This is a genomic window from Aeromonas sp. OTU364, assembly GCF_038440395.1.
Classification (GTDB): domain Bacteria; phylum Pseudomonadota; class Gammaproteobacteria; order Enterobacterales; family Aeromonadaceae; genus Aeromonas.
Genome location: NZ_JASATR010000022.1, coordinates 1 through 55,287, shown reverse-complemented (window position 1 = coordinate 55,287; position 55,287 = coordinate 1). Strand labels below are relative to the sequence as shown.

Genomic DNA, 55,287 nt, shown 5'->3' with positions numbered 1-55,287 from the left:
GACCCTTGGTGATGCCACCGCCGATCTGCAGAGTCGTGTTGGCACTGGAGTTGCGCAGTGCCTGGGCGTCGGTGTTGACGGTAATGAACTCAACACCCTCGATGTTTTGACGAACCATGTGCTCGACTGCGTTGCCGCCGCCGCCACCCACACCTATCACCTTGATGACGGCTTCGTCAGTGTGGCTATCCATAAATTCAAACATGTTGTCTCTCCGCTTTATTTGCCTGACTCAGCAAAATCTTTAGAACTCGCCACGCAACCAGTTGCTGACCCGTTTGACCAGCCCACCTACGCTTGCCTTGGCGGCATATTCCTTGCTACTGCCGGTGGATTGATTGGTACGGCCGTACTGCAGCAGCCCGACCGCGGTCGAGTACACAGGTGCCTGCACGTAATCGCTCAATCCCCGAATGTTCATGGGTTCGCCCACCCGGACCTGGCTCTGGAAGATCTGCTCTGCGCACTCCACAATGCCTTCGATCTGGGCCGCGCCACCGGTCAATACCACACCGGCCGCCAGCTGATGCTTGACCCCTTGTGCCTTCAATTCGCTCTGCACCCGTACCAGCTCGTCATTCACCATGGAGAGCAATTCCGTGTAACGGGGTTCAATCACTTCAGCCAGTGTCTGCCGTTGCAGGCTGCGCGCCGGGCGACCGCCGACACTGGGGACTTCAATATTGTCTTCCTTGCTGACCAGGCGGCCGAGGGCGCAACCGTAGCGCACCTTGATCGCTTCGGCGTCCAGCGGCGGGGTGCCGAAGGCGTAGGCGATGTCGCTGGTCACTGTGCTGCCGGCGTAGGGGATCACCTTGGTGTGGCGCAGGGCACCGCCGGTAAACAGCGACATGTCCATGGTACCGCCACCTATGTCCACCACGCAGACACCCAGCTCCTTCTCGTCTTCGGTCAGCACGGCATAGCTGGAAGCCAGGGCCGAAAAGATCAGCTGATCCACCCGCAGACCGACCTTCTCCACACATTTCTCGATGTTGCGAGCCATGTCGTTGTGGCAGGTGATCAGGTGCACCTTGGCCGCCATCCGCACACCGGAGAGACCGACCGGATTCTTGATCCCTTCCTGATAGTCGATGGCAAACTCCTGGGGCAGCACGTGCAGCACCCGCAGCTCGTCCGACAGTCGCACCGACTTGGCGGTATGGATGACGTTGTCCACATCCTCCTGGGTCACCTCTTCATCGGAGATGGGCACCATGCCGGTCTCGTTGCGGCAATCGATGTGCTTGCCGGACAGCCCCAGATAGACGGAGCTTATCTGGCAGTCAGCCATCATCTCGGCCTCTTCCACCGCGCGGCGCAGGGACTTGACCACGGAGTCGAGGTCATTGACCCCGCCCTTCTCCATCCCGCGAGAAGCGTGGCTGCCCATGCCGATGACATTGAGTTCGCCATCGGGCAATACTTCGCCAACCAGTACCGCCACCTTGGTCGTGCCGATATCCAGTCCGACAATCAAATTTCTATCTGCGGTGTTGGTCATTCACTTTCTCTTCGCTTTTCTTCCAGCCAACTGCCATCCCGGTGTCGTATCGAAGATCCACGTAAGCAACCCGCTCACGGGGTTCGATGACCGGAAAGGCATCGATAAACCGCTGCAGGCGAAGCGCGATATCCGAGCGCCCCACGAACAGCTGAATGTTGCCATCCAGGGTCAGTTCCCAGGCATGGCGGGGGGTCAGATTCACCCCCAGCAACTTGTATCCCTTGGCCGCCAGCAGCGTCTCGTACTGATGGCTGGCTTCCAGCACCTTGGCGGCCTGATCATCGGGCCCGGACAACTGCATCAGGGGTTTCTTCACCCTGTCCGGCGCACTGAACACCTCACCCTTGGTGTTGACGAAGCGGTTGCCGTTCCAGCGTGCCGCCACCGCCTGTTCAGTGAGGTAGACCTTGATCTTGTTCGGCCACTTCTTGCGTACCGAGACCTGGGCCACCCAGGGAAGGGCGTTCAACCGCCCCTGCAATTCGTTCACGTCCAGCTCGAAGAAGTTGCGCAACTCGGCGCCATCCAGCACGGCGGCGCGCAACTCATCGGCTTTCAAATATTCGTGTTGCCCCTGCAGCAACAGCTCGCTCATGGGCAACCGACTGGCATCTGTCAGCCAGTCTTTAACATCCAGCGCAGTCTGGTAGAGCCCCCACATGACCAGGATGAAAAATGCCACCCCGGCGATGAAGCCCCCCTTGGTGCGCCCTTGTGCCCTTGCCTCCACCCGATCTATCCCCGTATAACGCGCCATGCCGGCCACTTGCAGACCGGTTCGCCATTATATAGGCCTCGGCTTGGCGGTCAAAATACTCATTGGGCCCTCAGGCACCGGATTTCATGCTATCCACGCTCAATTTCATCTCACCGAGACGGCGGGCAAGTGCCCCGACGTTACCGGCGCCCTGAGTCAGCACCAGATCCCCCTCGCCGATAAGATCCGCCAGCACGGCCGGCACATCGTCAGGGGTTGCGACAAAGATGGGCTCCAGGGTGCCGCGAGAGCGGATGGAGCGGCACAGGGCACGGCCATCGGCACCGGGAATGGGCTCTTCACCGGCGGCATAGACCTCCAGCATCACCAGCACATCCACCTTGGAGAGCACGTCGGCAAAATCTTCGTAGAGATCCCGGGTCCGGCTGTAACGGTGCGGCTGGAACACCATCACCAACCGCTTCTCTGGCCAGCCGGCGCGGGCGGCATTGATGGTGACCTTGACCTCGCTCGGGTGGTGACCGTAGTCATCCACCAGCATGGCCTTGCCACGGCCGGTCTCGAACTCGCCATATTGCTGGAAGCGGCGACCCACCCCTTCAAACTTGGCGAGCGCCTGAATGATGGCCTCGTCGCCAATGCCGTCTTCGGTCGCCACCGCGATGGCGGCGGCGGCGTTGAGCGCATTGTGGATGCCCGGCAGATTCAGGGTGACGGTCAGCTCGCCGGCATCCTTGCGACGGACCCGGAAGCGGCTGCGGTTGCTGGTCTGCACGAAGTCCAGCACCTGTACGTCGGCATCCTCACTGAGGCCGTAGGTCAGGGTCGGACGGGCGATCTCAGGCAGCATGCCGCGGATCACGGGGTCATCCACGCACACCACGGCCAGACCGTAGAACGGCAGGTTGTGCAGGAAGTCGATGAAGGTGGCCTTGAGCCTGGAGAAGTCGCCGCCATAGGTGTCCATGTGATCCGCTTCGATATTGGTCACGATGGAGACCATGGGTTGCAGATGCAGGAAGGAGGCGTCGCTCTCGTCTGCCTCGGCGATCAGGTAGCGGCTGCTGCCCAGGCGGGCATTGGTGCCGGCGCTGTTGAGCAGGCCGCCGATGACGAAGGTCGGATCCCGGTCGGCTTCGGCATAGATGCTCGCCACCAGGCTGGTGGTGGTGGTCTTGCCGTGGGTGCCGGCGACGGCGACCCCGTGGCGGAAGCGCATCAGCTCGGCCAGCATCTCGGCACGGCGCACCACGGGAATGCGCAGCTCGCGGGCGGCCAGCAACTCGGGGTTGTCCTGCTTGATGGCGGTGGAGACCACCACCACGCTCGCCTCGTTCACGTGCTCGGCACTGTGTCCCACGAAGATATGGGCGCCGAGGGACGCGAGCCGCTCGGTCACCGCATTGCGGGACAGATCGGAGCCGGAAATCTGGTAACCCTCGTTGGCAAGCACCTCGGCGATCCCGCCCATACCGGCGCCACCTATGCCGATGAAATGGATGCGACGCACGCGGCGCATTTCGGGGATCACGGTACGCAGTTTTGCCAGTTCAACCTTGGTCATAGCTCTCTCTTCAAGCCTGCCGTCAGCGGTGTGCGCTCGGCGGCATCAATAAATACGGGGACAAGACTGCACGGCCTGGCCTGTGCAATCTTGCTCAACATGCTTTCTCGCTCTGCCCGCTGGCGAGCCGCTTGCACTCATCGGCAACCCGCTCGGCGGCATCTATGATGGCCACCCGACGGGCGGCCTGGGCCATGTACAGCAGGGTCTCCCTGCGCCCGGCGAGCCAGGAGAGACGCGCGGCCAAGGAGGCCGGGGTCAGCTCGGACTGGGGCAGGAACTCGGCCGCCCCGCCGTCGACCAGGGTCAGGGCGTTGCGGGTCTGGTGATCGTCCACCGCGTGGGGCAGCGGCACGAAGATGGCGGCCACACCGGCGGCAGCCACTTCGGAGACCGTCAGGGCCCCGGCGCGGCACACCACCAGATCGGCCCAGGCGTAGGCATCTGCCATGTCCTTGATAAACTCGCTCACCTCGGCCTCGACGCCCTGCTTGGCGTAGGCTTCAGCCACGGCATCCCGGTTGCCCTTGCCGCACTGGTGGCGCACTGCGATGGGCACGCCGGCGGCGGCCACCGCTGGCGGCACCTGCTCGTTGAGCACCCGGGCACCCAGGCTGCCGCCGACGATCAGCAGCCGCAGCGGCTCGGCTCCGCTGCGCAGCTGGGGATCCGGCAGGGCCACCACTTCGGGACGCACCGGGTTGCCCACCACTGCGGTGCGGGCACTGGGCGCAAAGGCGCCGGGGAAGGCCATCAGTACCCGCTTGGCAAGGCGCGCCAGCAGCTTGTTGGTCATGCCGGCCGCCGCGTTCTGCTCGTGCAGCAGCAAGGGAATACCGGCGAGCCAGGCCGCCACGCCGCCCGGGCCTGAGGCGAAGCCTCCCATGCCGAGCACCACATCAGGGCGAACGCTGTTCAGCACGCGACGCGCCTGCAACACGGATTTGACGATGCGATAGGGGGCGACCAGCAGCCGCTTGATGCCGTTGCCACGCACTCCCTGGATGTCGATGAAGGAGATGGGGTAACCGTGGGCGGGCACCAGCTCGGCCTCCATCCGGTCGGCGGTACCGAGCCAGTGAATGGTCCAGCCCTGGGCCTTGAGGCGATCAGCCACGGCCAGCCCGGGGAACACATGGCCCCCGGTACCACCCGCCATCACCAGTAACGTCTTGCTCACGAAACCTCCCGCACACGCGCCTGGGCACTGGCCTGGCGCAACTCGAAATCGATACGAATCAACATGCTCACCGCCACCATCATGATGATGAGACTGGAGCCGCCGTAGCTGACCAGCGGCAGGGTCAGCCCCTTGGTCGGCATCATGCCGCTGGCGGCGCCGACGTTGACGAAGGTCTGGAAACTGAACCAGATGCCGATGCCGATGGCCAGATAGCCTTCATACAGCCGCTCCGCCACCAGCGCCTGATGGCCGAGCTTGAGCGCCTTCACCGCCAGCGCAAAGATGAGGAAGAGGGCACCCAGCACCCCCACGTAGCCCAGCTCCTCGCCCAGGATGGCAAACACGAAGTCGGTGTGGGCCTCCGGCAGGTACTCCATCTTCTGGATGGAGTTGCCCAGCCCCTCGCCAAACCAGCTGCCACGGCCGAACGCCATCAGGGACTGGGTCAGCTGATAGCCGCTGCCGAAGGGATCGGCCCAGGGGTCCAGGAAGGAGGTGACCCGCCGCATCCGGTAGGGCTCTGCGATGATCAGGGTCACCACGGCGCTCACCCCCACCAGGATAAGACCGATGAACTGCACCATGCGGGCCCCCGCCAGGAACAGCATGCCGAGGGAGGTGACGAACATCACCACCACGGAGCCGAGGTCGGGCTGGGCCAGCAGCAGGGTGGCCACCACGAACAGCACCGCCATGGGTTTCATGAAGCCGATGAAGCGCTCGCGCACCTCGCTCTGGCGACGTACCAGGTAACCCGCCAGATAGACGAACAGCGCGAGCTTGCCGAACTCCGCCGGCTGCAGGTTGAAGGGGCCGAGCGGCAACCAGCGCACCGAGCCGTTGACGCTGCGCCCCACCAACAACACCATGACCAGCATCAGGATGGCGAGCAGCAACATGGGGCCGTTGTACTGCTGCCAGCGCGCCATGGGCACCTGCAGCACGAACCAGGAGATGCCGAGGGCCATCACCAGGAAGAGGCCGTGGCGTTTGACGAACATGAAGGGGTCATCGCCGAGGGCAATCCCTTCGGGAATGGAGGCGGAGGCCACTATCACCAGGCCCACCGACATCAGCGCCAGTGCCAGCACTACTAGCTGCCGGTCGTAGAGACCGGCGGGACGCGCCGGCAACAACCAGCGCTGCAAGTAGCCTGCGACCACGCGAAGGGCGTTCATAGCATCATCACCAGTTCGGTAAAGCGATCGCCGCGAACCTCGAAGGACTTGAATTGATCCAGGCTGGCGCAGGCCGGCGCCAGCAGCACCCAGTCACCGGGTCTGGCATCGGCGGCGGCCTTGGCGACGGCGTCGTCGAGGGAGGCGACCTTCTCGGTCTGCTCACCGAGGGCGAGCAGTATGTCCGCGTCCTGACCGAAGCAGTACATGTGATCGATCTGGCTGCCGAGCAGCGCCTGCACAGGGCCGAAATCCTGGCCCTTGCCCTGACCACCGGCCAGCAGCAGCAAACGGCCTTTGACCGACTCGCGCACCCCGGCCACGGCGGCCAGGGTGGCCCCCACGTTGGTGGCCTTGGAGTCGTTGATCCAGCGCACCCCGTTCACCTCCCGCACGAAGCGGGCACGGTGGGGCAGGCCTTCGAAACGGCGCAGCACGGCGAGTTGCGGCTCCCGGGGAATGCCGACCGCGTCGCACAGGGCCATGGCCGCCAGGGCGTTGGCCTGATTGTGGGCACCGACTATCTTCATCTCGTCCACCGCCAGCAGCGGCTCCCCGTGCAGGGTCAGCCAGTGGCGACCCGCCAGCTCGCAGCGGCCGTAGCCGTTGCAATCGAGCCCGAAGCTCTGCCACACCTGACCCACGTCGGGCAGGGTCTGGGGATCGTCCCGGTTCACCAGGATGTGCTGGGAGTGCTGATGGATCTCCATCTTGGCGGCGCGGTAATCCGCCATGCCCTGATAGCGATCCATATGATCTTCACTGAGGTTCAGCACCACGGACGCAGCGGCACGCAGGCTGCAGGTGGTCTCGAGCTGGAAGCTGGAGAGCTCCAGCACGCAGAGATCCATGGGCTGCTTGAGCAGCTCCAGCGCCGGGGTGCCTATGTTGCCACCCACACCTACCTTGAGGCCCGCCTCGGCGATCATCTCGCCGACCAGGGTGGTCACCGTGCTCTTGCCGTTGGAGCCTGTGATGGCGATGACGGGGGTCTGGGTCTCGCGCACGAACAGCTCGATGTCGCCGACGATGCGCACCCCGAACTCGGCGGCGACTTTCAGCTCGGGGGTCGCCAGGGCGATACCCGGGCTCGCCACTATCATGTGCGCCTGCTTGAGCAGATCGCCGTCCAGCCCGTGAATCAGCTCCACCTCGGGGGGGAGTTGCTCCTTGCCCGGGGGATTGGCGCGGGTATCCATCACCAGGGGCGTGACACCACGACCGAGGAAGTAGTCCACGCAGGAGAGTCCGGTTTTGCCGAGTCCGATGATGATGACCATGGCTTACCTCACCTTCAGGGTGGCGAGGCCGAGCAGCACCAGCATGAGGGTGATGATCCAGAAGCGCACGATGACGCGCGGCTCCGGCCAGCCCTTCTTCTCATAGTGGTGATGGATGGGCGCCATGCGGAAGATGCGCACGCCGCGCAGCTTGTAGGACCCCACCTGCAGGATCACGGAGACGGTCTCCATCACGAAGACGCCCCCCATGATCACCAGCAGGAACTCCTGGCGCACCAGCACGGCTATGGTGCCGAGCGCCCCGCCCAATGCCAATGATCCTACATCCCCCATAAAGACCTGGGCCGGATAGGTGTTGAACCAGAGGAAGCCCAGACCCGCGCCCACGATGGCGGTACAGACGATCACCAGCTCGGAGGTATAGGGCACGTAGGGAATGTGCAGGTAGTTCGCGAAGTTCACGTTGCCGGTGGCCCAGGCGACAAAGGCGAAGCCCCCCGCCACCATCACGGTCGGCATGATGGCCAGACCATCCAGGCCGTCGGTCAGGTTGACCGCATTGGAGGTACCGACGATGACGAAGTAGGTCAGCACGATGAACATCAGACCGAGCTGCGGCATCACATCCTTGAGGAAGGGCACCACCAGCTGGGTCTGGCCGTCATGGGTCGCGGTGGCATAGAGGAACACAGCCACGGCCAGGGCGACTGCCGACTGCCAGAAGTACTTCCAGCGGGCGATCAGGCCATCGGTGTTCTTGCGCACCACCTTGAGGTAGTCGTCGGCAAAGCCGATGGCGCCGTAGGCACCGAGCACGAACAGCACCAGCCAGACATAGGGGTTGTCGAGGCGGCTCCAGAGCAGCACAGAGATGAAGATGGCCGCAATGATCATCAGCCCCCCCATGGTCGGGGTGCCCTTCTTGCTGAGGTGTGACTCGGGGCCGTCGTTGCGGATCACCTGGCCGAATTTCAGGATCTGCAGGCGACGGATGAGGCGCGGCCCCATCCAGAGCGCCACCACCAGACCCGTGATGATCGACAGGATGGCGCGGAACGTCAGGTAGGAGAAGACGTTGAAGAAGGTGAAGTGCGGGGTGAGCAGTTCCGCCAGCCAGACTAGCATGTGGCTGACTCCTGACGGTCAACGACCATCTTGACGATATCTTCCATGCGGGAACCGCGGGCACCCTTGACCAGGATCGAGATTTCTTGATGTGTATTTATCATTTGCGCAAGCACTTCAAACAACGACGCCTTGTTATCGAAATGTCGACCCGCCGCGGCATCTGCGGTATGACGACTCTGTTCCCCTACCGTCAGCACGGCGTCGAGGCCCTGCTCGCGGGCGTGGTGTCCGACCCGGGCGTGCTGGGCCGCGGACTCCTCACCCAACTCCTTCATGTCACCGAACACCAGCACCTTGTAGCCGCCCATGGCGGTCAGGGCATCGATGCCCGCCAGCACGGACTCCACGCTGGCGTTGTAGGTGTCATCCACCAGGGTGAGACCACCCCAGCGCTGCACGCAGAAGCGACCCTTGACCGGTGCCATCTGCTCCAGCCCCGCCTTGACGGAGGCGAGCGACGCGCCAAGCGCCAGGGTACCGGCGGCGGCAGCCAGGGCATTGGCCACGTTGTGGCGGCCCGGAATGGCCAGGGTCAGCTTCACCTCCCCCTGGGGAGTCACCATCACGAATTCGGCGCAGCCCTGCCCGTTGAGCGCTATGTCGCGGGCATGGAAGGGCTGGCTCTGATCCTCGAGGGAGAAGGCGCACTGGATGCCCCGCTCCCGCCACTTCGGCCAGAACTCGTTGTCGGCATTGACGATGGCGGTGCCGCCCTCGCTCAGGCCCTCAAAAATCTCGCTCTTGGCGTGGAACACCCCTTCCAGGGAGCCGAAGCCTTCCAGATGGGCGGCCGCCACGTTGTTGATGATGGCGGCATCGGGTCTGGCCAATGAGGTGGTCCAGGCGATCTCCCCCGGGTGGTTGGCACCCAGCTCCATCACCGCAAACCGGTGCTGAGGTTCGAGGCGCAGCAAAGTGAGCGGCACCCCCACTTCGTTGTTGAAGTTGCCGGCGGTGGCCAGCACCTCCCCCTCACAGCGCAGGATGGCGGTCGCCATCTCCTTCACCGTGGTCTTGCCACAGCTGCCGGTGATGGCCAGCACTTTCGGATTGATGCGCTCGCGCACCAGCTTGCCGAGGCGACCCAGTCCCTTGAGGGTATCGGCCACCACCAGTTGCGGTATGGCCAGGGGCAGCTCGCGCTCCACCAGCAGGGCAGAGGCCCCTGCCTGAAGGGCCTGGTCGCAGAAATCGTGGGCGTCGAAACGCTCGCCACGCAGCGCGACGAACAGCGCCCCCTTGCCCAGGGTGCGGGTGTCGGTACTGACCGCCGTGATCTCGTGGTCGCCGCCGATCAGACGGGCATCGAGCACCTGCGCCAGCTCGGCAAGCCTGAGGGTCATCATCTGAATGACTCCATTAATGTGTGCAAGGCGGCCGCGACGGTTTCCCGATCGCTGTAGTGCCGCTTGTCGGTTCCAATGATCTGATAATCCTCGTGGCCCTTACCGGCCACCAGGATGATGTCCTGCTTGCTCGCCTGGCTCAGTGCCAGCTGGATCGCCTTGACCCTGTCGTGCTCGATCTGCACGGCGGCAGGATCGCGAAGGCCCGCCACCATGTCCGCCATGATCTGCTCCGGCGCCTCGGTACGGGGATTGTCGTCGGTCAGGATCACGCAGTCCGCATGTTGCTCCGCCATGGCGGCCATCATGGGCCGCTTGCCGCGATCCCGGTCGCCACCACAGCCCACCAGGCACCAGAGCCGGCCTTCACAGTGCACCCGCAGGGCCTGCAATGCCTTCTCCAGCGCATCCGGGGTGTGGGCATAATCGACCACCGCCAGCGGCGCCTTGCCACCGCCGAAGCACTCCATGCGACCGGTCACGGGTTGCAGTTTCGGGGCGCTGGCCAGCAGTGCATCGAAGTCATAACCCAGTACCAGCATGGCGCCCATGGCGGCCAGCACATTGCTGACGTTGAAGCGGCCGAGCAAGGGGGCGGATAATACACCATTCCCCCAGCTGGAGTTAATGCGCGTGTCAAATCCTTGTTGGTGGAAATGGGGATCCTGCGCCGTCAACTGTCGCCCGGCATGGTTTTCAATCGGGCCATGCACGCCGAAGGCCACCGCGCCGGGGTACGCTGCCAGCCACTGGCGCCCCAGACGGTCGTCGGCATTGATGACGGCGCAGGGCTCGTCCACCAGTTTCAGCAACTCTTCCTTGGCGGCGCCATAGGCCTCCATGGTGCCGTGATAATCCAGATGATCCCGGCTCAGGTTGGTGAACACAGCCGCGGAAAACGGCAGGGCTGCGACGCGGTGCTGCACCAGACCGTGACTGGAGACCTCCATCGCCACCAGGCTCGCCCCTTGCTCCTGCAGGGCGGCCAGATTGGCCTGCACCTGGACGGCGCTGCCGGTGGTGTTTTCCGCTTCAATCAGATTGCCAAACAGGCCATTGCCTATGGTGCCCATCACCCCGGCCTTGCCTCCCAGCAGGGTGCGCCAGTTGGCGACCAGCAGGGCCGTGGTGCTCTTGCCGTTGGTGCCAGTGATGCCCACCAGTTGCAGCTTCTGCGCCGGATGGTCATAGAAATGGCCGGCCAGTTCGGAGAGGCGAGCGGGCAGATCCTTGAGCCCGAAACAGGGGATCGAGGTGGCAGGGGCCACAAATTCCCCATCCTCCTCAAACAGGACGGCGGTCGCTCCCTGAGCCACCGCCTGTTCGATGAAACGCCTGCCATCCATCTGGTGGCCCCGGATTGCCACGAAGAGAGAACCGGGCCCGACTCGCCGGCTGTCGAGCTGGATGTCGGTGAGCGCGAGCGCCGAGGCATGGATGCCAAAATGGCTCATGAGTTGATCAAGTGCGCGGGGCGGCAACATGGGAAGCCTCCGAATGGGCAGGAATGCAGGCGCTCAGGGAGTGCGGCGCCATGGAAAACACCCCGACAGTCGCGGGGTCGACAGAGAGAAACGGATGCCAATCAGGTACGAGGTGCGCCATGGGCGGCCTCCGTACGGGCAAGCTTCGCCGGCACCTCTGGGGGGATGGCGTCGGGACGAATGTTGAAGAGCTGCAGCACGCCCCCCATGGCCTCGGCGAAGGGCGGGGTCGCCACGGCACCGCCGTAATAGGCATCGCCCTTGGGCTCGTTGATCACCACCACCATGACGAAACGGGGGTTGCTGGCCGGTGCGAAACCGGCAAACCAGGCCATGTAATCCTTGCCGTAGCCACCGGCGACGGCGACCTTGGCGGTACCACTCTTGCCGCCGACCCGATAACCCGGGATCTGCGCCTTGGGAATGGCATTGCTGACCACGTACTCCAGCGCCTGCAGCATGGCGGTGGCGTTGTTGTGGTCGATGACCTGTTCACCCTTGGGCGGCTGGGTCACCTTGATGATGGAGAGCGGCACCCGCTTGCCCTTGTTGGCCAGGGTGGCGTAGGCGGAGGCCAGTTGCAGCGGGGTGACCCGCAGGCCATAGCCAAACGAAAGGGTCGCCCGCTCGATGTCGGACCAGCGGCGGCGCTGGGGCAGCATGCCGCTGCTTTCCCCCATCAGGCCGCTGCCGGTATCCATCCCGAAGCCGACCATGCTGAGGGTGTTGATCATCTCCTGGGCCGGCATCCGCAGCGCGATGCGCGACATGCCGATGTTGGAGGAGTAGCGCAGTATGTCGTACAGATTGGTCGCCTTGTGAATGCTCACGTCGCGGATCTGCTTGGCCCCGATGTACAGGGGACCACCGGGTATGGTGTCCTTCCAGCTGGTGACGCCCGCCTGCAGGGCGCTGAGCAGGATCAGCGGCTTGACGGTCGAACCCGGCTCGTAGGTGTCGGTGACCACCCGGTTGCGCACCCGGAAGCTCTGGTACTGGCCCCGGTTGTTCGGGTTGTAGGAAGGGGTGTTGACCATGGCGAGCACTTCGCCTGTCTTGACGTCCAGCATCACCATGGAGCCGGAGGTCGCCTTGTTCTCGTCGGTGGCGCGCTTGAGGGCGCGGTAGGCCAGCGCCTGCACCCGCTGATCGATACTGAGCTGCAGATCGTTGGCGTGCTTGCCCTCCTTGACCAGCCCGAGCCGCTCGATGACCCGGCCCTGCCTGTCCTTGCGCACCCGCATCTCGCCTGGGGTCGCGGTCAGCCATTCGTTGTAGCTGCGCTCTATCCCCTCGATGCCACTGCCGTCTATGTTGGTCACCCCCACCAGGTGGGCGCTGATCTCGCCGGTCGGGTAGAAACGGCGCGCTTCGGGGCGCAGGTAGATGCCCCCCAGCTTCAAACCCTTGATGTACTCCGCCACGGCAGGGGTCACCTGACGCTGCAGATAGACGAAGCGCTTGCTGGGGTTGGAGATGCGGTGCTTGAGGGTGTTGATGTCGAGCTTGAGCACGGCGGAGAGCGCCAGCCAGGCGCGCTCGTTGTGGATGGCGCCGGACTCGTGGACCGTCTTGGGATCGGCCCAGACCGCCTCGACCGGCACCGAGACCGCCAGCTGCTCGCCGTTGCGGTCGGTGATCATGCCGCGCACCGCCTGGGTGGAGGTGGTACGCAGGGAGCGCATGTCCCCCTCCTGGCGCAGCCTGTCCGGATCTATCACCTGGATCCAGGCCAGCCGCAGGATCAGGCCGGCAAACGCAATCCCGATGAAAAACACCAGAGTGCGAAAGCGCCACGGGTAGAGTGACGGAGCTTTCGCCTTGGCTTTGTCCTTTGCCGGAGCCTTGGTGGCGGCCTTGCGTGTCATGGTTGTGTAATTACCTTCTCGGTGGTCACCAGCGGGCGAGCCATCTGCAATTTATCCATGGCCAGACTCGCGATACGGGAGTGTTCGGCCAGGGTACCCTGCTCCAGCAGCAGGTGCCGCCACTCGATGTTGAGCCTGTCCTCTTCCGCCATCAGGTCATTCTGCTTGGCCGTCAGCCCGCGAGTCATGTTGGTCACCAGGATCACCGCAAAGGCGGTGATCAGCACGGCCAGGGTCAGCACGACCTGCAGCTTGTGACGCCAGAGATCACCGATGATCTCCCTGGCCAGATGAATGCGTACCTCGCTCATGACTCAATCCGCCAGACGCTGGGCGACTCGCAGCACCGAGCTGCGGGATCGAGTGTTTTCGGTGACTTCATGTTCGGAAGGTTTGAGCGCCTTGCCGACCGACTTCAACTTGCGGCCACCGGCCAGCTGCGCCTCGGTCAACGGGATGCCATGGGGCACTTCCGGCCCCTTCTCGTGCTTGCGGATGAAGTGCTTGACCAGACGGTCTTCCAGGGAGTGGAAGCTGATGACGGAGAGGCGGCCATCGGTCGCCAGCGCCTGCAGGGCACCGTTCAGCGCGGTTTCGATCTCGTCCAGCTCGCTGTTGATATAGATGCGGATGGCCTGGAAGCTGCGGGTCGCCGCATGCTTGCCCTTCTCCTTGCTCGGGTTGACCCGGGCAATCATCTCCGCCAGCTGGCGGGTGCGCACATAGGGTTCGGTGACGCGGTCATGGACGATGGCGCGGGCAATCTTCTTGGCGAAACGCTCCTCGCCGAAGGTCTTCAGCACCCAGGCGATGTCATCCACGTCGGCGCGAGCCAGCCACTCGGCCGCGCTCTGGCCCGTGGTCGGGTCCATCCTCATGTCGAGGGGACCGTCTTTCATGAAGCTGAAGCCGCGCTCGGCGTCGTCGAGCTGGGGAGAAGAGACGCCCAGATCCAGCAGGAAGCCGTCGACCTTGCCGAGCAAACCGCGATCGCTCAGGTAAGTGGTGATGCCGGAGAAGGGGCCGTGCACTATCTCGAAGCGGGGATCCTGGATCTTGGCCGCCTCGGCTATGGCCTGGGGATCCCGGTCGATGGCGATCAGACGGCCGTTCGGGCCCAGATGCTGGAGAATGAGACGAGAGTGACCACCCCGGCCAAAGGTACCGTCGACGTAGATACCGTCCGGCTTGATGGCCAGCCCTTCGACGGCTTCGTGCAACAGCACTGTGATGTGTTCAGCGGCTTGGGTCATTTATAAAGAAAAATCCTGTAGTCGTGGTGAACTTGCCCAGTCGTCCTCGGGCAGGCCCAGGATGTCGTCATTGATCTGTTGTTGCCAGCGGGCTTCATCCCACAACTCAAACTTGTTGAGCTGGCCCACCAGCATGATCTTCTTGTCCAGCCCGGCGTGGCTACGCAGTGGCTGGCTCAGCAGCAGACGGCCATTGCCGTCCAGTTCGCACTCGGTAGCGTGTCCGAGCAGCATGCGCTGCAGGCGGCGTTCCGCCGGATTGGTACTGGAAAGGGTCTTGAGCTTGCGCTCGATCTCTTCCCATTCACTCAGGGGGTAAAGCAGCAGACAGGGATGGGCTATGTCGATGGTGCAGACCAGCTGGCCGTCGCGCTCGGAGCGCAGCCAATCTCGATATTTGGTCGGAATCGCCAGTCGCCCTTTGCTGTCCAGGCTGATGGCGTGAGCGCCACGCAACAAATTGCAGTCCCCGAAGGTGAGTTATGGAGGCAAATTGCCCAATAAAACCACTTTGATCCACTTTTCTCCACCATGAAGTTTAAGGACGAGCAGGGGGCTTTTCAAGCAAGGATCTCGGGCATGGGGAACATATTGACGCAGCGCGGGGAGGCTACAGATTAAATGAGTTGATTTTCCACAAGTTATTTGTGTTAACGGCCATAGGTTTAATTGCGAACATTTTTAAAATGAACAATGTGAAAGAAGTAACACATGCTGGAGTCTCCCCTCTTTTTACACAGTAATGCATGACAACTGTATGCAAACAAAAAAACAACAAATTGATTTTTAAGATATTTTTATGATTCTGCTCTATGTCGGCCAGCATCTCCATCCGATCTTTTGCTATTTTCTGCCGCTATAAAAAAGAGCCTCGCGATAAATCGCAAGGCTCTTCAGGAATAGGTCGGAGTCGGCCTGTAAGCCGGGTTCTGTACCGGGTTGCCCCGGGTAGCAATCATTCCTCTAGGCCAGCAATCGCTCACTGGCTCAAGCAACCTACCCGCCCCCAACGCGGGCCGCGCCAATAGGGGCCTATTTGGTCTTGCTTCGGGTGGAGTTTACCGTGCCACGAACTGTTGCCAGTCGCGCGGTGCGCTCTTACCGCACCCTTTCACCCTTACCTGATCCCTTGCGGGCCATCGGCGGTTTGCTCTCTGTTGCACTGGTCGTAGGCTCGCGCCTCCCAGGCGTTACCTGGCACCCTGCCCTATGAAGCCCGGACTTTCCTCCCCTCCGCCCGTCTGTCCCGAGGGACACAACGACGAAGCAGCGATTGCCCAGCCGACTCCGAGGCGCGGATTATAGCCTCGTGACACAGTGGGGTAAACCGGCAATTCCCCTTTACGGCAATTAATAGTGCTCGAGGCCGTACTTGTAGAGGGCATTCTTCTTCACGCCGTGGATCTCGGCGGTGAGGGCGGCCGCTTTTTTCAGCGGCAGCTCCGCCACCAGCAGCCCCAAAGTGCGGATCGCCTCGGCGGGCAGCTCTTCATCCACCTTGCTGGCACCGGCGACCACCAGCACGATCTCGCCACGGCAGCGATTATCGTCTTCCCCAAGCCAGGTCAGCATCTCGGAGGCAGGCAGACCGTGGATGGATTCGAAGGTCTTGGTCAGCTCGCGGCACACCACCACCTGGCGTTCACCGAGAATGCGAGCGATGGCCTCCACCGTATCCTGCACCCGCCGCGGCGACTCGTAGAACACCAGGGAGCGGGTATCTTCGATGACGGCCTGCAGCCGATCGTCGCGGCCCTTGGCTTTCGCCGGCAGAAATCCTTCGAAGGAAAAACGATCTGTGGGCAGACCGGCGGCAGAGAGTGCCGTGATGGCGGCACAAGGGCCCGGCAGCGGCACCACCTTGACCCCGGCCTCGCGACAGCGGGTGACCAGGTGATAGCCGGGGTCGCTGATGAGCGGGGTGCCCGCATCCGAGACCAGGGCGACGCTCTTGCCCTCCTTGATCCGGCCGATCAGCACATCCGCCTTCTGCTGTTCGTTGTGATCGTGCAGGGCGAAGGTCGGCACCGAGATCTGGTAGTGGCTGAGCAGGATGCCGGAGTGCCGGGTATCTTCGGCGGCCACCAGATCGACGCTGCGTAAAATGTCCAATGCACGCTGGGTGATATCCGCCAGATTACCGATGGGAGTGGGGACTATATACAGGGTTGGGGTGTCACTCATGGGATCTCCGAGTGTCCCGACAATTGTGTCGCCATATTGGCCCGTTTACACTATGGAGAACTTCAACACTGGTCGGGGAATGAACTTGAACCGGGTTACAAAGCAGCTAAGTGTATCACGACTCTTCGGCATCATACTCGCGGCAGTACTGCTCGCCGCCTGTGCGTCGGAGCCCAACCCATCTTCCGCGGAGCCCGGCATGCCGTCGGCGTTCTCGGATCTGACCAAGAATGCCCAGTGGTATCTGGAGCAGGTGGATCCCGCCAAACCGGCTGAAGCCTTCACCTGGCAGGTGATGGCGGCGCGCAGCTATCTGGCGCTCGGCCAGGCCAAACCGGCCGCCGCCCTGTATCAACAGTTGCAGAAGCAGGCCGGCAACCCGGTGCAGCAGGCACAACTGCAACTGCTGCAGGCGCACCTCCTGCTGGCCCAGGGCAATGCCAATCAGGCCCTGATCCTGCTGGAAGGCAAGCCGGAAGTGGCCCTCGATGCCGATACCCAGAAGGATTGGTACCGCCAGCGGGTGGTGCTGCAACTGGACATCAACAACAAGTTTGGTGCGGCCAAGTCGCTGATCCTGCTGGAGCCTTACCTGGCCAAGAATGAGCTGGCCACCAACCACCAGCAGATCTGGTCCCTGCTCAAAAGCATGACCCCCTCCACCCTGCAGGCGCTGGAAGAGGCACCGGCCCCCGACGTGACCACCGGCTGGCTGCGACTGGCGGCACTGGTGAACGAGTTCGGCGCCCAGCCGAGTCAACTCGCCCGCCAGCTGGCTGGCTGGAAGCAGAGCTTCCCGAACCATCCGGCCCAGACTGACATGCCGGCTGGTCTCGGGGATCTCGCCATCACGGACACAGGTGCACTGCAGCAGGTCGCCGTCTTCCTGCCCCTCTCCGGCAACCTGGAGGCGCAAGGCGCCGCCATCCGCAACGGCATGCTGATGTCCTACAAGGAGAATCAGGGGCAATTCACCCTGAACTTCTATGACACTCAGGGCAAGGCGATGGGGGATCTCTACAAGCAGGCGATCCAGGAGGGGGCCAACATGATCATAGGCCCGCTGCTCAAAGACCAGGTCGAGGAGCTGCTCAAGGCCAGCCCGACAGTGCCGGTGCTGGCGCTCAACGAGCTGGACAAGCCGATCATCAACGACAACACCTTCTACTTTTCTCTCTCCGCCGCCGCCGATGCGAGCCAGGCCGCCCAGTACCTCTATGGTCAGGGTTACCGCAAGCCGCTGCTGATCGCGGCGCAAGGCCGGATTGGCTACAGCAGCATCAAGGCGTTCGAGCAGGCCTGGGCCGGCGTCAGCCAGGAGAAGCCCGTGGTCGCCACCTTCGGGGCGCGCAACGAGGTGCAGGGCATGGTCAAGAATGCCTTGAGCGGTCGTTCCACCGCCCGGGCCGGGGAGATAGTGCAGCTCTCTGATGCGGCGCCGCGCAGCATAGATGCCGTCTATGTGGTGGCCAACAGCCTGGAGACCCGGATGATCAAGCCCTATGTGGACATCTCGGTCAATCCCATGGGCAGCTTGCCCATCTACAGCAGCTCGCGAGGCTATGACAGCGGGGCGACCGAGGTGGCTTCCGAACTCAACGGCATGCACATCTCCGACATGCCGCTGCTGCTCGGAGGCTATGAGCAACAACGGGAGCAGATAGCCCTGCTCTGGCCACAGACCCAGGGTGACCTGCTGCGCCTGTTTGCCCTCGGCTACGATGCGGTCAGTCTAGCCGGCAACCTGCCGCAGATGCGCAAGCTCAATGCCATGCAGCAACCGGGCATGAGCGGCCAACTGAGCGTGGATCCCCAGGGCAACATAGTGCGCATGCTGGACTGGGCCACCTACCAGAATGGCAAGCTGGTCAGCGACAGCGCCGTGCCCCAGCTGGAGGAGACCACCCATGAAGAGGCTACTGGCACAACTGCACCAGCAGTGGTTGAACCTGTTGCCGTCGGCAGCGACGAGCAAGGGACAGCACTTTGAGCAAGTAGCGGAACGCTGGTTGCAGGCCCGCGGCCTGCAACCCGTGACCCGCAACTACCGCTGCCGTGGTGGTGAAATAGATCTGATCATGCGCCAGGGGGATACCCTGGTGTTTGTCGAGGTCAGATATCGCGCTCGGGCCAGCCATGGCGGAGCCGCCAGCTCGGTCACCCGGCGCAAGCAGCACAAGATCGTGCTGGCCGCGCGCCACTATTTCAAGCAACATGCCATCAACGAGGCCAGCCAGGCCTGCCGATTCGATGTGATCGCGTTCGAGGGCGACCAGCCAGACTGGATCCAGAACGCATTTTAAGAGGACCCCATGACTGATCCCATCAAAGAGAATTACACCGAAAGCATCCAGACCAAGATAGCCGCCGCCGAGGCGCTGCCGGACGCCATCCACACCGCGGCCCAGATGCTGACCATCTGCCTGCTCAATGGCCACAAGGTCATGGCATGCGGCAATGGCCCCTCCTCGGCCCTGGCACAGCTGTTCATCTCCGAACTGGTCAACTGCTACGAGACGCCACGCCCCTCCCTGCCCGGCCTGGCTCTGACACCCGACATGGCCACCATCAGCGCCATCGCCACCGATCACGGCTTCGAAGAGGTCTATGCCAAGCAGATCAGGGCTCTGGGCCAGCCCGGCGACATCCTGGTGGTGCTCACCACCACGGGCAACAGCCGCAGCCTGATCAAGGCTGCCGAGGCGGCGCTCTCCCGCGACATGACCATCATAGTGCTCGGGGGGGGCGACGGTGGCGAGATAGCCGGCCTGCTCGGGCCCAACGATGTGGAGATCCGCGTGCCATCCGCCCGCCGTCCTCGCATTCTGGAAGTGAATCTGTTGACCCTGCACTGCCTCTGTGATCTCATCGACCAGACACTTTTCCCGCAACAGGAAGATTGAAACCATGAAGAAGCCTATTCTCGCACTCGCCCTGCTGACCGGCGCCCTGCTGCTGCAGGGCTGTGCCGCCGTGGTTGTCGGTGGCGCAGCCGGTACCGCCAAGGCGACCGGGGATCGTCGCACCCTGGGCGCCCAGTGGGACGATCAGACCATAGAGCTGAAAGCGGCCAATCTGCTGGCCGACAACAAGTCGCTGAGCGCTTCCAGCAAGATCAGCGTCTACAGCAACAACGGCCGCGTCTTGCTGGTCGGTCAGACACCGTCTGACGCCTACAAGCAGGAAGCGGGCAAGATTGTGGGCCGGATCGAAGGGGTTCGTCATGTCTACAATGAGCTGCGTCTCGGCAAGCCGGTGAGCATTGGGGTACGCAGCAACGATACCTGGATCACCTCCAAGGTACGGGCCGACATGCTGGGCACCAAAAACTTCGACAGCACCAAGGTCAAGGTGGTCACCGAGAACAGCGAGGTGTTTCTCATCGGCCTGGTGACCCGTCAGGAAGGGGATCAGGCAGTGGAGATCGCCCGCCACGTCAGCGGGGTCAAGCAGGTGATCAAGGCCTTTGAATTTGCCCAGAACTAAGCGGGTGATAATGAGATAAAAAAACGCAGCCAGTCGGCTGCGTTTTTTATTTGATGACTTTCAGGGTCGGACGACCCGTCGGGCGCGGTGGCTCCGGCTCGGGTTCTACCGGCGCCTCGGTCTGCTCCAGCCAGAGATCGTAGCCCGGCTCAGGCGGGAACAGGGTTCCCACACCGTTTTCCCTGGCATGAATGGCCAATATGGCCGCCATGGGAATATAGACCTGCTGTGACACGCCGCCGAAGCGGGCGCTGAAGCTGACGGCATCATTATCCATGTGGAACTGGCCCACGGCCCGAGGCGCTATGTTCAGGACAATCTGCCCATCCTGCACAAACTGCATCGGCACCATCACATGGGGGATATTGGCATTGACCACCAGATGCGGGGTCAAGTCGTTATCCAGCAACCAGTCAAAAAACGCCCGCAACAGATAGGGGCGACTGGGTGTCATGGTCGGTTCCATACTACTCATACGCTGGCACGGATCTCGCGTTCAGCCTCGGTCAGGGAGGCCTGGAAGGATTCACGTTCGAACAGGCGGACCATGTAAGCCTTCAGCTCTTTGGCACCACGACCGGTGAAGTCGATGCCCAGGCTCGGCAGACGCCACAGCAGCGGAGCCATGTAGCAGTCAACCAGACCGAACTCTTCGCTCATGAAGTAAGGCATCTCGCCAAAGATAGGGGCGATGGCCAGCAGGTTGTCACGCAGCTCGGCACGGGCGGCTTCGGTATCGGTGCCCGCCATGATCTTGTCGGCCAGGGAGTACCAGTCCAGCTCGATGCGATGCATCATCAGACGGCTGTTGCCGCGAGCCACCGGATAGACAGGCATCAGGGGCGGGTGCGGGAAGCGCTCGTCCAGATACTCCATGATGATGCGCGAGGTGTACAATGCCAGCTCGCGATCCACCAGAGTCGGCACAGTGTTGTACGGGTTCAGCTCGGCCAGCTCGTCCGGCAGGTTGCTCGGGTCAACCTGGCAGATATCCACGCTAACACCCTTCTCCGCCAGGACAATGCGCACCTGATGGCTGAACATATCGTTGGCACCGGAAAACAGCGTCATTACCGAACGCTTATTGGCAGCTACAGCCATTGAACCCTCCCGTCATTAAAAAGCAGAAACGGCAATGAAGCATCTTGATCTTCATTGCCGTGCGTCATGTTACTCCGATCTGGTCGCTTAGTGAACGTCGCGCCAGAATTCCTTCTTCAACAGCACAGTGAAGATGAAGAAGATTGCGATGAAACCGAGCACCCAGAAGCCCATGCGTTCGCGCTCCTGCTGCACCGGCTCAGCCGAGTAGACCAAGAAGTTTACCAGATCCAGTACCGTCTGATCATATTCTTCGTTGTTCATTTCACCATTGCCGTCGGATTTGATGCTGACGACTTGCTGCACCGGCTGTCCATCGACCTCGTGAGTTCCGAATTCGGCACGGGGTGTCCCCTGCAGCGGTTCCAGCACATGGGGCATGCCCACGGACGGGAAGACCGCATTGTTCACCCCGAACGGACGGGTTTCGTCCACATAGAAGGCACGCAGATAGGTGTAAATCCAGTCGGCGCCCCGCACCCTGGCCACCAGGGTCAGGTCCGGTGGCGGTGCCCCGAACCAGCGCGCCGCATCCTTCTCGGACATGGCGCTCTTCATCAGATCGCCAATCTTGGCACCGGTGAAGACCAGGTTCTCCCTCATCAGCTCTTCCGGAATGCCGATGTCGGCGGCCACCCGGTTATAACGCTGGTATTGGGTGGAGTGACAGCCGGCACAGTAGTTCATGAAGGTCGCAGCCCCCCGTTGCAGGGATGCCTTGTCACTCAGGTCGTACTCTGCCTTGTCGAGGGGGAAACCACTGCCAGCCGCCAGTACAAGGCTGGGCAGCAGGGTCAGCACTGCAAAAATTATTCTTTTCATTTGAATGTCACCCTCTCCGGCAGCGGCTTGGTGCTCTCATTCTTGCTGTAGAAGAACAACAGGACGAAGAACCCGAAATACCCCAGTGAACAGATCTGTGCGAGCAGGGTCAGCGTCGGCGTCGATGGCAGTACGCCCAGCACACCCAGGATGACGAAGCAGACCACAAACTGGGCGATATTCAGCTTGTGCAGGGTGCTGCGGTAGCGCACCGAACGCACCTTGCAACGATCCAGCCAGGGCAGCAGGAAGAGCACGACTATGGAGAGCCCCATCATGATGACCCCCAGCAGCTTGTCCGGCACAGCGCGCAAGATGGCGTAGAAGGGAGTGAAGTACCAGACCGGGGCTATGTGCTCCGGGGTCTTCAGACCGTTCGCCACCTCGAAGTTCGGCTTCTCGAGGAAGTAGCCCCACATATCCGGCTTGAAGAAGATGATGGCGCAGAACAGGAACAGGAAGCCCGCCACACCTATCATGTCCTTGACAGTGAAGTAAGGGTGGAACGCCACCGCATCCAGCGGCCAGCCTTTCTCATCCTTGTGCTTCTTGATGTCGATCCCATCCGGGTTGTTGGAGCCGACTTCGTGCAGCGCCAGGATGTGCATGGCCACCAGCATCACCAGCACCAGCGGCAGCGCGATGACGTGCAGCGCGAAGAAGCGGTTCAGGGTAGCCCCAGAGATGACATAGTCACCCCGGATCCACAGGGTCAGATCGTCGCCTATGACCGGAATGGCGCCAAACAGCGAGATGATGACCTGGGCCCCCCAGAACGACATCTGTCCCCAGGGTAGCAGGTAACCCATGAAGGCTTCGGCCATCAACACCAGGAAGATCAGCATGCCGAAGATCCACAGCAGCTCGCGCGGCTTCTGATAGGAGCCGTAGATCATGCCGCGAAACATGTGCAGATAGACCACAACGAAGAAGGCGGAGGCGCCGGTGGAGTGCATGTAGCGCAACAGCCAGCCGTAGTCCACGTCCCGCATTATGTATTCCACGGAGGCAAAAGCTCCCTCCGCCGAGGGGTTGTAGTTCATGGTGAGCCAGATGCCGGTGATGATCTGGTTGACCAGCACCAACATGGCAAGGGAACCGAAGAAGTACCAGAAGTTCAGGTTCTTGGGAGCCGGATACTTGGCCATGTGGTCGTTGTACATGGCCGTGAGCGGGAAACGATCGTCAATCCAGCCCATGAGTTTGGCAAACATGGTCAGGCCTCCTTGCCATCGGCACCGACCAGAATGGTGGTGTCGCTAAGAAATTGGTATGGCGGAATGACCAGGTTCAGCGGTGCGGGCACGCCCTGGAACACTCGACCGGCCATGTCGAACTTGGAACCATGGCATGGGCAGAAGAAGCCGGAGGTCACCCCTTGCACCTGCTCGCCGAAGCTGTCCGGCAGGTAGGAGGGGGAGCAACCCAGATGGGTACAGATACCGACCGCCACGAAGATCTCCGGCTTGATGGATCTGTAGCCGTTGTGGGCATAGTCCGGCTGCTGTGGCTCATCGGAGGCGGGATCGCGCAGTTTGTCATCGTGCGTGGCCAGGGCATCCAGGGTCTGCTTGGTGCGCTTCACCACCCAGACCGGCTTGCCGCGCCACTCGACGCGGATCAGCTGACCCGGCTCCAACTTGCTGATATCCACCTCTACCGGTGCCCCGGCCGCTTTGGCTTTGGCACTCGGATTCCATGACTTTATAAACGGCACTGCGGTAAAAGCAGCTCCTACTCCGCCAACGGCAACCGTTGACCAGGTAAGAAATCTGCGGCGACCGGTATCAACTGGCGCATTGCTCATCCAAAAACTCTCCCATGTGGACTCCGCTCATTCTTATAGTGTCCCCGTTTCCTATCTCCTCTCCCTCTGACAACTGCGGCGGAAGCGGAGTGGCAATTGACACAGAAAGACCATGGAAATTTTAAAGAAAAGATAACAATTTGACAAGAAAGAGAAGCGATGGGCAAAAACAATAAATACACAAATTTTTGTCTTTTGTGACGTATGGTTAGCATTGGCGCAGGTAATATTACCAATAAAAAAAGCCTGGCACATGGCCAGGCTTTTTTGACACTCGTGAGAGTGCGTACCAAAAGCGAATTAACGCTTGGAGTACTGCGGACGCTTACGCGCTTTGTGCAGACCGACTTTCTTACGCTCAACCTTACGGGCATCGCGAGTAACAAAGCCTGCTTTACGCAGTTCGGAACGCAGGGTCTCGTCGTACTGCATCAGAGCACGAGTGATACCGTGGCGGATCGCACCAGCTTGACCGGAGATGCCACCACCGTTAACGGTGATGTACAGATCCAGTTTCTCGGTCATCTCAACCAGTTCCAGCGGCTGACGAACTACCATGCGGGCAGTCGGACGGCCGAAGTATTGCTCCAGGGAGCGCTGGTTGATTACGATTTTACCGCTACCCGCTTTGATAAAGACGCGAGCAGTGGAGCTTTTGCGACGGCCGGTACCGTAGTATTGATTTTCTGCCATGTTGCCAGTTCCCGTTAGATATCCAGTACTTGAGGTTGCTGAGCAGCATGAGCGTGCTCTGCGCCTGCGTAAACTTTCAGCTTACGGAACATGGCACGGCCCAGCGGACCCTTCGGCAGCATGCCCTTGACGGCAGCTTCGATTACCATTTCCGGCTTGCGCTGAATCAGCTTGTCAAAGCTGATGGACTTGATACCACCCGGGAAACCGGAGTGAGCGTGGTACATTTTGTCGGTAAATTTCTTACCGGTTACGTGTACCTTCTCAGCGTTTACAACGATGATGTAATCACCGGTGTCAACGTGCGGAGTGTATTCAGCTTTGTGCTTACCACGCAGACGAGCAGCGATCTCGGTTGCGATACGACCCAGAGTTTTACCTTCTGCGTCCACAATGTACCAGTCACGTTTTACGGTTTCTGGCTTGGCAACGAAAGTTTTCATTAAGTTAAACCCAATTACCTGTTACAGACCCAATTGCTTATGGGGGCTCTCCCACAAACAACAAACGATGGCCTACCTGTACCCCTTCGAATACAAGTAAAGCTTAAAGTGTTGCTGTCTTATCGACAGCTGTAACGTGGGCCGGGCGATTATAAGTGAAGTTGCCTTAAATATCACCTGCTAATTTCACTGCCATGAAGCTAGCAAATGTCGCCCGGCCCTACCTGCCGCAGATGCCCATCCGACTGGCAGGCGCGGTATTGTGACTAAGGAAGGTGCACTCTGGCAAGGTATTCGTGCGATTGCATTTCCTGGAGCCGTGAAAGACAGCGCTTGAATTCGAAATTCAGCAGACCATCGCCGTAGAGCGCGGTCATGGGCACCGCCGCCGACAGAATGAGTTTGACGTGCCGCTCATAGAACTCGTCCACCATGGCGATGAAACGGCGGGCCGCATCGTCCGTGCCTGTGCCCATGGGCTGCACATTGGCCAGCAGCACTGTGTGAAACTCCCGGGCCAGCTCTATGTAGTCCCCCTGGGATCGCGGGGTGCAGCAGAGCTGCTCGAACTCCATATAAAGTACCCCTTCCCCCACGCCCAGCGCGCTCAGCTGGCGATGGTTGATCTCCAGGGTCGTGGCCGTGATCTGCTCCAGCCCGGTCAGTTGCCCGAAATAGCGGTCCAGGTTGGATTTTGCCTGCTGATCCAGCGGGAAGTGATAGATTTCCGCCTGCTCCAGGGTACGCAGCCGGTAATCGACGCCACCATCCACATTGAGCACCTCGCAGTGGCGCTCGATCAATTCGATGGCCGGCAGGAAGCGGGCTCGCTGCAGCCCATTGCGATAGAGATCCCTGGGTGGGATGTTGGAAGTGGCCACCAGCACCACCCCATGACCGAACAGCTCCTGGAACAATGTACCCAGCAGCATGGCATCCGTGATGTCGGAGACGAAAAACTCGTCAAAGCAGATGATGTCTGTCTCGCTGGCGAGCTTGCTGGCGATCAGCTTGAGCGGATCGGCCTGACCGGTCAGCCCCTTGAGTTCATCGTGCACCCGATGCATGAAGCGGTGGAAGTGGACGCGCAGTTTGCGCTCCCCCGGCAGGCTGTCGAAAAAAGTATCCATCAGCCAGGTCTTGCCTCTGCCCACTCCGCCCCACATATAGAGACCCAGGATGGGCTCGCGGGTTTTCGGCTTTTGCAGCCAGCCCAGCAGGCCACGGGATCTGGTCGGAGTCGGGCTGGCGCACAAATCCTGATAGAGTCGCTCCAGGCGGGTCACGGCCATCGCCTGGGCCGGGTCGGCCAAAAAGCCGGGACGCTGCAAATCCTGCTGGTATTTTTGCTGCGGGGTCATCCTGTAAACCGCCTCCAAGTCCCTGAATGAGGGACAAAATGGTATCACGCTCTCGGGGTGCACGGTATAGTGCCAACGAGGCATCGCGGTCAATCCGGCCGCCTCAAACTCATCGATTTAGCTGTAACAAGGAGCTTCTATGACTCTGTTAAACGGGATCCTGCTGGCGGTAGCCGCCCTGATCATCGGCGTGTTGATCGGCCGTTTCACTGTCCGCAGCCGGGATGCCGGGCGCCTGGAACAGGAGCTGAAAAAGGCTCACAAGGAGCTGGAAAGCTACCAGGGCCAGATCACCACCCACTTCGCCGACAGCGCCGCCCTGATGGAGCAGTTGGCCGATCAATACCAGACCCTCTATCGCCACATGGCCGAGCAGAGCAAGTTCCTCGCCAAGGCGCAGGAGCCCTTGTTCCGCGAACCTCAGGTGGAAGAAGCAAACGCTGACTCCGCCAACGAGGAGCCGGGTCAGCCGCCCCGTGACTACGCCGGTGCGTCCGGCCTGCTCAAGCAGCCCGGTTAGCCTCTGGTGGAACTAATTACGCCTTATCGTGGTCAGACCTTGACGATTGCACTGCAACTTTTTCTGGGAGCTGTTTCTCATATGCGTAAATCTCTTTCTGTATTCAGTGTGTTAGCCCTCAGTGTCGGTATCGCCCTGTCCGCAGCACCGGCACAAGCCGCCCTGCCCCTGATGGGCAACAACAGCCAGGAGATGCCGAGCCTGGCCCCCGTGCTCGAGCAGGTGACCCCTGCCGTGGTCAATATCTCCGTCTCTGGCAAGAAGATCACCCGCCAGCGCCTGCCGGAACAATTCCGCTTCTTCTTCGGCCCCAACATGCCCGATGAGCAGGTGAGCGAGCAGCCCTTCCAGGCACTCGGTTCCGGCGTCATCATCGATGCCAAGAAGGGCTACGTGATCACCAACGCCCACGTGGTCCACGAGGCGGACGAGATCAAGGTCAACCTGAAAGACGGTCGCGAATACGCGGCCAAGAAGATAGGTGAAGACAAGCAGTCCGACATCGCCCTGCTGCAAATCAAGGCGGAGGACCTGGTGCAGATCAAGTTCGCCGACTCGGACGAGCTGCGGGTCGGTGACTATGCCCTGGCCATCGGCAACCCCTTCGGCCTGGGTCAGACCGTCACCTCGGGTATCGTCAGCGCCCTGGGTCGCAGCGGCCTCAACATCGAGAACCTGGAGAACTTCATCCAGACCGATGCGGCCATCAACTCGGGCAACTCGGGTGGTGCCCTGCTCAACCTGCGTGGGGAGCTGATCGGCATCAACACCGCCATCCTGGGCCCGAACGGCGGCAACATCGGCATCGGCTTCGCCATTCCCTCCAACATGGTGCGCGACCTGTCCGAGCAGATCGTGAAATACGGTGAAGTGCGCCGTGGCCAGTTGGGGATCACCGGCACAGAGCTGACCACGGATATCGCCAAGTCCTTCGGCTACAACAAGAAGGATGGTGCCTTCGTCAACCAGGTCATGCCTGACTCCGCCGCCGCCAAGGCGGGCATCAAGGCCGGTGACATCATCATCAGCATAGATGGCAAGCCCATCCGCTCGTTCGGTGAACTGCGCGCCAAGATCGCCACCATGGGCGCCGACAAGCAGGTTGCACTCGGCCTCATCCGTGATGGCAAGGAGCAGACCGTCAAGGTCACCCTGAAGAAGGCCGATGACAGCGAGATCCTCGCCAGCGCCCTGCACCCGGCACTGGAAGGGGCCAAGCTCAGCACCACCACGGATCCGGTGACCGGCGTGGCTGTGGCCGACATAGATCCGCGCTCCCCTGCCGCCGCCGCCGGTCTGCAGAAGGGCGACATCATCATCGGGGTCAACCGTCTGCGCATCAACTCCATGGATGAGCTGACCAAGGCCTTGAAGAACAAGCCGGAAGTCCTGGCGCTGAACATACAGCGCGGCGACTCCTCGCTCTATTTGGTGATCCGTTAAGTCCCTCACACCCGCGGCAACCGCCGCGGGTGATTTTTATCCACCGATAATGTTATTCTCTGCGCGCAGCATGTACGGACGAGAATGACATGAAAATCCCACCTTTGATCAGTTACTTGGGCAAGTCTGTCGGCTTTGGCCTCACCGTGGCTGCGCTCCTGTTGCTGCTGTTTCCCAGTTTTCGGGGCGGCGCCCCCCTGCCGGGTCTCATCACCAATGCCCGCGAACTGAGTTTCTCCTATGCCGCCCACCGCGCCGGCCCTGCCGTCGTCAACATCTACACCCGCAGTTTCGCCGGCAATCGCGGCGAGAAGGTGGAGCTGAGGCCACAGGGGCTGGGCTCAGGGGTCATCATGAACCAGCGCGGCCATGTACTGACCAACTACCACGTCATCGCCGATGCGGACCAGATCATAGTCGCGCTGCAGGATGGCCGGGTATTCAGCGCCGAGCTGGTCGGCACCGACAAGCTGACCGATCTCGCCGTGCTTTACATAGAGTCGGACAACCTGCCGGTGATCCCGCAGGATCCCGAGCGCCTGCCCGACGTAGGCGACGTGGTCCTCGCCATCGGCAACCCCTACAACGTCGGCCAGACCATCACCCAGGGCATCATCAGTGCCACCGGCCGCATCGGTCTCTCCAGCATGGGGCCGGACAGCAACGGCCGGCAGGACCTGCTGCAGACAGATGCCGCCATCAACGAGGGCAACTCGGGAGGCGCTCTGGTCAATGGCCGTGGCGACCTGGTGGGCATCAACACCGCCGCCTACCACCTCAACGGCAATCAGGAGAGCTACGGCATCAGCTTCGCCATCCCCTACAAGCTCGCCAAGCGGATCATGGACGAGCTGATCGCCAATGGCCGGGTCATTCGCGGCTACCTCGGCATCTCCAGCGTCGAGATCAACCCCATAGTGGCGCGCATGATGAATCTCGGGGATCTGCAGGGTCTGGTGGTAGAGAGCCTGGATCCCGATGGGCCCGCCACCAAGGCCGGCCTCAGGCGCGGGGATGTGCTGCTCAAGATCAACGGCGAGGCCATCAGCGGCGTGCGCCCCGTGATGGACAAGATCGTCGAGAGCCGCCCCGGCACCAAACTGCGCATCTCGGTGATCCGCAATGGCAAGCCCCTTGACGTCGACGTCATCATAGAGGAAGACGTGCGCTACCAGAATCTGCCCACCAGCAGCGCATCACCCGCCAGCTGACGGCAAGGAAGCCAACAAAGGGGCCATCAGGGCCCCTTTTTCGTGCCTCCCCCTCAGCCCCCCCTTCCCTGACGTGAGATGACTCACAGTTTCCACCAGCGCCCGACCGGGCGGCTGTGGGGTGAAACTGTGGTCCCGCTCACACAGCGCCGGGGCTAATCCCTCCTTTTCCGCCTGGCTGCCACAAATTCAGCCTCTTTCGGGGCTTATTGCCCGGGATTTCCATTTCGAATCGGAAAAACAGTGCCTCCTCCCGCCCTCTTCCCCGCCTTAAGGTAATCCCATCCTTTCTGCCAGCCTTGGAGAGCAGACCTTGACTACCGACACTCATGACACCGCCCTGACCCCGAACAGCCCGGCGTTGCTGCGCAAGACAGATCTCACTCTGGCGCGCATCCACAGCCTGCTGGCGGATCAGGGCATCATCCCCAACGAGGTGCAGAAGCAAATGCTCGCCTCCCACGTCAAGGCCATGGTGTGGCGCTCCCACAGCGGTGAAGCCCTGCCCGAGGTCGACCTCGGCCTGTTCGAGGAGATCTCCCCCCTCTCCCTGCGCCTCGCCGAACAGGTGGTCGGCTGGCTGGACAGGCTGGCCTATGAAGAGGCCCACCTCTTGTCCGTCCATTTCGAAGTTGCCAAAGAAAATGAACTCAGCTCAGTCAAAGGAGAAATCTAAATGTCAGCCATCAAACTCGTGATTGGAGATCGTCTCGGCAAGGGTCAGAAGGTGGGAGCAGGGGCCGAAGCCGCCGGCGCCAGCGTGACCGTCATCCCCGGCATGGCCGCCGACATGAAGCTCGGTGATGTGATGAACAAGGAGCAGGCGGATCTCGGCATCTCCTTCTGCGGCAGCGGCGGCGCCGGCGCCATCACCGCCCAGACCAAGTACGGCTACAAGTGTCGCTACGGCATGCGCTCCGTCGAGGAGGGGGTGACCGCCATCAACGAAGGCTGCGTGGTACTGGGCTTCGGCTTCATGGACAAGGAAGAGCTGGGCCAGAAGCTGGTCGAGGCTTTCGCCAAGAAACACGGACGCGCCTGATGAAAGAGGACTTCACCACCCAGGTCATGGTCAACGGCAAGGGGGCGACCCGCCAGCAGGCGTTTGCCGCCGCCCTCGGTCAGGTGCAATCCAGCCTGCTCAAGGACAACCCCAGGGTGATGCTGCGCATCGAGCCACTCGAGGTCAGGGTCATCAAGGCCGAGGAGTCGGTGCGGGTGGAGAAGTTCCTGTTCTTCTTCCTGCCGCGCCAGCGCCGCGAGTTCAGGGTCCAGCTGGAGATCAGGGTCAAGGTCAGCAGCCTGGATGTCGACAAGGTGGATTTCACCAGGGCGTAACCCCACAACCAAAAGGACATGTTGGATGTTTCTAATCATTTTGATGAAGTCACTCATCATCGGCGGCCTGGTGGGCGTCGGCGTGGGAGCCGGTGCGGCGCGGATGTTCCACGCCCCGACCGTACAGGGCATGGGTGCCTTCCGCACCCTGGGTGAGCTCAACTCCTGCGAAGGGGATCCCGCCTCCCACTTCTCGTTCGGTCTTGGCTTCTTCTTCAACGCCTGGGCCTCCACGGTCGCGGCGGGCGCCTTCACCCAGGACGTGGATCACCGCATCATCCCGCACTGGGCCACGGCGGCACTGCTGTTCAAGAACCGGGATCTCGCCACTACCTTGCACGATCCGAAGAAGATGGCCATCGCCGGCGGCATCATAGGTGCCATCGTGGTCGCCTTCCTCAACAGCACGGCGGCGGCCGTGCCCGAGGCCCTGCAGGTCACTGCGGTCAAGGTGCTGGTGCCGGCGGCAAACCTGCTGGTCAACACCGTCATGCCGGTGATCTTCTGGCTGGCCGCCATAGAGGCGGGCAAGAAGTCCGGCTTCTGGGCCACCATCTTCGGCGGTCTGGCGCAGCTCATCATGGGCAACGCCGTCCCCGGCCTGGTGCTTGGCATCCTGATCGGCAAGGGAGTGGAAGAGAGCGGCTGGAACCACGTCACTCGCGTGATGATGAGCGCCATAGTGCTGCTGTTCGTGCTGAGCGGCTTCTTCCGCGGCTTCGACATGAAACTGATTGAGTCCTTCCACCTGGGCATTCCCCTGTGGCTGGAAAACGTCCATCACCTGCTTGGCAGTAAATAAGGGACCACCACATGGATGAGAAACTGAGAAACAACTTCTGGTATGCCGACTGGTCCTTCCCCATCTTCGTCGGCCTGCTGTCGGCCGGGGTCTTTGCCGGGACCCACATGTTCTACCTGTACGGGGTCGGCGCCTTCAACGAGGTGGCCTTCGTCGCCATGCTCAAAGCCGGGATGGACACAGGCGCCTACGGCGCGGTCGCGGCCTTCGGTGCCAGCTTCCTGTTTGCCCGCATCATAGAGGGCTCCCTGGTGGGGATCCTGGATATCGGCGGCGCCATCCAGACCGGCGTCGGCCTGGGGGTGCCCGCCCTGCTGCTGGGTGCCGGCATCGTCTACCCGGTGGAGAACTTCGGCGCCTCCCTGGTCACCGGCATGGCCATAGGGCTGGCCATCGGCTACGTGATCATCCTGGCGCGCAAGTTCACCATCAACCAGAGCAACTCCACCTACGGGGCGGACGTGATGATGGGGGCTGGCAACAGCTCGGGCCGCTTCCTCGGCCCCCTGATCATCCTCTCCGCCATGGGGGCCTCCATCCCCATAGGGCTGGGTTCCCTGGCGGGGGCGCTGCTGTTCTACATCTGGGAGAAGCCCATCACAGGTGGCGCCATCCTGGGTGCCATGCTGCTCGGTACCTTCTTCCCGGTTGCGCTTGCATAACCATCCGCCGCCCTGCGGGGCGGCGCTCCAGAGGCCATCAGCATGTACGACATCATCATCAGAGCGGGACGCCAGGGAGATGGCCAGCTCATCGACATCGCCATCCAGGACGGCAAGATAGCGGCGCTAGGCACGCTGCCAGAGACCGCCGAGGCGAAGCAAACCCTCACTCTGGCCGGGCAGGTTCATGTGAGCGCCGGCTGGATTGACGGCCACACCCACTGCTACCCCGCCTCCCCCATCTATCAGGATGAGCCGGACAAGGTGGGCGTCGAGTCCGGTATCACCACCGTCATCGATGCGGGCAGCACGGGAGCCGACGATGTGGACGACTTCCAGCGCCTCGCCGCTGGCTGCAAGACCCGGGTCCACGCCCTGCTCAACATCTCCCGCATCGGCCTGCTGCGCCAGAACGAGCTGGCCGACAGCCGGGACCTCGATATGGATCTCGCCTCGGCGGCCATTCGCCGCCACCCCTCCTTCATCGTCGGCATCAAGGCGCGGATGAGCGGCAGCGTGGTGGGCGAGAACGGCCTGCAGCCCCTGCGCATGGCCAAGCAGATCCAGCGGGAAAATGGCCAGCTGCCGCTCATGGTGCACGTGGGCAACACGCCGCCGGATCTCGACGAGATAGTCGCCCTGCTGGGAGATGGCGATCTGCTGACCCACTGCTTCAACGGCAAGCCCAACCGCATCCTGACCCCGGCAGGCGAACTGCGCCTGGCGGTACGCGAGGCGATGAAGCGGGGGCTCTTGCTCGACATAGGCCACGGCGGCGCCAGCTTCAGCTTCGAGGTGGCGGAGGCCGCCATCCGGCAAGGGATACTGCCTCACACCATCAGCTCGGATATCTACTGCAAGAACCGCATCAAGGGCCCCGTCTACAGCCTGGCCCACGTGATGTCGAAGTTTCTCGCCATCGGCATGACCCTGGAGCAGGTGCTTGCCTGCGTCACCCACCAGGCCGCCGACGCCCTGCGCCTGCCAGGCAAGGGTCGACTCGAGGTGGGCGCAGATGCCGATCTGACCCTGTTCGAGGTGAGCAGCGGCCCCACTCTCTTTACCGATACCGAAGCCGGTGCCCGCAGCGGCGACCGGCAACTGCACCCCCTCGCCGCCCTGGTCGGCGGTGACCTGGTTCTCACTCAATATGGACAATCCCACCATGCCTTCCGTGTATGAGAAATATCGGCTCAAACCCGTGATCAACGCCTCCGGGCGCATGACCATCCTCGGCGTCTCCACCCCTGAGCAGGAGGTGGTCGACGCGGTCAACTTCGGCCTGGGCCACTACTTCGAGGTCAAGGATCTGGTCAACAAGACAGGTGCCTACCTGGCCAATCTGCTCGGCGTGGAAGACGCCGTCGTGGTCTCCTGCGCCAGTGCCGGCATCGCCCAGTCGGTGGCCGCCGTCATAGTGCGCGGCGATCCCTACCGGCTGGAGCAGTTGCATGCCCATGCCCATGCCGTGCCAAGCGAGATAGTGCTGCCCAAGGGTCACAACGTGAACTTCGGCGCGCCGGTCAGCACCATGGTCAATCTGGGGGGCGGCAAGGTGGTGGAAGCAGGCTATGCCAACGAGTGCTCCCCCGCCCAGCTGGCTGCCGTCATCAATGCCAATACCGCCGCCATCCTCTACATCAAGTCCCACCACTGCGTGCAGAAGAGCATTCTGTCGGTGGCCGAGGCGGCCGAGGTGGCCAGAGCCCACGGGCTCCCGCTCATCGTCGATGCGGCGGCGGAAGAGGATCTGCGCCTCTATTACAGCCAGGGTGCCGATCTCGTCATCTACAGCGGCGCCAAGGCCATCGAAGGGCCCACCAGCGGCCTGGTGCTCGGCAAGCGTCAGTATGTGGAGTGGGTCAAGCAGCAGGCCAACGGCATAGGCCGCGCCATGAAGGTGGGCAAGGAGGGGATCCTCGGCCTGACCCACGCCATAGAGCGCTACCTGGAGAAAGAGCAGGAGAGCGGCGCCGCCATGGCCGCCAAGATGGCGTCCTTCATCGAGCGCCTCAACCTGCTGCCCGGCGTCACCGCCCGGGTGGTGTGGGACAGCGCCGGGCGCGATATCGCCCGCACCGACATCGCCTTCGACCACGCTCAGATCGGCATGACCACGGTGCAACTGGTGGCTCGCCTGCAGCAGGGCAATCCGGCCATCTACTGCCGCGGCTACAAGGCCAACGAGGGGCACATCGAGATCGACGTGCGCAGCGTCACCCTGCCCCAGCTCGACCAGATCCATGTCGCCATTGCCAACCTCGTTCAGGAGAACCACTGATGTCTCTTACCCCCAATTACTACCGCGATCGCGTCTGCCTCAATGTATTAGCGGTTTCCAAACAGCATGCCGTCGTCCAAGACCATATCTAATTCAGGAGGATCACTGATGTCCCTTGCTCCCAACTACTACCGCGATCGCGTCTGCCTCGATGTATTAGCGGGTTCCAAACAGCATGCCGTCGTCCAAGACCATATCTAATTCAGGAGGATCACTGATGTCCCTTGTTCCCAACTACTACCGTGATCGGGTCTGCCTCAACGTACTGGCAGGTTCCAAACAGAATGCCGTCGACATCTATGAGGCGGCCGAGGGGCACGTGCTGGTCGGCGTGCTCTCGAAAAACTATCCGGATGTGCCCTCCGCCGTCGCCGACATGGGTGAATACGCCAGGCTTATCGACAACGCCCTCTCCATCGGGCTTGGCGCTGGCGATCCCCGCCAGTCCGCCATGGTGGCCGAGCTGGCTCGCCAGCTGCAGCCCCAGCACGTCAACCAGGTGTTCACCGGAGTGGGCCCCAGCCGGGCACTGCTCGGCCAGCCTCACACCCTGGTCAACGGCCTTGTCTCTCCCACCGGCACGCCGGGGATGGTGAAGATCTCCACCGGCCCCCTGAGTAGCCAGCAGCCGGACGGGATTGTGCCCATCGACACCGCCATCGCCCTGCTCAAGGACATGGGGGGCAGCTCGGTCAAGTTCTTCCCCATGGGAGGCCTGGCCTGCCGCGACGAGTATCGGGCGGTGGCCGAGGCCTGTGCCCGTCACGGCTTCTGGCTGGAGCCCACCGGCGGCATCGATCTCGACAACTTCGAGGAGATAGTGCGCATCGCGCTGGAGGCCGGGGTCGAGAAGGTGATCCCCCACGTCTACAGCTCCATCATCGACAGCGAGAGCGGCCAGACCCGCCCCGAGGACGTGCGCACCCTGCTCGCCACGGTGAAGACGCTGCTGGCATAACGACACCCGCAGGCACCGGTCCGATCACTGGCCGGTGTCTGGCTTGTTGATGACCCCCTTGTTAACATCGACCCTTTATTTCGCAACAGGAGTCTTGCCTCACCCCATGATCAAGCTGCCCCACCCCAGGCTCCATCAACTGCTGACCCAGCTCCATGCCGAGCCGCTGCCCCAGGAGGAGCTGGCCCGTCGCCTCAATGTCTCCACCCGCACAGTGCGCACCGACGTGGCGACCCTCAACGAACTGATCGCCACCCAGGGCGCCCACCTGATCCACCAGCGCGGCACCGGCTATCAGCTCAAGATTTACAATCAGGGGCTGTTTGATGCGCTGCTGGCGGCACAGGAGCAGGAGAGCAGCCTGCCGCGCACCAGTCGCGAGCGGGTGCTGCATCTGCAGATCCTGCTGCTGACGGCGGAGCAGGGGATCAAGCTCGATGAGCTGGCGGATACCTGGTATCTGAGCCGGGCGGCCCTGCAGGGAGACATGGCACAGGTGAGGGAGCGGCTCGCCCACTTCGGGCTCACCATAGAGAGCAAGCCACGGCTGGGCATGCGCATCCAGGGGAGCGAGACGGCGATCCGTGCCTGCCTGACCCAGCTGCTGTGTCAGGAGCTGCTGAACAACCAGCCGCTGCAGAGCCTGCTGCCCACACTCTGCCCCAGCAAGACCCTGGAAGTGGTGGGCAACCATATTCACGATCAGCTCGGCCGCCATCAGTTGCGCCTCGCCGACGAGAGCCTGCAACAGCTCGCCATCTATTGTGCCGTCGCCCTGCTGCGTCAGGCGGCGGGCCACGAGCTGCGCGAGTTTGCCAGCGACGACATCACCCAGACCCTGGCCGCGGTGGCCCGCGACATCTATGGCGAGCTGCCGACCCTGACTCCGCCGGGGGAGGAGGAGATCGCCTGCCTCGCCATCCAGATCCAAGCCCGCCTCACTGCCGATACCCCCCAGCTCAGCCCGGCCATGGCCGCCGAGAGCGAGCAGCTGGTGGAGCATCTGCTGACCTACATCCACCAGCACTACCCCTATGATCTGCGCGCCGACCCTCAGTTGCGGGCCGACCTGCAGACCCACATCAGCGCCATGCTGCTGCGGGTCAAATACCAGATAGGCAGCCACAACCCGCTGGCGGACCACATCAAGCAGTACTATCCCCTCGCCTACGACATCACCCTGGCCGCCATCTCGGAGTGGATAAGGCAGACCCCCTACCGGCTGACCCATCACGAGATAGGCTATCTGGTGATCCATATCGGGGTCGGCCTGGAGCGCCACCATGACATCGGCTACACCCGTCGTCCCCAGGCCATGCTCCTGTGCGATGCGGGCAACGCCACCTTCCGGGTACTGGAGGCGCGCATCCGGCGGGAGTACCCCCAGCTGCAGCTGACCAGCCTGGAGTCGGTACGGGATTACGAGGGACTGGTGCACATCGCGCAGGACTTTGTCATCAGCACCGTCAAGGTGAGCGAGAAGAACGCCCCCGTGGTGCAGGTCGCCCCCTTCCCGACCCAATACCAGCTGGAGCAGCTCGGCAAGCTGGTGCTGATCGACCGCACCCGCCCCTACCTGCTGGACAAGTACTTCGATGCCGATCACTTCATGGTGGTCACAGAGCCGCTCAGCCAGGCGCAGCTGTTTGGCCTCATCTGTGACCAGCTGGAGTCCGAGCAGCTGGTAGAGCCGGGCTTCAGGGGGTCGTTGCACGAGCGGGAGCGCATCGTCTCCACCATGCTGGGAGAGGGCATAGCCCTGCCCCACTCCCTCGGCCTGCTGGCCCGCCGCACCCTGGTCTATACCGTGCTGGCCCCTCAGGGGATCGACTGGGGCAATGGCGAGACCGCCACCCTCGTCTTCGTGCTCGCCATCAGCAAGGCGGACTACGAGGAGGCGATGGGGCTCTACGATCTGTTTCTGGCGCTGATGAACGAAAAAGCCAGCAGGAATCTGCTGGCTTGTCGGGACTTTTACGACTTCAAGGCGCTGGCGCGCGCCGGCTCATGACGGCAGAGGAGGCGTCGCTCACTCCTCGTTGAAGCCCGAGGTGAACAGCGCCACCACGGCGGCCAGGGCCTCCACCTCTTCGGGGCCCTCCACCTGCACCTCCACCTGCTTGCCCTGGGCGGAGTCCAGCATCAGCAGGCCGATCACGCTGTCCGCATCGGCCTCGATACCGTCCTCGTTGCGCAGCAGCACATGGGCATCGAACCCCTGCACCAGCTCGAACAGCATCATGGCCGGTCTGGCATGGATTCCCAGCTTGTTTTTGACTTCTACCGAGGCGGAAACTGTCATCTGAACATCCTGTGGGTCTGTCAGGCTTGGGTGGAGCGCTTGTCCAGCGTGCGGTGACGGATCTGCACGTTCTTGCCAAGCAGTCGGAAGGTGCTGGCCAGCCGCTCGGCGATGAACACTGAACGGTGCTGTCCGCCGGTACAACCTATGCCGACGGTCACATAGCTGCGATTGTTGCGCTCCAGGTGGGGCAACCAGGTCACCAGCATGTTCTCTATCTGCTGGATGAACAGCATCACGTCCGCCTGGGCCGAGAGGTAGTTGGCCACGGGCTCATCCTGACCGGTAAACGGCTTGAGCTCCGGGATCCAGTGGGGGTTGGGCAGGAAACGGGCATCGAACACGAAGTCCGCATCCTTGGGAATGCCGTATTTGAAGCCGAACGACTCGAACACCAGCACCAGCTCGTTCTCTTTCTTGCCGAGCACCCGGGTCTTGATGAGCTCGCTGAGGTCATGAATGCTGAGGTTGGTGGTATCGATGCGCAGATCGGCGGTCGAGGAGAGGGGCGCCAGCAGGTGGGTCTCTTCCCGGATCGCCTCATCCAGCGACAGCTGTTTGCGGGACAGGGGGTGCAGCCGGCGGCTCTCGCCATAGCGCTTGAGCAGGGTCCCGTTGTCTGCATCGAAGAAGAAGCTGGAGAACTCCACCCGCCCCTCGTTGCGCACCTGGGTCAGCAGGTTGTCCAGCTTGTCTGGCTGGGTCGGCAGGTTGCGCACGTCTATGCTGACCGCCAGCTTGTCATACTGGCTCTCCACCGAGACGATCAGCTGGGGCAGCAGGTTGACCGGCAGGTTATCCACGCAGTAGTAACCCAGATCCTCCAGCACCCTCAGGGCCACCGTCTTGCCGGAGCCCGAACGACCGCTTACCACTATTAACTGCATCTTGTCCCCTCACGCCAACGTGGCGGTGTCAGACCCGGCATCAGGCCGAGGTCATGATCTGATAGAGTTCTTCGTCGCTGGTCGCCTGGCGCAACTGGCGGCAGACGGCCTTGTCACCCAGCTTGGATGCCATCAGGGAAAGGGTCTTGAGATGCTGCTTGCACTCGCTTTCCGGCACCAGCAATGCAAAGAGCAGGTCAACCGGTTGATTGTCGATAGAATCGAAAGGGATAGGTTCGGAGAAGGTCATCAGCACGGCGGTCGGCGCAAAGGCGTCGTCGATCCGGCCATGGGGAATGGCGATACCGGCACCGATCCCGGTACTGCCCATCTTTTCCCGCGCCAGCAGGCTTTCAAACAGCACCTGGCGGGACGCGCCGAGGCGCTCTGCGGCCAGCTCACTGATGATCTCGAGGGCGCGTTTCTTGCTGGTACAAGGGACCGCACTCTTGGTGCAGTCCCGACTCAGTATCTGTTCAAGTTGCATAGTTATTTTTGATTTAACTTATCTTTGTGCTTGATGATCTGCCGATCCAGTTTATCCAGCAGGGTATCAATCGCCGCATACATGTCGGCATGCTGCGAATTGGCGAACACCTCTCCCCCGCTGACGTGCAGCTTGGCTTCGGCGATCTGGTTCAGTTTTTCGACGCTCAACACCACATGTACGTTGTTGATATGGTCAAAGTGACGCTCGAGTTTGGCAAATTTGTTATTCACATAATCACGCAGAGCTTCGGTAATCTCGACATGGTGTCCGGTCAGGTTAATTTGCATAACGTCTTCCTTTTGTTTGCCTAAACCAGGCGTTTGCGCTGATTGGATGGCGGGATCAACAAGGATTCACGGTACTTTGCGATCGTGCGTCTCGCCACCATAATACCCTGTTCGGCCAGCAAATCCGCGATCTTGCTATCACTAAGCGGTTTGGCCGGGTTTTCGGCCGTCACCAGCTTCTTGATCAGGGCGCGAATTGCGGTCGATGAGCACTCTCCTCCTCCCTCCGTATTGACATGACTGGAGAAAAAAAACTTCAGTTCAAAGATGCCACGGGGCGTATGCATGTACTTCTGGGTCGTCACCCGTGAAATCGTCGACTCGTGCATTTCCACCGCCTCGGCGATGTCGTTGAGTACCATGGGCTTCATGGCCTCTTCACCGTATTCGAAAAAGCCCTGCTGCTGCTCGACGATGCAGCTGGCCACCTTGAGCAGGGTGTCGTTGCGACTCTCCAGACTCTTGATGAACCACTTGGCCTCCTGCAAATGGGAGCGAATGAACTGGGTATCCGTGCTGCTGCGGGCATTGCGTGCCATGGCCGCATAGGCCTCGTTGACACGGATGCGCGGCGCCGAATCCGGGTTGAGCTCAACCACCCACTTCGTCCCCTTCTTGACCACGGAGACATCCGGGATCACGTATTGCGATTCACTCTGGATGATGCCATTGCCTGGTCTGGGCTCCAGTTGCTGGATGAGATCCAGCACCTCCTTGAGATCGCTCTCCTTGAGCCGGGTCTTGCGCGCCAGGGTGCGATAGTCGCGGTTGCCGAGCAGGTCCATGTGCTCGCGGATCACCTCCCTTGCCTCATTGAGCCAGGGCAGATCCGGCGAGTACTGACCAAGCTGGATAAGCAGACACTCCTGCACCGAGCGCGCGGCTATGCCGACCGGATCGAAATGCTGCACCCGCTTGAGCACGGCTTCCACTTCATCCAGTTCAACTTCTACCTCTTCACTGCTGACTGCAGCCTGAATATCTTCGAGAGAAGCGGTCAGGTAGCCGGACTCATCGATGGCGTCGATGATGGCGAGGGCGATAGCGGCATCCAGATCGCTGAACGGCGTCAGTCGCATCTGCCACAGCAGATAGTCCTGCAGGTTCTCGGTGGTTTCCCCCTGATAGACGCTGTCTTCCCCGTCATGAATGGGGCCGGCGCTCTGGGCAGTCCCGGCGGAGTAGACCTCATCCCAGGTGGTGTCCACCGGCAGTTCATCCGGCATGCTGTCCTGCGCCATGGCGTCGCTGGAGTCGAGTTGACTGGCGTCCTGGGGCTCTATCGGGCTGGTTTCCTGCGCCTCATTCTCCTCCTGCTCCAGCAAGGGGTTATTATCGAGCGCTTGCTGAATTTCCTGCTGGAGTTCCAGAGTGGAGAGCTGGAGCAGACGAATCGCTTGTTGTAATTGTGGCGTCATGGTCAGGGACTGACCGAGACGCAACTGTAATGTCGGCTTCATCTACGTCGGGATATCCTTATGTTCAGCGAGGCAGTCACCTAACAAAAATGAGGGGTGCCCCCTTACTATAGACTGAATTGATCGCCCAAATAGACGCGCTTGACCTGCTCATCGGCGAGGATGTCGGCCGGTGCGCCCTCGGCAATCATCTTGCCGTGGCTGACGATGTAGGCCTTCTCGCACACATCCAGCGTCTCTCTGACGTTGTGGTCCGTGATCAGCACGCCCAGCCCTCTTTCCTTCAGATGTTGGATGATCTTCTTGATGTCTATGACCGAAATGGGATCAACACCTGCAAAGGGTTCATCCAACAGGATGAATCGCGGCTCTGCCGCCAGCGCCCGGGCAATCTCGACCCGGCGTCGCTCCCCGCCAGACAGGCTCTGACCCAGGCTGTCGCGAATATGGGTGATGTTGAACTCTTCCAGCAACTGCTCGACCTTATCCTCACGCTCCTCGCGGCTCAACCCCTTGCGGGTCTGCATGACCCCCATCAGGTTGTCGAACACCGACAGGCGCCGGAAGATGGAGGCCTCCTGGGGCAGATAGCCGATGCCATTGCGGGCGCGGATATGCATGGGCTGCAGGCTGATGTCCTGCTCGTCGATGGTGATGAGACCCGCATCCCGCTGCACCAGGCCCACGATCATGTAGAAGGAGGTGGTCTTGCCAGCACCATTCGGGCCAAGCAGCCCCACTATCTGGCCGGTGCCCACTTCCAGGCTCACGTCGCTGACCACCATGCGGCGCTTGTAGCTCTTCTGCAAACCCGTTGCTTTTAACACTGCCATGGCTTCTGTTTCCTACTTCTTCTGATCGGCGGGTTTGTCGAAGTTTTCTACCTGATCCGGCAGGAACACCGTCTTGACGCGCTGGGTGGGCCCCTTGCTCTCGGCGATCATCTTCTGTTTGACGATGTCGTAGCGGATGAGGTCGCCGGTGACCTGGCTGTCTTCCTGCTTGAGCTGACCGTTGCCCGTGATGGTGACCAGACGGTTCTTCAGCTCGTAGCGAATGCTGTTGCCGTGGGCATTGACCGGCTTGCCGTTGTCCAGGATCTGGAAGAAGGTGGCAGGATTGCCATAGGCGGTCATCACCTCTGCGCCCTTGTCGCCGGAGCGGATCACCACCACCTTGTCGGCCTTAATCTTGATGGTGCCCTGGGTGATGATCACGTCTTCGCTGAAGGTGATGCGGTTGTCCTGCATCTCGGCCACTTGCTTGACCGCATCCACATAGACCTTCTCGGCAAAGTCGGACTCTTTGGCGCTCACTGTACTGCACAGCAGCAAGGCCGCGAGGGCCAGATTAACGTTTTTCATTGAAATAAGTGGCATGGCCTTTATCCAGTAATTCGAAATATTTACGATCCAGATGGCCCTTCAGGCCAACGCCCTCGGTCTGGAATTCCTGACCCACTATGCTGATGTGCTGGTTGCTTCTCACGTCCTGGGTCACCAGATCCAGCTCCAGATAGGGGGTGTCCAGCGTGGAGATGAAAGACGCCGGCAGCAGGCCGTCCAGATGGACCTTGTCACGCAGGATCACGTTGTCATCCGTGTTGAGCACCCCGGTTTCGGCCGTGACCTTCCACTCGGCCTCCCCCTGCTCATCGAACATGTAGACCACCGGCTTGTCGAAGGTGGCCTGCTCGAGTATCTGGTAATACTCCGCATATTCGGACTCCAACCGCTCGGTCCGCTTGCCCTGCTCGTTGAAGCGGGTCGTGACCAGGTTCTTGGCGGTGAAGTCCGGTTGATAGTTCTCTACCTTGGCAGCCGGTTCGGGCGCCAGCTCGATCTCGCCGAGCTGCCAGGCGGCCAGCGCCGCCAGAAACAGCAGGCCGAACAGAAACGTCTGCTTGTTCATACCGAAGCCTCGGGTTGGTAATCGCCCAGGCCCTGCGCCTGCAGGATGAGATCGCACACCTCGCGCACCGCGCCCACTCCGCCCCCGAGGCGGGTCACCAGATCGGCACGAGCCAGCACCAGCGGATGGGCATCCGCCACCGCTATGCCGAGGCCGCAGGCCTGCATCACCGGCAGATCTATGGTGTCGTCCCCCATGTAGGCGGCTTGCGACGCTTCCAGACCAAGCTTGGTCAGCAGTGCCTCGAAGTGGGGCAGCTTCTGATCCGCCCCCTGCACCAGGTGCTGCACCCCCAGGCCCCTCATCCGATCGCTGACGATACGGGAGTTGCGCCCTGTGATGATGGCGATCTCGATGCCGGCGTTGAGCAGGGCACGCATGCCAGCACCGTCACGGGTGCAGAAGGTTTTCAGCTCTTCACCCTGGTTGCCCATATAGATGAAGCCATTGGAGAGCACCCCATCCACGTCACACACCAGCAGGCGGATCTGCGCCGCCTTCTCGTACTGGCTGCGCGTCACCGGACCATAGAGGGTCGGTACGTCTTGCATCAAATCACCCCGGCTCTCAGCAGGTCGTGCATGTTGAAGGCGCCAAGTGGTCGCCGTTCTTCATCCACCACCAGCAATCCGTTAATCTTTCTGGTTTCCATCAGTTTGACGGCCTCGGCCGCCATCATCTCAGGCCCTACGGTAACACAGTTGGCCGTCATTACGCGGCTGATCGGGGTGTGGTGAATATCCACCTGCAGATCTAGGATCCGGCGCAGGTCACCGTCGGTGAACAGACCGGCCAGCAGCCCCTGCCCATCCACCACAGCCGTCATGCCGAGACCCTTGCGGCTCACTTCCAGCAGCGCCTGGCTGATGGTGGCATCTATCCCCACCCTGGGCAACAGCTCGCCGCTGTGCATCAGATCGCCGACTCGCAGCAGCAGCCGCTTGCCCAGCGACCCGCCCGGGTGCGAGAGCGCGAAGTCATCGGCGGTGAAACCGCGAGCTTCCAGCAGGGCCACGGCAAGCGCGTCCCCCATCACCAGGGTCGCCGTGGTGCTTGAGGTCGGGGCCAGACCCAGCGGGCAGGCCTCTTTCTCCACCTTGATGCACAGGTGCACGTTGGCCTCTTTCGCCATGGTGGAGGCCGGGTTGCCTGTCATGCAGATGAGCGGAATGCCGCGGCGCTTGAGCACCGGCAGCAGGGCCAGGATCTCGTCACTCTCGCCTGAGTTGGAGATGGCGATGATGAGGTCCCCGGCGGAGATCATCCCCAGATCCCCGTGGCTGGCTTCGCCAGGGTGGAGGAAGAAGGCGGGCGTCCCGGTGCTGGCCAGGGTCGCGGCAATCTTGTTGCCGACATGACCCGACTTGCCCATGCCGGTGACAACTATCTTGCCGGCGCAGCGCAGCACCATCTCGCAGGCGCGCTCGAAGGTCTCGTCGAGGTACTGGTAGAGTCCATCAATGGCTTGTTTTTCTATGTCCAGCACCGCACGGGCACTGCGACGGAAATCGAACAATTCAGACACTTTTTCAGGCTTTACAGACATAAAGGCACAGCTCCGGGCCGAAATTTGCTGCGGGATTATAAAAAAGTCTGCCGAGATAAGCGAATCGGATGCGGGACGCTCTGCCGCTGATGCAAGTTGTTACATAAAACTGTCGCGTATTTGGGGGGCAAAGCCGCTCAATAGTTGTTCCTTGCTGTTGCTTAGACCTAGACTAGCCCATAAAATTCGCTCTTCATTTATACCGGATGGACAATTGTTTGAACGATGACCTGATCACCATCTCCGACCTGACCTTCAGTCACGGAGATAGGTTGCTGTACGACAGGATCAACCTGACCATTCCCCGTGGCAAGGTCACCGCCGTCATGGGCCCCAGCGGCATCGGCAAGACCACCTTGCTGCGCCTGATCGGTGGCCAGCTCAAGCCTGAGTCCGGTCATATTCTGTTTGACGGGGAAGACATCCCCACCCTCTCCCGCGGCCGCCTGTATGAGGTGCGCAAGCGGATGAGCATGCTGTTTCAGAGCGGCGCCCTGTTCACCGGCATGACGGTGTTCGACAACGTGGCCTTCCCGCTGCGGGAGCACTCGGGTCTGCCGGAAGCGCTGATCCACACCATCGTCATGATGAAGCTGCAGGCGGTGGGTCTGCGTGGTGCCGCCCGCCTGATGCCCTCCGAGCTCTCCGGCGGCATGGCCCGTCGTGCGGCCCTGGCCAGATCCATCGCGCTGGATCCGGATCTCATCATGTATGACGAGCCCTTCGTCGGCCAGGATCCCATCACCATGGCGGTGCTGGTCAAGCTCATCAAGGAACTCAACGATGCCCTCGGCATCACCTCCGTCATCGTCACCCACGATGTGAAGGAGGTGCTGAGCATCGCCGACTACGCCTACATCATCGCCAACCGCAGGGTGGTGGCGCAGGGCACGCCGGAGCAACTGCGCGAGGAGCACAATCCAGAGGTCGAGCAGTTCCTCAAGGGATTGCCCGATGGTCCTGTTCCGTTTCATTTTCCGGCAGGCGACCTGCTACAGGATCTGTGATGTTCATAAGTCAGATAAGCAAGCTGGGGCGGAGCGGGGTGCGGTTCATCAGCGCCGTCGGCCGCGCCACCATCATGCTGTTTCACGCGCTGGCGGGCAAACCCGAGCCCCGCAAGCACTTCCCCCTGCTGGTACAGCAGCTCTATGTGGTGGGTGTACAATCGGTCGCCATCATACTGGTGTCCGGCCTCTTCATCGGCATGGTGCTCTCCTTGCAGGGTTACAACGTACTGAAGGACTTCGGCGCCGAGCAGAGTCTGGGGCCCCTGGTCTCCCTCTCCCTGCTGCGGGAGCTGGGCCCTGTGGTCACCGCACTGCTGTTTGCCGGTCGTGCGGGTTCGGCTCTCACCGCCGAGATCGGCCTGATGAAGGCCACCGAGCAGCTCTCCAGCCTGGAGATGATGGCAGTGGATCCGCTGCGCCGGGTAGTGGCGCCCCGCTTCTGGGCCGGGGCCATCAGCATGCCGCTGCTGGCCTTCATGTTCAGCCTGATCGGCATCTTCGGCGGCAAACTGGTCGGGGTCGACTGGCTGGGGGTGGATGAGGGCAGCTTCTGGTCTGCCATGCAGGCCTCCGTCGACTGGCAGGACGACATCATGCAAGGGGCCATCAAGAGTGTGATATTCGCGCTGGTGGTGACCTGGATCGCGCTCTTCAATGGCTATGATGCCAAGCCGACCTCGGCCGGGATCAGTCAGGCGACGACCCGTACCGTGGTCCACTCATCCCTGGCCGTGCTCGGTCTGGATTTTATACTCACCGCAGTCATGTTTGGATAAGGGAAAGATGAAGTTCAGCAAAGTAGAATTCCTGGTCGGTGCCTTCATGCTGGCTGGCATCGCAGCCATTCTGGCGTTGGCACTGCAAGTGGCGGGATTGAGTTTCAAACCGGAAGGAGAAACCTATACCCTGCGCGCCCATTTCGATAATATCGGCGGCCTGAAAGTGCGCTCGCCGGTCAAGGTCGGCGGCGTCGTCGTCGGTCGAGTCAGTGACATCACGCTGGATGCCAAGAGCCAGGTGCCCATCGTCTCCCTGCAGATGCAGAAGAGTGCCGGCGAGTTCTCCGAAACCAGTACCCTCTCCATCCTGACCTCGGGTCTGCTGGGCGAGCAGTATGTCGGCCTGGCTCCGGGTTTCACCGATGAAGAGATGGGCACCAGCATGCTCAAGGATGGCGACATGATAGAAGACACCAAGTCCGCCATAGTGCTGGAAGACCTGATTGGCAAGTTCCTGTACAGCCAGTCTTCCCCGGCCACCGATACGCCAGCAACCAAGGAGTAACCATGTTCAAGAAGATCGCCCTGCTGCTGGGTCTGATGACCAGCATGCTGTTTTCCGTCTCCGCCCTGGCGGCGGTCAATGCCTCCGATCCCTATGCCCTGGTGGATCAGGCTGCCCAGCAGACCTTCGCCCGCCTGAAGGCGGACAAGTCCCAGGTCAAGAGCAACCCGGATCACCTGAGGGTGATCATCCGCGAAGAGCTGCTGCCCTATGTGGACAACCGCTTCGCCGCCTACAAGGTGCTCGGCAACCAGATCAAGGAGACCACCCCGGCCCAGCGCGATGCCTTCGTCCAGGTGTTCACCGAGTACATGGTGAGCTCCTACGCCGATGCCCTGGCCCATTTCGACAAGCAGACCGTCAAGGTCCAGCCGGGCAAGGCGCCCGGTGACAGCAACATCACCGCCGTCAACGTCAGCGTGAAAGAGGCCGGCAAGCCGGATATCTTCCTCGAGTTCAAGCTGCGCAAGAACAACAAGACCGGTGAATGGAAGGCCTTCGACATGGTTGCCGAAGGGATCAGCCTGCTCTCTGCCAAGCAGAGCGAGCTCGGTGGCCTCATTCGCCAGAACGGTATAGATGCGGTGATCGCCCAGTTGCGCGAGCACAATGCCAAGCCGCTGGTGCTCAAGTCATGACACTCCAGGGGGAGCTGCAGGCGCCGCAGGTCAACGCCCTGTGGCAACGGCGATCCGAGTGGTGGCAAGATGATGCGCTCGATATGAGCGGGGTCACCACCCTGGATTCCGCCGGCCTGGCCCTGCTGGTCAAGTGGGCCAAAGCCACTCTGGTACGGGGAGGCACGCCGCAACTGGTGGGCGCCTCCACTGATTTCTATACCCTGGCCAACCTTTACGGGGTGGCCAGTCTGTTTCAACCCACCCCGCCCAACACCGAGGACGCATAATGCAAGTCTCTGAAATTGAAGCGATACTCCTTGAGGCTTTGCCATTGTCCGAAGTCCATGTCAAAGGCGACGGCAGTCACTATCAGGTGATTGCGGTCGGCGACATGTTTGACGGCATGAGCCGGGTCAAGAAGCAGCAGGCCATCTATGCCCCGCTGATGGACAAGATCGCCAGCAACGCCATCCACGCCCTCTCCATCAAGGCCTTTACCGATGCCGAATGGAAGCGCGAACGTAAATTTCTACTGCCCTCCTGATTTGGTATCTAAGTAAATGGACAAATTCAAGATCACCGGCCCCTGCACCCTCTCCGGTGAAGTGACCATCTCCGGCGCCAAAAACGCCGCCCTGCCGATCCTGTTCGCCACCCTGCTGTGCGACGAGGAGATCCAGCTCTCGAACGTGCCGCGTCTCAAAGACGTGGGTACCACCCTCAAGCTGCTGGAGATGCTGGGTGCCAGTACCAAGGTCAACGGCAACGTGACCGTACTGACCGGCGCCGTGAACAACCACGTCGCCCCCTACGAGCTGGTGAAGACCATGCGCGCCTCCATACTGGCGCTGGGCCCGCTGGCCGCCCGTTTTGGCGCGGCTGACGTCTCCCTGCCCGGCGGCTGCGCCATCGGTGCCCGCCCGGTCAACCTGCACGTGCACGGCCTCGAGCTGATGGGTGCCAAGATTGCCATCGAGGATGGCTACATCAAGGCCCGTGTCGACGGTCGCCTCAAGGGTGCCCACATCCTGATGGACATGATCTCCGTCACCGGTACCGAGAACCTGATGATGGCCGCTACCCTGGCCGACGGTCGCACCGTGATCGAGAACGCCGCCCGCGAGCCGGAAGTGGTCGATCTCGCCAACTTCCTCAACGCCCTGGGCGCCAAGATCCAGGGTGCGGGTACCGACACCCTGACCATCGACGGGGTCGAGCGTCTGCACGGCGGCAGCTACAGCGTCCAGCCGGATCGCATCGAGACCGGTACCTTCCTGGTGGGCGCCGCCGTCACCGGTGGCAAGATCACCTGCCGCAAGACGGACCCTTCCCTGCTGGAAGCCGTACTGGTCAAGCTGGAAGAGGCCGGTGCGCTGATCGAGAAGGGGGAAGACTGGATCTCCCTCGACATGACGGGCCGCACCCTCAAGCCGGTCACCATCAAGACGGCCCCCTACCCGGCCTTCCCGACCGACATGCAGGCACAGTTCACCGTGCTGAATGCCGTCGCCAAAGGCACCGGCATGGTCACCGAGACCATCTTCGAGAACCGCTTCATGCACGTGCCCGAGCTGGTACGTATGGGCGCGGACATCGAACTGCAAGGTAATGTGGCCATCTGCCGTGACACCGAGCAACTCAAGGGTGCCCAGGTGATGGCAACCGATCTGCGCGCCTCCGCCAGTCTGGTCCTCGCCGGCTTCGTGGCCGAAGGCACCACCATGGTCGAGCGCATCTATCACATCGACCGTGGCTATGAAGACATCGAGCACAAGCTGCAAGGCCTGGGCGGCTGCATAGAGCGCATCAAGGAGTGATCGTCACTCCCTGCCGATGAGCAATAAAAAGGCCCCCTCGCCTGGCGAGGGGGCCTTTTCCATTTCCGGGATCTGGCGATTCAGTGCCCCGCCAGCTTCATCTGCTCGACCAGCACAGAGCCCGTCTTGAGGCTGGATCGCTCGTCCTCGTCGTTCCCCACCGCCACCAGGGTGCTGAACATGTCGGCCAGGTTGCCGGCTATGGTGATCTCCTCAACCGGATAGAGGATCTCGCCATTCTCCACCCAGAAACCGGCTGCGCCGCGGGAGTAGTCACCATTGACGATGTTGACCCCCTGCCCCATCAGCTCGGTCACCAGCAGGCCTGTGCCCATCTCCTTGAGCATGCCCTGGAAGTCCTGGCCGGTATTGGAGACCTGCCAGTTATGGATGCCACCGGCGTGGCCCGTGGTGGTCAGCCCCAGCTTGCGGGCCGAGTAGGAGGTGAGCAGCCAGCTCATCAGCTCGCCATTGCGCACTATGTCCATGTCGCGGGTACGCACCCCTTCGCCGTCGAAGGGGGTACTGGCGAGCCCCCCCAGCAGGTGGGGAAACTCCTGGATGCTGAGCCACTCGGGCAGGATCTGCTTGCCCAGCTTGTCCAGCAGGAAGCTCGACTTGCGATAGAGGTTGCCGCCGCTGATGGCCATCACCAGATGACCCCACAGGCCGGCGGCGGTGTCAGGATGAAACAGCACGGGGGCGTGGCGGGTGCTGATCTTGCGGGCACCCAGACGGGAGACGGTGCGCTCCACCGCCTCGTCGGCGATGCGCTGCGGGGTCCAGAGGCCGGAGAGGGCGCGGCTGGAGGAGTAGCCATAGTCCCGCTGCATGTCCCCATCCTGCTCGCCGATCAGCACGCAGCTCAGGGAGTTGCGCGACGCCGCGTAGCCTTTGACGAAGCCATGGCTGTTGCCATAGACCTTGACCCCCAGATGGCTTGAAAAGCTGGCGCCATCGGAGTGCTTGATGCGGGCATCGCGCCCCAGGGCCAACCGCTCGCACTCGATGGCCAGCTCGATGCCACGTTGGGGATCCAGTTCGATGGAGTGACAGAGTTGCAGATCCGGGGCATCCCAGGCCAGCAGTTCGGCATCCGCCAGGCCGGCATACTCATCGGGGGAGGTGTGGCGGGCAATCTCCATGGCCGCTTCGACGGCGGCGCGAATGGCAGGCTTGCCGAGATCCGTGGTCGAGGAGGATCCCTTGCAGCCATTGCGATAGACGGCGATGCCGAGCGCTCCATCCTTGTTGAACTCGATGCTTTCCAGCTCACAGCCCCGGGTATTCACCGACAGCCCTGTCTGCTTGCTGATGGAGACTTCCGCAAGCCCGGCGCCCAGCCCCCTGGCTATCTCCAGGGCCTCGGCGACCACCGCCTCGAGATGGGCTTGATCCTGGCGAATTTGATCTTGCTGGTCCATAACTCACATCTGTATGAAGGAAGGAAAGGGGCTAAGCATATCAGACCCCTGCGCCCAGCGGGAGAAGCTGGTAACATATCCCCCAACGCGAATGACAGGAATCAGAGACCGATGAGTCAGTATCAAGACGACAACGAATTGGACGATTGGGGTCCCAGCAAGAGCCAGCTCAAGCGCGACGCCGAGGCACTGCAGAAACTGGGGGCCGAGATAGTCTCCCTGAGCCACAGCGAGCTGGAACGGATCCCGCTGGATGAAGAGCTGGCCGAAGCCGTCGAGCTGGGTCGCAAGCTCAAACCCAAGAAGGACGAGTCCTTCCGCCGCCACCTGCAGTTCATCGGCCGCCTGATGCGCAGCCGGGATATAGAGCAGATCGAGGAAGCCCTCTCCATCATCAAGATGCGTCACTCCACCGTGAATGCCCGCCTGCACCGGCTGGAGCAGTGGCGTGAGCGCCTGATCACCGAGGGCGACAGCGCCCTCAACGAGCTGATGTCCCAGTTCCACGAACTGGATCGCCAGAAGCTGCGCCAGCTGATCCGCACCGCCAACAAGGAGCGGGAGCTGAACAAGCCGCCGGTGGCCTATCGCGAGATGTACCAGTACCTGCGCGGCGAGATAGAAGATCTGCTGTGAGTCACGAGGCCGGCGCGGGACACCTGCCGCCGACAGAAACAAAAACGGGGCCAAACTGGCCCCGTTTTTTTATGCACCGTCAGCTGCCTGGCAAGCACTGGGTGTGCGTGCCCGGTTGCAGATAGGGTACCAGCAAGGGCGCCATCCCCTTGAGGACCTGCACCGGCAGTGCAGAGGTGAAGCGGAACTTGTCGGACTGGCTGCCGGGCACATAGGCCGTCAGGGTACCGAAGTGATCATCCCCTATGTAGAAGACAAAGGTCGCGGTCCGGTTGCGCGCCAGCGAGCTGGTGACATTGCCGTAGCGGCCGACCGTCTCGATCCTGTTGTCCCCCGTCCCCGTCTTGCCCCCCAACGACAGCACAGTGCCATCCTGCAAGGCAAAGGCACCGGCGATGCGCCGCGCCGTACCGCCTTCCACCACCTTGGAGAGGGCATTGCGCAGAGCATTGGCCACCTCGACCGGCATCACCCGAACACCCTGGGTGTTGGCCGGCTCGAACGCGGTGGCGAAGGGCGTGTCCTTGGCAAAAGAGAGATGCTCGATCCGCAGGGTCGGTGCCCGCATGCCGCCGTTCTGGATGATCCCCATCAACTCGGCCAAAGCGGCGGGTCTGTCTCCCGAGCTGCCAAGAGCGGTCGCCAGGGAGGGAACCAGGTGATCAAACGGATAGCCCAGGCGTGCCCAGCGCTGATGGATGTCGAGGAAGGCCTCGACCTCCAGCATGGTGCGGATCCGGCTATCCCGGGCGCTGCGATGGCGGGTCTTGAACAGCCAGCTGTAGACCTCCTGACGCTCATCCCGGCTGGCCGCGACCGCATCGGCGAAGGTGGCCTTGTCAAACTCCCTGAGATAGGAGAGCAGCCACAGCTCCAGCGGGTGGACGCGGGCGATATAGCCTTGGTCCGGCAGTGAATACTTGCCAGGACCATAGCTGGTGTAGAGCTGCTCGACTCGCTTGTCGCTCAACTTGTCCCGGGGCAGGCGCTTCGCCAGGAAGGCGGCAAAGTCGGCCTGTGACGCTTCCGGCATCAGGTAACGATGCACGGCCGCGAGGCGCACTGCGCTGGGCTTGAGGCCGTCGAGGAAGGTATCGAGCTGCTCATCCGTGGTCTTGCCGCGATATTTGCGCCAGAAGCGCAGCAGATAGGTCTGGCCCTCCTTGTCGGCAAACTTGGCCAGATACTCGGTACGACGAGGATCCTTGTCATCCTTGAGCAACTGGGCGCGGTTGCCTTCCTTGTAGAGGCTGTAGCGCACTATGTCCCGCATCAGCCGCACGAAGGGCAGGTTGATGGATTCGCGCAAGGCGTCGCGGATAGGCGGAATTCGGCCATTGTCTTCCTTGCGGAAGTTGTTGAAGGTGTGCATGCCGCCGCCGGTGAAGAAGCCCTCATAGGGGCTGGCGGAGTATTTGCGATCCAGCGCCGCCTCCAGCATCACGGGCAGGCTCTTGTCCTTGGCACTCATCAGGTAGGCGATGGCCCAACGGCTGATGTTGTCCTGATCGGAGACCTCTATCTTGCGCAGGCTCTCGGCCGGCATGTTCCCGTAGCTGTCATGCAGCTCGGTCACTATCTCCAGATAGGTGGTCAACACCCGCAGCTTGGCGGTCGAGCCCAGCTCCAGCTTGCTGCCCTCGTTGATGTCGAACGGCTGATCCGTGTTGTCGGTCTGCACCCGCACCTTGACCCCTTCCGGCGTCTTCTCGAACAGGGTGAAGCTGTATTTCACGTCCCCCGTCTTCTCCGGCGAGAGCAGGCGCTCACCAAACAGTCCCACCTGGGCGGCGAATGTGGGGTCCGCCAACTGCTGCAGATAACGGGAGACGTCATTTTGCAGTGGCATGTTGAGGGTCGTATCCGCCGTCAGATCCATGCGGTCCAGATCATAGAGCTGAACCCCGAGCTGGCGACTGAGGCGGGTGCGCGCGACCTGCAACCCCTTGTTGTTATTGACCCGGGTGATCGCCGGCGCCTGCAGGAAGTCGCGGAACGCAAGCTTGGCCTTGAGTGCCGACTCCATCAAGGGCGGCGTGATCATGCCCTCCTGCACGAACAGACGCAGGTAGCTGTCCGTCAGGGTCGACAGCGCCTCCCGTCCCTGGGCCAGATAGTAGGAGGGGCGACGGTGGGCAATCATCAGGGAGACCACCTGGCGCAGCGCCAGCCCCTGCTCGGCCAGGGTGGCGTCCTGATTGCGCGCGGGATCCAGCAGGCGATTCACCTCGTCCACATCGGCACCGAACCAGACCCAGAGACCATCCCCCAGGCCGTGCACCTCGCCATAACCAGGAGCCGCCGAGAGCGGCACCGAGTTGAGATAGGCCCAGGCCACCAGTTTGCGGGCTTCCAGGGTCTCTGGCCCCAATCGATAGGCCCGCACGCTGGCCGAGGCCATCTGGCGGATCTTCTCGGTGGGGGACAGGGTCAGACCATCAGGGGAGTGACGATACTTCTCCACCTGGGTCGCCAGCGTACTGCCCCCGGCGGATTGATCCTGCATGTCCAGCGCCTTGCCCACCTGGGACAGCGCCGCCTTGGCGAAACGGGGCCAGTCTACCGCCGGGTTGGCCAGCGGCTGCTCGTTGCTCAGCAGCTCCCGGTTCTCGATAAACAGCAGCGACTGTATGACCAAAGGGGGAATGGAGTTGAAATCAGGGTAGTAGTGGGTCGGGTACTTGTATTGATAGAAAGGCTCGGCACGGCAGTCGTGCAGCGTCAGCCCCGCCTGCACCTTCTCGGTATAGGGGACGAAGAAGCCATGGCTGGCGTAGTTGTAAAGCGCATCGGAAAAACGCACCTGCTCGCTCACCTGATAGCCGCGCTGGATGAGGCGCTCCTGGATCATGGGCATCAGCACATAACCGAGCCGCTTGTCGAAGGGGCCATCTTCCGGGAAGGTGATCTGCTTGCTGGGACCGGGTTCCAGCTCATACGTCAGCTTGGCGGCATAACGGGAGATCTCCTGCGACTGCAATCGGGAGGTCTTCATTTCATAACCGACCAGGGCGATCACGGCAGCCAGGCAGAGCAAAAAGATGAAACAGAACAACCAGCGCCACCAGGGGCGACGCTTGCGCTGATATTGCCCGTCCGCATGCGGTACGGATGAATCCTGAGATGCCACTTTGTTCGAATCCGTCTGTTTTGATGCGCCCATATAAGCCCCACCATGGTTGCGCAATTTATTGTCTTTCAATCAAGCTTAGTCGTTTCAAGTCAAGGGCTTGAAAACTATTGACCGCTTTGCAGCGATGTTAACAGGGCGATTGTAAAAATGGGAGCCGATTGTTGCAGTGCGGCAAGAGATCCGAGCTGCCGAATGGAAATGAAACACCGGCTGGAAGCCGGTGTTCGGGAATGGCGGTGTGAGCTTACTTGCTGGTACTCATGCCCTTGAGCTTGGTGCTCAGCTCCTTGCGCTCCTTGGAAAGCTCGGCATTCTTGATGATGTGATCATCCACACGCTCTTCGTAATCGGTGCGCATGTTGGCGATGATGGCCTGCACCTCATCGATGCTCATGCCGGGCTTGATATAGTCGCTCAGGTTGTCGAGCAGCAGCACCCGCTTCTGGTTGTCACGGATCTTCTTCTCGTTGTCCGCGATTTCACGCTTGAGCTTGTTCTGACGACGGGACATACGCACATATTCCAACACATCGCTGAAAGTAGACTTGTTTACTTGTTCCATATCGGTACCACTGACTGAAGGTGAATGAAAACGGATGGGGTGCTCTCATACCAGATGGAGATGCAAAGGCATGGTATGGGCAAACCCGGAATGCCCTTTACTCTACCGAGTTATGATGCAGATACAACCCCAATTGCAGGCCCGACGCCGGGTTTCAGCAGGATAGCGTCGCGTGAGGAATCAAATGGAAAACCGGTGTGAGTGGAGAGCCAGGCGCGGCAGCAGACGAAGCCTTCGGTGCCGGAGCTCATGAGCACCAACAGGTGACGAAACTGGTGAACGCAAGGAATAAGCAGACGCGAACTCGGCAGGCGGTGGCTGGTTTTGGGGAAACGTCAGACAATAAAAAACCCCGCTCATTGAGCGGGGTTTCTTGTA

General features: G+C 61.5%; 60 protein-coding genes and 1 other RNA gene (1 of these 61 only partly in view). 24 read left to right on the top strand and 37 right to left on the bottom strand.

Annotated elements, in window-relative coordinates:
* The 16 genes from ftsZ to rsmI form a co-directional block, all read right to left on the bottom strand.
* A protein-coding gene (ftsZ, locus tag AAHB08_RS18590; protein WP_005305686.1) for a cell division protein FtsZ crosses the window boundary here: on the bottom strand, positions 1–205 show its beginning. 947 nt of this gene lie to the left of the window's left edge; only the first 205 of its 1,152 coding nucleotides appear in the window; it begins with the start codon at positions 203–205; the stop codon falls past the left edge of the window.
* Between the two features lie 39 nt (positions 206–244).
* Entirely contained in the window at positions 245–1,504 is a 1,260-nt protein-coding gene (ftsA, locus tag AAHB08_RS18585) for a cell division protein FtsA (protein WP_025328454.1), read from the bottom strand.
* Positions 1,485–2,237, bottom strand: a complete 753-nt coding sequence (locus AAHB08_RS18580) for a cell division protein FtsQ/DivIB (protein WP_025328455.1) — start codon at positions 2,235–2,237, stop codon at positions 1,485–1,487. Before AAHB08_RS18580 ends, ftsA begins: the two co-directional genes overlap by 20 nt.
* A gap of 97 nt (positions 2,238–2,334) precedes the next feature.
* Positions 2,335–3,789, bottom strand: a complete 1,455-nt coding sequence (murC, locus tag AAHB08_RS18575) for a UDP-N-acetylmuramate--L-alanine ligase (protein ID WP_041204901.1) — start codon at positions 3,787–3,789, stop codon at positions 2,335–2,337.
* Positions 3,790–3,883: 94 nt separating this feature from the next.
* Positions 3,884–4,969, bottom strand: a complete 1,086-nt coding sequence (gene murG / locus AAHB08_RS18570; RefSeq protein ID WP_342059733.1) for an undecaprenyldiphospho-muramoylpentapeptide beta-N-acetylglucosaminyltransferase — start codon at positions 4,967–4,969, stop codon at positions 3,884–3,886.
* On the bottom strand, positions 4,966–6,150 hold the full coding sequence (gene ftsW / locus AAHB08_RS18565) for a cell division protein FtsW (RefSeq protein ID WP_171273127.1): 1,185 nt from the start codon (positions 6,148–6,150) through the stop codon (positions 4,966–4,968). Before ftsW ends, murG begins: the two co-directional genes overlap by 4 nt.
* The gene (murD, locus tag AAHB08_RS18560) at positions 6,147–7,430 is read right to left on the bottom strand and encodes a UDP-N-acetylmuramoyl-L-alanine--D-glutamate ligase (RefSeq protein WP_342059732.1); all 1,284 of its coding nucleotides are present in this window, start codon (positions 7,428–7,430) and stop codon (positions 6,147–6,149) included. Before murD ends, ftsW begins: the two co-directional genes overlap by 4 nt.
* Positions 7,431–7,433: 3 nt before the next feature.
* Positions 7,434–8,516 (bottom strand): phospho-N-acetylmuramoyl-pentapeptide-transferase, encoded by a 1,083-nt coding sequence (gene mraY / locus AAHB08_RS18555; protein WP_005332102.1) that lies wholly within the window; start codon positions 8,514–8,516, stop codon positions 7,434–7,436.
* Positions 8,510–9,865, bottom strand: coding sequence for a UDP-N-acetylmuramoyl-tripeptide--D-alanyl-D-alanine ligase (murF, locus tag AAHB08_RS18550; RefSeq protein WP_342059731.1), 1,356 nt, complete (start codon positions 9,863–9,865; stop codon positions 8,510–8,512). The genes mraY and murF overlap by 7 nt, the downstream gene beginning before the upstream one ends.
* Positions 9,862–11,349, bottom strand: a complete 1,488-nt coding sequence (gene murE / locus AAHB08_RS18545) for a UDP-N-acetylmuramoyl-L-alanyl-D-glutamate--2,6-diaminopimelate ligase (RefSeq protein WP_446699546.1) — start codon at positions 11,347–11,349, stop codon at positions 9,862–9,864. The genes murF and murE overlap by 4 nt, the downstream gene beginning before the upstream one ends.
* Positions 11,350–11,450: 101 nt before the next feature.
* Positions 11,451–13,217, bottom strand: coding sequence for a penicillin-binding transpeptidase domain-containing protein (locus tag AAHB08_RS18540; RefSeq protein WP_139438990.1), 1,767 nt, complete (start codon positions 13,215–13,217; stop codon positions 11,451–11,453).
* Positions 13,214–13,528, bottom strand: coding sequence for a cell division protein FtsL (gene ftsL / locus AAHB08_RS18535; protein WP_342059730.1), 315 nt, complete (start codon positions 13,526–13,528; stop codon positions 13,214–13,216). The genes AAHB08_RS18540 and ftsL overlap by 4 nt, the downstream gene beginning before the upstream one ends.
* 3 nt (positions 13,529–13,531) lie before the next feature.
* Positions 13,532–14,470, bottom strand: a complete 939-nt coding sequence (gene rsmH, locus AAHB08_RS18530) for a 16S rRNA (cytosine(1402)-N(4))-methyltransferase RsmH (RefSeq protein ID WP_342059729.1) — start codon at positions 14,468–14,470, stop codon at positions 13,532–13,534.
* Entirely contained in the window at positions 14,471–14,929 is a 459-nt protein-coding gene (gene mraZ, locus AAHB08_RS18525; RefSeq protein ID WP_005332092.1) for a division/cell wall cluster transcriptional repressor MraZ, read from the bottom strand.
* Between the two features lie 443 nt (positions 14,930–15,372).
* Positions 15,373–15,759: RNase P RNA component class A (rnpB, locus tag AAHB08_RS18520), an RNA gene on the bottom strand.
* Positions 15,760–15,820: 61 nt separating this feature from the next.
* Positions 15,821–16,654 (bottom strand): 16S rRNA (cytidine(1402)-2'-O)-methyltransferase, encoded by an 834-nt coding sequence (gene rsmI / locus AAHB08_RS18515; protein ID WP_139438874.1) that lies wholly within the window; start codon positions 16,652–16,654, stop codon positions 15,821–15,823.
* 199 nt (positions 16,655–16,853) lie between these two features.
* Between rsmI and AAHB08_RS18510 the strand changes: the two genes are divergently transcribed.
* The 4 genes from AAHB08_RS18510 to dolP are packed head-to-tail and all read left to right on the top strand — an operon-like array spanning position 16,854 to position 20,140.
* Complete coding sequence (locus tag AAHB08_RS18510; protein WP_342059728.1) at positions 16,854–18,644, top strand: penicillin-binding protein activator; 1,791 nt, start codon at positions 16,854–16,856, stop codon at positions 18,642–18,644.
* Positions 18,562–18,957, top strand: coding sequence for a YraN family protein (locus tag AAHB08_RS18505; protein ID WP_247625382.1), 396 nt, complete (start codon positions 18,562–18,564; stop codon positions 18,955–18,957). Before AAHB08_RS18510 ends, AAHB08_RS18505 begins: the two co-directional genes overlap by 83 nt.
* 9 nt (positions 18,958–18,966) lie before the next feature.
* Positions 18,967–19,557: a D-sedoheptulose-7-phosphate isomerase gene (locus AAHB08_RS18500; RefSeq protein WP_005331389.1), complete on the top strand. Its 591-nt coding sequence runs from the start codon at positions 18,967–18,969 to the stop codon at positions 19,555–19,557.
* A gap of 4 nt (positions 19,558–19,561) precedes the next feature.
* Positions 19,562–20,140 carry a division/outer membrane stress-associated lipid-binding lipoprotein gene (gene dolP / locus AAHB08_RS18495; protein WP_106885641.1) on the top strand — a complete coding sequence of 193 codons (579 nt, stop codon included), beginning with the start codon at positions 19,562–19,564 and terminating at the stop codon, positions 20,138–20,140.
* A 46-nt stretch (positions 20,141–20,186) separates the two neighbouring features.
* Here the strand turns inward: dolP and AAHB08_RS18490 are convergent, their stop codons facing one another.
* The 8 genes from AAHB08_RS18490 to zapE form a co-directional block, all read right to left on the bottom strand.
* Entirely contained in the window at positions 20,187–20,594 is a 408-nt protein-coding gene (locus tag AAHB08_RS18490) for a ClpXP protease specificity-enhancing factor (protein WP_446699545.1), read from the bottom strand.
* Between the two features lie 17 nt (positions 20,595–20,611).
* The gene (sspA, locus tag AAHB08_RS18485; protein ID WP_025328513.1) at positions 20,612–21,241 is read right to left on the bottom strand and encodes a stringent starvation protein SspA; all 630 of its coding nucleotides are present in this window, start codon (positions 21,239–21,241) and stop codon (positions 20,612–20,614) included.
* A gap of 87 nt (positions 21,242–21,328) precedes the next feature.
* On the bottom strand, positions 21,329–22,063 hold the full coding sequence (locus AAHB08_RS18480; protein WP_265436450.1) for a cytochrome c1: 735 nt from the start codon (positions 22,061–22,063) through the stop codon (positions 21,329–21,331).
* The gene (locus AAHB08_RS18475; protein ID WP_139438882.1) at positions 22,060–23,277 is read right to left on the bottom strand and encodes a cytochrome b; all 1,218 of its coding nucleotides are present in this window, start codon (positions 23,275–23,277) and stop codon (positions 22,060–22,062) included. Before AAHB08_RS18475 ends, AAHB08_RS18480 begins: the two co-directional genes overlap by 4 nt.
* 2 nt (positions 23,278–23,279) lie before the next feature.
* A complete protein-coding gene (gene petA / locus AAHB08_RS18470) occupies positions 23,280–23,870 on the bottom strand; it encodes a ubiquinol-cytochrome c reductase iron-sulfur subunit (protein ID WP_025328515.1) in 591 nt (196 codons plus the stop codon).
* Between the two features lie 300 nt (positions 23,871–24,170).
* Positions 24,171–24,563 carry a 30S ribosomal protein S9 gene (rpsI, locus tag AAHB08_RS18465; RefSeq protein ID WP_005336286.1) on the bottom strand — a complete coding sequence of 131 codons (393 nt, stop codon included), beginning with the start codon at positions 24,561–24,563 and terminating at the stop codon, positions 24,171–24,173.
* A 14-nt stretch (positions 24,564–24,577) separates the two neighbouring features.
* Positions 24,578–25,006, bottom strand: a complete 429-nt coding sequence (rplM, locus tag AAHB08_RS18460) for a 50S ribosomal protein L13 (protein ID WP_005336289.1) — start codon at positions 25,004–25,006, stop codon at positions 24,578–24,580.
* 266 nt (positions 25,007–25,272) lie between these two features.
* Entirely contained in the window at positions 25,273–26,367 is a 1,095-nt protein-coding gene (zapE, locus tag AAHB08_RS18455; protein ID WP_342059726.1) for a cell division protein ZapE, read from the bottom strand.
* A gap of 139 nt (positions 26,368–26,506) precedes the next feature.
* On the opposite strand from zapE, the gene AAHB08_RS18450 reads away from it, so the two are divergent.
* The 12 genes from AAHB08_RS18450 (at position 26,507) to AAHB08_RS18385 (ending at position 37,593) form a co-directional block, all read left to right on the top strand.
* Positions 26,507–26,887: a YhcB family protein gene (locus AAHB08_RS18450; protein ID WP_139438885.1), complete on the top strand. Its 381-nt coding sequence runs from the start codon at positions 26,507–26,509 to the stop codon at positions 26,885–26,887.
* 81 nt (positions 26,888–26,968) lie between these two features.
* Positions 26,969–28,330: a Do family serine endopeptidase gene (locus AAHB08_RS18445; protein WP_182787435.1), complete on the top strand. Its 1,362-nt coding sequence runs from the start codon at positions 26,969–26,971 to the stop codon at positions 28,328–28,330.
* An 89-nt stretch (positions 28,331–28,419) separates the two neighbouring features.
* Entirely contained in the window at positions 28,420–29,541 is a 1,122-nt protein-coding gene (gene degS / locus AAHB08_RS18440) for an outer membrane-stress sensor serine endopeptidase DegS (RefSeq protein WP_139438890.1), read from the top strand.
* A gap of 313 nt (positions 29,542–29,854) precedes the next feature.
* A complete protein-coding gene (locus tag AAHB08_RS18435; RefSeq protein ID WP_202047354.1) occupies positions 29,855–30,217 on the top strand; it encodes a transcriptional regulator in 363 nt (120 codons plus the stop codon).
* Positions 30,218–30,583, top strand: coding sequence for an SFCGS family glycine-rich protein (locus tag AAHB08_RS18430; RefSeq protein ID WP_139438894.1), 366 nt, complete (start codon positions 30,218–30,220; stop codon positions 30,581–30,583).
* Complete coding sequence (locus tag AAHB08_RS18425) at positions 30,583–30,879, top strand: DUF4312 family protein (RefSeq protein WP_139438896.1); 297 nt, start codon at positions 30,583–30,585, stop codon at positions 30,877–30,879. The genes AAHB08_RS18430 and AAHB08_RS18425 overlap by 1 nt, the downstream gene beginning before the upstream one ends.
* A gap of 25 nt (positions 30,880–30,904) precedes the next feature.
* Positions 30,905–31,681 carry a DUF4311 domain-containing protein gene (locus tag AAHB08_RS18420; protein WP_139438898.1) on the top strand — a complete coding sequence of 259 codons (777 nt, stop codon included), beginning with the start codon at positions 30,905–30,907 and terminating at the stop codon, positions 31,679–31,681.
* Positions 31,682–31,692: 11 nt separating this feature from the next.
* A complete protein-coding gene (locus tag AAHB08_RS18415; RefSeq protein ID WP_025328524.1) occupies positions 31,693–32,343 on the top strand; it encodes a DUF4310 family protein in 651 nt (216 codons plus the stop codon).
* A gap of 42 nt (positions 32,344–32,385) precedes the next feature.
* A complete protein-coding gene (locus AAHB08_RS18410) occupies positions 32,386–33,525 on the top strand; it encodes an amidohydrolase/deacetylase family metallohydrolase (RefSeq protein ID WP_342059725.1) in 1,140 nt (379 codons plus the stop codon).
* Positions 33,509–34,624: a DgaE family pyridoxal phosphate-dependent ammonia lyase gene (locus AAHB08_RS18405; RefSeq protein WP_342059724.1), complete on the top strand. Its 1,116-nt coding sequence runs from the start codon at positions 33,509–33,511 to the stop codon at positions 34,622–34,624. The genes AAHB08_RS18410 and AAHB08_RS18405 overlap by 17 nt, the downstream gene beginning before the upstream one ends.
* A gap of 217 nt (positions 34,625–34,841) precedes the next feature.
* Positions 34,842–35,582, top strand: coding sequence for a 2-dehydro-3-deoxy-phosphogluconate aldolase (gene dagF, locus AAHB08_RS18390; protein ID WP_342059723.1), 741 nt, complete (start codon positions 34,842–34,844; stop codon positions 35,580–35,582).
* Positions 35,583–35,688: 106 nt separating this feature from the next.
* On the top strand, positions 35,689–37,593 hold the full coding sequence (locus AAHB08_RS18385; protein WP_342059722.1) for a BglG family transcription antiterminator: 1,905 nt from the start codon (positions 35,689–35,691) through the stop codon (positions 37,591–37,593).
* Positions 37,594–37,611: 18 nt separating this feature from the next.
* On the opposite strand, the gene npr is transcribed toward AAHB08_RS18385, so the two are convergent.
* The 10 genes from npr to AAHB08_RS18335 form a co-directional block, all read right to left on the bottom strand.
* On the bottom strand, positions 37,612–37,884 hold the full coding sequence (npr, locus tag AAHB08_RS18380; protein ID WP_005331359.1) for a PTS phosphocarrier protein NPr: 273 nt from the start codon (positions 37,882–37,884) through the stop codon (positions 37,612–37,614).
* Between the two features lie 20 nt (positions 37,885–37,904).
* Entirely contained in the window at positions 37,905–38,771 is an 867-nt protein-coding gene (gene rapZ, locus AAHB08_RS18375; RefSeq protein ID WP_139438909.1) for an RNase adapter RapZ, read from the bottom strand.
* Between the two features lie 40 nt (positions 38,772–38,811).
* Positions 38,812–39,258: a PTS IIA-like nitrogen regulatory protein PtsN gene (gene ptsN / locus AAHB08_RS18370; protein ID WP_342059721.1), complete on the bottom strand. Its 447-nt coding sequence runs from the start codon at positions 39,256–39,258 to the stop codon at positions 38,812–38,814.
* Between the two features lie 2 nt (positions 39,259–39,260).
* The gene (gene hpf / locus AAHB08_RS18365; protein WP_005305957.1) at positions 39,261–39,548 is read right to left on the bottom strand and encodes a ribosome hibernation promoting factor; all 288 of its coding nucleotides are present in this window, start codon (positions 39,546–39,548) and stop codon (positions 39,261–39,263) included.
* Between the two features lie 20 nt (positions 39,549–39,568).
* Positions 39,569–41,008, bottom strand: a complete 1,440-nt coding sequence (locus AAHB08_RS18360) for an RNA polymerase factor sigma-54 (protein WP_139438911.1) — start codon at positions 41,006–41,008, stop codon at positions 39,569–39,571.
* 65 nt (positions 41,009–41,073) lie between these two features.
* Positions 41,074–41,799, bottom strand: a complete 726-nt coding sequence (lptB, locus tag AAHB08_RS18355) for an LPS export ABC transporter ATP-binding protein (RefSeq protein ID WP_010675872.1) — start codon at positions 41,797–41,799, stop codon at positions 41,074–41,076.
* A 12-nt stretch (positions 41,800–41,811) separates the two neighbouring features.
* Positions 41,812–42,330 (bottom strand): lipopolysaccharide transport periplasmic protein LptA, encoded by a 519-nt coding sequence (gene lptA, locus AAHB08_RS18350; RefSeq protein ID WP_025328531.1) that lies wholly within the window; start codon positions 42,328–42,330, stop codon positions 41,812–41,814.
* Complete coding sequence (gene lptC / locus AAHB08_RS18345; protein ID WP_139438913.1) at positions 42,317–42,877, bottom strand: LPS export ABC transporter periplasmic protein LptC; 561 nt, start codon at positions 42,875–42,877, stop codon at positions 42,317–42,319. Before lptC ends, lptA begins: the two co-directional genes overlap by 14 nt.
* On the bottom strand, positions 42,874–43,428 hold the full coding sequence (kdsC, locus tag AAHB08_RS18340; protein WP_342059720.1) for a 3-deoxy-manno-octulosonate-8-phosphatase KdsC: 555 nt from the start codon (positions 43,426–43,428) through the stop codon (positions 42,874–42,876). The genes lptC and kdsC overlap by 4 nt, the downstream gene beginning before the upstream one ends.
* Positions 43,428–44,423: a KpsF/GutQ family sugar-phosphate isomerase gene (locus AAHB08_RS18335; RefSeq protein WP_139438917.1), complete on the bottom strand. Its 996-nt coding sequence runs from the start codon at positions 44,421–44,423 to the stop codon at positions 43,428–43,430. Before AAHB08_RS18335 ends, kdsC begins: the two co-directional genes overlap by 1 nt.
* Positions 44,424–44,629: 206 nt before the next feature.
* On the opposite strand from AAHB08_RS18335, the gene mlaF reads away from it, so the two are divergent.
* Genes mlaF through murA form a run of 7 tightly spaced genes read left to right on the top strand, consistent with a single transcriptional unit; the run spans position 44,630 to position 49,154 of the window.
* Positions 44,630–45,430 (top strand): phospholipid ABC transporter ATP-binding protein MlaF, encoded by an 801-nt coding sequence (gene mlaF, locus AAHB08_RS18330; protein ID WP_342059719.1) that lies wholly within the window; start codon positions 44,630–44,632, stop codon positions 45,428–45,430.
* Positions 45,430–46,209 carry a lipid asymmetry maintenance ABC transporter permease subunit MlaE gene (mlaE, locus tag AAHB08_RS18325; RefSeq protein ID WP_202047363.1) on the top strand — a complete coding sequence of 260 codons (780 nt, stop codon included), beginning with the start codon at positions 45,430–45,432 and terminating at the stop codon, positions 46,207–46,209. Before mlaF ends, mlaE begins: the two co-directional genes overlap by 1 nt.
* 7 nt (positions 46,210–46,216) lie before the next feature.
* Positions 46,217–46,717 carry an outer membrane lipid asymmetry maintenance protein MlaD gene (gene mlaD, locus AAHB08_RS18320; RefSeq protein ID WP_106885624.1) on the top strand — a complete coding sequence of 167 codons (501 nt, stop codon included), beginning with the start codon at positions 46,217–46,219 and terminating at the stop codon, positions 46,715–46,717.
* A 2-nt stretch (positions 46,718–46,719) separates the two neighbouring features.
* Positions 46,720–47,355 carry a phospholipid-binding protein MlaC gene (mlaC, locus tag AAHB08_RS18315; protein WP_139438925.1) on the top strand — a complete coding sequence of 212 codons (636 nt, stop codon included), beginning with the start codon at positions 46,720–46,722 and terminating at the stop codon, positions 47,353–47,355.
* Entirely contained in the window at positions 47,352–47,624 is a 273-nt protein-coding gene (locus AAHB08_RS18310; RefSeq protein ID WP_171273116.1) for an STAS domain-containing protein, read from the top strand. The genes mlaC and AAHB08_RS18310 overlap by 4 nt, the downstream gene beginning before the upstream one ends.
* The gene (gene ibaG / locus AAHB08_RS18305) at positions 47,624–47,881 is read left to right on the top strand and encodes a BolA family iron metabolism protein IbaG (RefSeq protein ID WP_005306001.1); all 258 of its coding nucleotides are present in this window, start codon (positions 47,624–47,626) and stop codon (positions 47,879–47,881) included. Before AAHB08_RS18310 ends, ibaG begins: the two co-directional genes overlap by 1 nt.
* Positions 47,882–47,897: 16 nt before the next feature.
* Complete coding sequence (gene murA, locus AAHB08_RS18300; RefSeq protein ID WP_106885623.1) at positions 47,898–49,154, top strand: UDP-N-acetylglucosamine 1-carboxyvinyltransferase; 1,257 nt, start codon at positions 47,898–47,900, stop codon at positions 49,152–49,154.
* Positions 49,155–49,234: 80 nt separating this feature from the next.
* Here the strand turns inward: murA and pmbA are convergent, their stop codons facing one another.
* Entirely contained in the window at positions 49,235–50,578 is a 1,344-nt protein-coding gene (gene pmbA / locus AAHB08_RS18295; RefSeq protein WP_247625372.1) for a metalloprotease PmbA, read from the bottom strand.
* A 111-nt stretch (positions 50,579–50,689) separates the two neighbouring features.
* Between pmbA and yjgA the strand changes: the two genes are divergently transcribed.
* Positions 50,690–51,214, top strand: coding sequence for a ribosome biogenesis factor YjgA (gene yjgA / locus AAHB08_RS18290; RefSeq protein WP_025328542.1), 525 nt, complete (start codon positions 50,690–50,692; stop codon positions 51,212–51,214).
* A gap of 79 nt (positions 51,215–51,293) precedes the next feature.
* Here yjgA and AAHB08_RS18285 read toward each other — a convergent pair whose 3' ends face one another.
* Positions 51,294–54,377: a transglycosylase domain-containing protein gene (locus tag AAHB08_RS18285; RefSeq protein WP_247625371.1), complete on the bottom strand. Its 3,084-nt coding sequence runs from the start codon at positions 54,375–54,377 to the stop codon at positions 51,294–51,296.
* A gap of 214 nt (positions 54,378–54,591) precedes the next feature.
* On the bottom strand, positions 54,592–54,909 hold the full coding sequence (gene tmaR / locus AAHB08_RS18280) for a PTS system regulator TmaR (RefSeq protein ID WP_025328544.1): 318 nt from the start codon (positions 54,907–54,909) through the stop codon (positions 54,592–54,594).
* Positions 54,910–55,287: the final 378 nt, after the last annotated feature.

Excerpts from the sequence above, each read along its gene's own strand:
- rpsI (WP_005336286.1), bottom strand. The coding sequence starts at position 24,563 with ATGGCAGAAAATCAATACTACGGTACCGGCCGTCGCAAAAGCTCCACT.
- npr (WP_005331359.1), bottom strand. The coding sequence starts at position 37,884 with ATGACAGTTTCCGCCTCGGTAGAAGTCAAAAACAAGCTGGGAATCCAT.
- AAHB08_RS18360 (WP_139438911.1), bottom strand. The coding sequence starts at position 41,008 with ATGAAGCCGACATTACAGTTGCGTCTCGGTCAGTCCCTGACCATGACG.
- AAHB08_RS18480 (WP_265436450.1), bottom strand. The coding sequence starts at position 22,063 with ATGAAAAGAATAATTTTTGCAGTGCTGACCCTGCTGCCCAGCCTTGTA.
- zapE (WP_342059726.1), bottom strand. The coding sequence starts at position 26,367 with ATGACCCCGCAGCAAAAATACCAGCAGGATTTGCAGCGTCCCGGCTTT.
- lptC (WP_139438913.1), bottom strand. The coding sequence starts at position 42,877 with ATGAACAAGCAGACGTTTCTGTTCGGCCTGCTGTTTCTGGCGGCGCTG.
- rsmI (WP_139438874.1), bottom strand. The coding sequence starts at position 16,654 with ATGAGTGACACCCCAACCCTGTATATAGTCCCCACTCCCATCGGTAAT.
- rplM (WP_005336289.1), bottom strand. The coding sequence starts at position 25,006 with ATGAAAACTTTCGTTGCCAAGCCAGAAACCGTAAAACGTGACTGGTAC.
- murF (WP_342059731.1), bottom strand. The coding sequence starts at position 9,865 with ATGATGACCCTCAGGCTTGCCGAGCTGGCGCAGGTGCTCGATGCCCGT.
- AAHB08_RS18420 (WP_139438898.1), top strand. The coding sequence starts at position 30,905 with ATGTTTCTAATCATTTTGATGAAGTCACTCATCATCGGCGGCCTGGTG.
- AAHB08_RS18405 (WP_342059724.1), top strand. The coding sequence starts at position 33,509 with ATGCCTTCCGTGTATGAGAAATATCGGCTCAAACCCGTGATCAACGCC.
- murA (WP_106885623.1), top strand. The coding sequence starts at position 47,898 with ATGGACAAATTCAAGATCACCGGCCCCTGCACCCTCTCCGGTGAAGTG.
- AAHB08_RS18505 (WP_247625382.1), top strand. The coding sequence starts at position 18,562 with ATGAAGAGGCTACTGGCACAACTGCACCAGCAGTGGTTGAACCTGTTG.
- lptA (WP_025328531.1), bottom strand. The coding sequence starts at position 42,330 with ATGAAAAACGTTAATCTGGCCCTCGCGGCCTTGCTGCTGTGCAGTACA.
- petA (WP_025328515.1), bottom strand. The coding sequence starts at position 23,870 with ATGAGCAATGCGCCAGTTGATACCGGTCGCCGCAGATTTCTTACCTGG.
- AAHB08_RS18475 (WP_139438882.1), bottom strand. The coding sequence starts at position 23,277 with ATGTTTGCCAAACTCATGGGCTGGATTGACGATCGTTTCCCGCTCACG.
- rapZ (WP_139438909.1), bottom strand. The coding sequence starts at position 38,771 with ATGCAGTTAATAGTGGTAAGCGGTCGTTCGGGCTCCGGCAAGACGGTG.
- AAHB08_RS18310 (WP_171273116.1), top strand. The coding sequence starts at position 47,352 with ATGACACTCCAGGGGGAGCTGCAGGCGCCGCAGGTCAACGCCCTGTGG.
- mlaE (WP_202047363.1), top strand. The coding sequence starts at position 45,430 with ATGTTCATAAGTCAGATAAGCAAGCTGGGGCGGAGCGGGGTGCGGTTC.
- kdsC (WP_342059720.1), bottom strand. The coding sequence starts at position 43,428 with ATGCAAGACGTACCGACCCTCTATGGTCCGGTGACGCGCAGCCAGTAC.
- mraY (WP_005332102.1), bottom strand. The coding sequence starts at position 8,516 with ATGCTAGTCTGGCTGGCGGAACTGCTCACCCCGCACTTCACCTTCTTC.
- ftsW (WP_171273127.1), bottom strand. The coding sequence starts at position 6,150 with ATGAACGCCCTTCGCGTGGTCGCAGGCTACTTGCAGCGCTGGTTGTTG.
- AAHB08_RS18445 (WP_182787435.1), top strand. The coding sequence starts at position 26,969 with ATGCGTAAATCTCTTTCTGTATTCAGTGTGTTAGCCCTCAGTGTCGGT.
- AAHB08_RS18450 (WP_139438885.1), top strand. The coding sequence starts at position 26,507 with ATGACTCTGTTAAACGGGATCCTGCTGGCGGTAGCCGCCCTGATCATC.
- ftsL (WP_342059730.1), bottom strand. The coding sequence starts at position 13,528 with ATGAGCGAGGTACGCATTCATCTGGCCAGGGAGATCATCGGTGATCTC.
- degS (WP_139438890.1), top strand. The coding sequence starts at position 28,420 with ATGAAAATCCCACCTTTGATCAGTTACTTGGGCAAGTCTGTCGGCTTT.
- AAHB08_RS18540 (WP_139438990.1), bottom strand. The coding sequence starts at position 13,217 with ATGACACGCAAGGCCGCCACCAAGGCTCCGGCAAAGGACAAAGCCAAG.
- hpf (WP_005305957.1), bottom strand. The coding sequence starts at position 39,548 with ATGCAAATTAACCTGACCGGACACCATGTCGAGATTACCGAAGCTCTG.
- lptB (WP_010675872.1), bottom strand. The coding sequence starts at position 41,799 with ATGGCAGTGTTAAAAGCAACGGGTTTGCAGAAGAGCTACAAGCGCCGC.
- murC (WP_041204901.1), bottom strand. The coding sequence starts at position 3,789 with ATGACCAAGGTTGAACTGGCAAAACTGCGTACCGTGATCCCCGAAATG.
- AAHB08_RS18385 (WP_342059722.1), top strand. The coding sequence starts at position 35,689 with ATGATCAAGCTGCCCCACCCCAGGCTCCATCAACTGCTGACCCAGCTC.
- sspA (WP_025328513.1), bottom strand. The coding sequence starts at position 21,241 with ATGGCTGTAGCTGCCAATAAGCGTTCGGTAATGACGCTGTTTTCCGGT.
- dolP (WP_106885641.1), top strand. The coding sequence starts at position 19,562 with ATGAAGAAGCCTATTCTCGCACTCGCCCTGCTGACCGGCGCCCTGCTG.
- AAHB08_RS18510 (WP_342059728.1), top strand. The coding sequence starts at position 16,854 with ATGCCGTCGGCGTTCTCGGATCTGACCAAGAATGCCCAGTGGTATCTG.
- mlaD (WP_106885624.1), top strand. The coding sequence starts at position 46,217 with ATGAAGTTCAGCAAAGTAGAATTCCTGGTCGGTGCCTTCATGCTGGCT.
- rsmH (WP_342059729.1), bottom strand. The coding sequence starts at position 14,470 with ATGACCCAAGCCGCTGAACACATCACAGTGCTGTTGCACGAAGCCGTC.
- mlaC (WP_139438925.1), top strand. The coding sequence starts at position 46,720 with ATGTTCAAGAAGATCGCCCTGCTGCTGGGTCTGATGACCAGCATGCTG.
- AAHB08_RS18425 (WP_139438896.1), top strand. The coding sequence starts at position 30,583 with ATGAAAGAGGACTTCACCACCCAGGTCATGGTCAACGGCAAGGGGGCG.
- AAHB08_RS18285 (WP_247625371.1), bottom strand. The coding sequence starts at position 54,377 with ATGGGCGCATCAAAACAGACGGATTCGAACAAAGTGGCATCTCAGGAT.
- tmaR (WP_025328544.1), bottom strand. The coding sequence starts at position 54,909 with ATGGAACAAGTAAACAAGTCTACTTTCAGCGATGTGTTGGAATATGTG.
- AAHB08_RS18490 (WP_446699545.1), bottom strand. The coding sequence starts at position 20,594 with ATGACACCCAGTCGCCCCTATCTGTTGCGGGCGTTTTTTGACTGGTTG.
- ftsA (WP_025328454.1), bottom strand. The coding sequence starts at position 1,504 with ATGACCAACACCGCAGATAGAAATTTGATTGTCGGACTGGATATCGGC.
- pmbA (WP_247625372.1), bottom strand. The coding sequence starts at position 50,578 with ATGGACCAGCAAGATCAAATTCGCCAGGATCAAGCCCATCTCGAGGCG.
- dagF (WP_342059723.1), top strand. The coding sequence starts at position 34,842 with ATGTCCCTTGTTCCCAACTACTACCGTGATCGGGTCTGCCTCAACGTA.
- AAHB08_RS18335 (WP_139438917.1), bottom strand. The coding sequence starts at position 44,423 with ATGTCTGTAAAGCCTGAAAAAGTGTCTGAATTGTTCGATTTCCGTCGC.
- AAHB08_RS18415 (WP_025328524.1), top strand. The coding sequence starts at position 31,693 with ATGGATGAGAAACTGAGAAACAACTTCTGGTATGCCGACTGGTCCTTC.
- murE (WP_446699546.1), bottom strand. The coding sequence starts at position 11,349 with ATGTTGCCGCCCCGCGCACTTGATCAACTCATGAGCCATTTTGGCATC.
- AAHB08_RS18500 (WP_005331389.1), top strand. The coding sequence starts at position 18,967 with ATGACTGATCCCATCAAAGAGAATTACACCGAAAGCATCCAGACCAAG.
- AAHB08_RS18410 (WP_342059725.1), top strand. The coding sequence starts at position 32,386 with ATGTACGACATCATCATCAGAGCGGGACGCCAGGGAGATGGCCAGCTC.
- yjgA (WP_025328542.1), top strand. The coding sequence starts at position 50,690 with ATGAGTCAGTATCAAGACGACAACGAATTGGACGATTGGGGTCCCAGC.
- murD (WP_342059732.1), bottom strand. The coding sequence starts at position 7,430 with ATGGTCATCATCATCGGACTCGGCAAAACCGGACTCTCCTGCGTGGAC.
- AAHB08_RS18430 (WP_139438894.1), top strand. The coding sequence starts at position 30,218 with ATGTCAGCCATCAAACTCGTGATTGGAGATCGTCTCGGCAAGGGTCAG.
- mlaF (WP_342059719.1), top strand. The coding sequence starts at position 44,630 with ATGGACAATTGTTTGAACGATGACCTGATCACCATCTCCGACCTGACC.
- ibaG (WP_005306001.1), top strand. The coding sequence starts at position 47,624 with ATGCAAGTCTCTGAAATTGAAGCGATACTCCTTGAGGCTTTGCCATTG.
- ptsN (WP_342059721.1), bottom strand. The coding sequence starts at position 39,258 with ATGCAACTTGAACAGATACTGAGTCGGGACTGCACCAAGAGTGCGGTC.